Raw genomic sequence first — 57,296 nt, 5'->3', positions numbered from 1 at the left:
GCGTTGGCCGCGCGGGCCTTAGGGGCAGATGCAGCCTTAGGTGCGGCGCCCACCACCTGGGGAGCGGCCTTGACCACCGGGCGGCGGGGGGTTGCAGGCTGCGCCGAACGGCCGGCGGGCAGCGCCTTGCGCTCCGGGTTGGGGCCCAGCGCCCGCTGGGGCTGCGGGGCCGGGGAGGCAGGCTCGGAGGGTGGTGTGCTCGGGGCAGCCGGCACGCCGCTAGCGCGGGTGCTCTGGCTGCGACTGCGGCGCGGGTCGAGCTTTTGCACTACGCGTTTGCCCAGTTTGCCGGCCTTAGAACTCACCACTCGCTCCTACCTAGCTGGGGAAAATAATCGCGCCCTGATCCGCGAGTCAGACTCAGTGCCAGGGCGATGGTGGGGATTATTCTCCAAACCAGTCGCGGAGTACTTCTAACACGCCGTTGTTGAGATTGGAGGGAGCTTGGAGATCCGCGATTTCTTTCAGGCGGCGGTGAGCATTCTCCATCGCCACGGCGGTGCCGGCCGCCTGGAGCAGCTGAAAGTCGTTGAGGTAGTCGCCGAAGGCGGCGGTCTGCTCCATCGGGATGCCCAGCTTCGCGGCCAGTTGTTCCAGCGCGTGGCCCTTATCCGCGTCGGCGGACATGACGTCTATCCAGTTCTTGCCGGAAATAGCCAGATTGTTACCGGCGGATGCGGCTCGCAGGTGCGGGGCGACGTGCTCTTCGGCGTCGGCGTTGCAGTAGACCGCCAGCTTGACCAGCGGCTTATCGGCCGCCACCCGTGCCAGGTCGTCCACCACGGTCACGGAATGGTAGTACTTGTCGATTTCAGCCCGGATGGCAGCCGGGGTGCCGGCGGCGATGTAGGCGGTCTCCGGCGCGCAGAGGACTGCCGCGTAGGTCTGGGCGCTGTCGATGCCCGCGCAGGCGTCAAGGCAGGCGGTGACTATGTCGGCGGGCAGCTGCGTGGTGTCCACGATGTCGCCGTGGTGGCTGACCAAGGTCCCGTTCTCCGCGATGAAGGACTTGATGCCGCTGATGCCGGAGAACATGTCGCGGAGGGTGGCCAGCTGCCGGCCGGACGCCGGCACCAGGACCACGCCTAGATCGTGGAGCCGGGCGGCGAGCTCGGGGAAGCCGGCGGGGATGCGGCCTTCGCCGTCGAGGAGGGTTCCGTCCATGTCGAGGGCGATGAGCCGGGGAGTAGGTGCAGGCATAATGATCCTCCGTGAGTTGTGGGGCTGCGGCGCCGCTGTGTGACGTGGAATACTGGATGCCATGACTGAACACAACGATGCCCCAGTAATTCTTGACGTCCGCAACAGTACCGGAGTGGTGGAGCTCAACCGGCCCAAGGCCTTGAATTCGCTCAACCCGGAGATGGTTGACAAGATTGTTGAGGGCCTGAACCAGTGGCGCGACGACGACGGCATCGAACAGGTGCTTTTTGTCTCCTGCAGCCCGAAGGCCTACTGCGCCGGCGGCGACGTGCGCGCGGCAAGGGAGGGCCTCATTGATGGCAACGTCGCGGAGGTCGACCAGTTCTTCGCGGACGAGTACGCCATGAACGCCCAGCTGGCGCACTACCCGAAGCCCGTCATCGCGGTTCTCGACGGAATCGTCATGGGCGGGGGAGTAGGCATCTCCGTGCACGGCAGCCACCGCATTGTCACGGACAAGGCTTTCGCCTCCATGCCGGAGATGAATATCGGCTACGTCACCGACGTGGGCGCGGGCTATGCCGCCCAGCGCGCGGTGGGCACCCGCGGGAAGTCCTCCCCGGCGCTGGCGAAGTTCTGGGCGCTAACCGGCTACCGCATGTACGCCGCGGATCTGCTTTACTCCGGCCTGGCCACCCACTACGTCAAGGACGCCGAGGCCGTGGTAGAAGACATCGTAGAGAGCGGGATCGATGCCGCGCTGGGCGAGCACTCCACCCAGCCGGAAGAGGCGGCCCCGCTGGCCGAAATCATTGACGATATTGAGGCCATTTTCGACGCGCCGACGTGGGAGGAAATCTCTCAGCGCCTAGCGCAGGCCGGTAATGAGGAGCTGGCGCGCAAGGTCGCGGAGCTAACCCAGGCAGCCAGCCCGACCTCGCTGGTGGCCGCGGCCGAACTCCTGGCGGCCGAGGAGCGCGCCGCCAGTGTTGACGACGCGCTGGCCATGGAAAACGCGCTCGGGAAATACCTGCGCGGGCTGCCCGACTTCCGCGAGGGCGTGCGCGCGGTGCTAGTCGACAAGACCCAGGACGCGACCTTCACACCGGCTGCTGCCAGCGAGGTCGACGTGGAAGGCATCCGCGCGGCGCTGGGCAGCGTGTAGACACGCGGCGTTAAGCCTAAGCGAGGCGGTAGAGCGGGCCGTCGATGGCCCGCTGGTAGGTCTCAACGAGGGAGCGGGTCGCCGCCTCCCAGGACCACCGCTCGGCCTCGGCGCGCGCGGCCTCACCCATGGCGGCGCGGCGGTCGGCATCGCCTAGCAATCCCGCCAGGGCCTCGGCCCACGCGCTGTCGGAGGCGTCCTCGTCGACCAGCAGGCCGGTCTTCTCGTCGTCGATAACGAAAGGGATTCCGCCCGCGCGGGTACCGACCACCGGCACGCCGGAGGCGAAGGACTCCAGGGCCACCAGGCCCAGGGTCTCGGTCCGGGAGGGGAAGCAGAAGACGTCGCCGCAGGCGAAGGCCGCGGCCAGTTCGTCGCCGGAGAGGTAACCGGTAAAGACCGCCTCGTCGGGGCCGAACTGCTTCGCCAGCTGCCCGGAGTACGGGCCGGCGCCGACCACCGCCAGGCGCGCGCCGGGCACGCACTCGCGGACACGCGCCATGATGCCGGGCAGGCGGTCCAAGTCCTTTTCCTTGGACACGCGCCCCACGTAGGTAACCAGCGGGGCTTCGGGGTGCCCGCCCGTTAGCCGGGAGCGCATGTCCTCGCTGTAGCGGCGCGGGTAGTAGTTGTCCGTGTCCACCGCCTTGGGCCACAGCGAGACGTTGTTGATGCCCAGTTCTTGGGCGCGCTCGACCATGGGGTCTGAGGTACAGAGGTTTTCTACCGCCTGGTTGTGCAGGTAGCGCAACGCCGCCTCCGTGGCGGGCCGGACCCAGCCGATGCCTAAGGCATCTACGTATTCCGGCAGGTTCGTGTGGAAACTACCCACCAGGGGCAGGGCCTCGCGGTGCGCCGCCCACACACCCAGCGCCGCGGTCCAAATCGGGTTGACCACGTGCACGACGTCGGCGTCGAAACGCCGCAGCCGAAGCAGCACTCGCGGATCCGGCAGGCCCCATTTCAGCTCGGGGTAGACCGGCCACAGGGACAGCGAGGGGATGGAGACGACCTCGAAGCCGGCGTAGGCGGCTGGCGGGTTACCGGGGGCGAATACTAAGACCTCGTGCCCGGCGGCGTGCAGCTGCCGCAAGGTGTGGGTCAGCCGGGTGACGACCCCGTCGATTTTGGGCAGGAAGACTTCCGTGAAGATAGCAACGCGCACGGTAGCTGCCTGCCCTATTCGTTCTCAGGAACGCCGGCGGACTGCTGGGCGGTCCACAGGGAACGCGCCGGGATCTTGGAGCGATCCACCCGGTCGCAGTACTTGCGCGCGACGTCCTCGACCTCCTGCAGCAGCCCCTCGGACAGGGTGGTGGGCTCAAGGCCCAAACGCAGGAAGGTGTCGTTTGATACGTGCAGCTCGTTCTCGGCGGACTCCTTGCGTGGGTTCGGCACGTAGGCGACCTGCGCGCCGGAGAACTTCGCGACCAGCTCCGCCAGGTCGCGCACGCGGTGGGTCTCGGTCATCTGGTTGATGATCTTGACTCGCTCGCCCCGCTGCGGCGGATTGTTCAGGGCCAGCTCAATGCAGCGGACCATATCGCGGATGTGGATGAACGCTCGGGTCTGTCCGCCGGTGCCGTGGATTGTCAGGGGGTAGCCGACGCCGGCCTGGACCAAGAATCGGTTGAGCACGGTGCCGTAGTCGCCGTCGTAGTCGAAGCGGTTAATCAGCCGCTCGTCCCGACGAGTCTGCTCGGTGTGCGTGCCCCAGATGATGCCCTGGTGGAGATCGGTAATGCGCAGCTCGTCATTCTTCGCGTAGTAGGCGAAAAGATGCTGGTCCAGCACCTTGGTCATGTGGTAGACCGAGCCCGGGTTGGACGGGTAGAGGATGGACTGCTCGACCGGCTCGGAGCCCGGGACCTCTACCTTGACGTCCAGGTAGCCTTCCGGGATCTCCATGCCGGCGGTGCCGTAGCCGTAGACCCCCATGGTGCCCAGGTGGGCGACGTGGATGTCCTGGCCGGACTCGACCACCGCAGCCAGCAGGTTGTGCGTGGCATTGATGTTGTTGTCCACCGTGTAGCGCTTGGTCCGTGAGGACTTCATCGAATACGGCGCGGCGCGCTGCTCGGCAAAGTGGACCACGGCGTCTGGGTGCTCGGTGTTGATGAACTCCAGCAGTGCTGCGTAGTCGTGGGCCACGTCGATGCGGTGGAAGCCGATGGTCTTGCCGGAGACTTCCTTCCAGGCCTCCAACCGCTCGTCGATGCTGCGGATCGGGGTGAGCGATTCGGCTTCGAGCTCGGCGTCAATGGCGCGCCGGGAGAGGTTGTCAACGATGTGCACGTCGTGGCCCTGGTCGGACAGGTAGAGGGCTGCGGGCCAACCGCAGAATCCGTCCCCGCCCAGAATGGCTACCTTCACTGTGTGATGCTCCAATAAAAAGATCGAGAATAGGAAGAGCCTTAAAAGGTCTAGAAATGAAATTTTACCCTGATCCGACGCGTAAGGCGCTGAATCAGGGTAAACCTTCAGTGAACATTTGCTGCCCAGCGGGCCGGGCACTAAGAGGCAATACCTGGATTCTTCGGGGAGTAGTCCGCCTAGACTATCGAGCGAAGCGTGGCAAAGGCCCGCCGGACCATCTGCTCACCCACCTCTGGGTCGCGCGGCTCAGGCAGTGCGAAGAAAGCCTTGCTTGCCGACGCACTCACCGCGGCGCAGGCGTGGAGAACCACCTCGGTGTCGAACGCGTCCCGCCCAGGGCTGTGCCGGGAAAACGCTTCCGAGACTTGCTCTGCCACGCGCTTGGCGTCGTCGCGATTGACGCCGGAGAAACATGACTTATCCAGGTAGTCCATCACCATCGACAACGAAGCCACGGAGTGCAGCTCCGGTTCGGCGGTACGGTATCCCTTACAGACGATGTCTTCGAAGATCTCCGTCGTGGTTGCTTGTGCTGGGTATTCGTCTACCTTCTCGGCAATCGAGCTGACTGCACCAAGTGCGAACTGAGCCAAGCATTCGTTCAGACTGGAGTAATAATTGTGGAAGGTGCGGGCGGATACGCCTGCCTGCTCAGCCACGTGAGAAACCGTGAGCGCCTCCGCGCCCTCGGATAGGTAGATGCGGCCAGCCGCATCCGCTATCGCCTGCCGGGTAGCGCGCTTTTTCGTTTCTCGGAGATTACTCATTGCCAGTAAATGCCTTCTTGACCTTGGTCCACCAGGATCCCTTGCCCGAAAGGTTATCTCCTTGCTGCACCCGGGCGCCAGTTTCGGCGTCGTTAGCATCGCCCCCGCGCGCCGGGGTGGCCGGGCCGGACTCGGCGTAAACGCCGGCGCGCCGGGCCGCCTGCACGTGGGCAGCATAGCCGCCGTGCTCCGGGTGGAAGTTCGCGTAGGTGTCGCGGTGCTTCTCCGCGCCTGCATCGGCGGTGCCGGCAGCCGGGGTGCGGACCTGGTCGGGATCGCCGCCATTCATCAAAGCCTCGCGGTTGGCGGAAAGCGCCTCGCCCTCGATGTCCATGTTCGGCAGGACCTTGTCCAGCCACTTGGGGATCCACCAAGCCTTGTCGCCCAGCAGGAACATAGTGGCCGGGATAATGGTCATGCGGACCACGAAGGCATCGATAGCCACGCCGATGGCCAGGGCGAAGCCCATGGTCTTGATGAACTGCTTGTCCATGAGCATGAAGGCGGCGAAGACCGAAATCATGATGATCGCGGCCGCGGTGACCACGCGGGCGCCGTGCTTGAAGCCGTTGGAGGTCGCGTTCCCCGCGGTCTTGCCGTGGACGTAGCCCTCGCGCATGCGGGTGACCAGGAAGACCTGGTAGTCCATGGCCAGCCCGAAGGTCAGGCCGATGAGCATGATCGGTAGGAAGGACAGCAGCGGCTGCGGATCGTCGATGATGCCGAAACGGCCCTCCTGGAAGACGGCTACGGTGATGCCGAAGGCGGCGGCCATGGAACCCGCGAAGCCAAGCGCGGCGATGAGCGGGACCCAGATGGAACGGAATACCAGCAGCAGGACGATGAACGCCAGGGCCAGGACCACGGCGATGTACGGGATGAGGATATCCGTGAGTTGCTCCGAGATGTCGTCGAAGATCGGGGTGACGCCGGTGATGCCGTATTCGCCGCCGGTTTCCTCAGTGAAGTCGGACTGGTAGGAGCGCAGCGCGTTCAGGGTGTCCGTGGTGGTCTCATCGGTAGCCCCCGTGGTCGGGGTGATAAGCACCTGGGCGGCGTACATGTTGTCCGTCGTCTGGATGATCTGGGCGTTTTCGACGCCCTCGGTGTCGTTGAAGTCGGCCAGCAGCTGCTGGAAGGCTGGCATCCGCTCCTGCTCGTTCACGCCCGCGACGTCGACGTAGGCCACCATCGGGGCGTTGCGGCCCTCGCCGAAGGCGTCGGCGGTGATCTCGTAGGCATCGCGCTGCGGGCTGCCCACTTTGGCGGTGCCGTCGGTCGGCATGGCCAGGGACAGGTTGGCGGCCGGGATGGCCAGAATACCCAGTATGACAATGCCGGCGACCAGGTTGGTAACCGGGCGTGCGCGGATCTGGCGGACCCACTTCAGGCCCATGGTGGGCTTTTCGTCCTCCGGGTCCGGGACCTTCGGCCCCGGCGCGCGGCCGGCGAAGATCTTGGTGCCCAGCAGTCCCAGCAGGGCCGGGATGAAGGTCAGGGCGACCAGCACGGCGACGGCCACGGTAGCCGCGGCGGCGATAGCCATGGTGCCCAGGAAGGGGATGCCGATCATGGTCAGCGCCGCCAGCGCGATCACCACGGTAGTGCCGGCGAAGACCACGGAGGAGCCCGCGGTGCCCAGCGCCATGCCCATGGCGTGGGCGCGGGTCTTCTTACCCATCTTTTTGAGCTCTTGGGCCAGTTCCTTCGGACTCAGGTTGTTCAGCCCGGAAGAGGTGATGAGCTCGTTGCGGTAGCGGTTGACAATGAATAGGGCATAGTCGATGCCCACGGCCAAGCCGATCATGGAGGCCAGCATCGGGGTCATATCTGAGATGGTGTCGGTAAAGATGGTGCCCAGCTGGACCCCCAGCAGGCCCACGCCGACGCCGATGACCGCGGAGATGAGCGGCATGCCGGCGGCGACGAAGGAGCCGAAGGTAATCAGCAGCACGACAGCGGCCACGGCCATACCGATGAGCTCAGCGGTCATGTTCATCTCTTCGCCTGCGGCGGAGAAGGCGTTGCCGTTGTATTTGGCGGTCAGGTCGCCGGAGTCGTAGTCATCGATGACGTCGGTGACCGCGTCGCGCTCGCCCTCGTCGATCTCCATGACCTCCGGCGCATCAAAGGTGATGGACAGAGTGCCGGTGGTCTTGTCCTCGCTCAGCGGGGACAAGACCTTGAGGTTGGACTGGATCTGCTGCTGCGGCATGCCCTGGGCGGCCATCTGCTCGCCCATCTGCTTCTGCATGCCGCCGGCGGCCATTACCGGGTTGACCAGCTGGTCCGTGTCGGTCAGGGCGTCGGTGCCCTTGAGATCGTCGATGAGCCCATCGACCTCGCCCATCAGGGCCGGGTCGTCTAAGGTCTTGCCCTCCGGTGCCTGGATGACCACGTTGGCGGTGGGCTCGCTCATGGCATCCGAATCGTTGCCGAAGCGCTCGTTCATCTTGTCTTGGGTGACGGTGGAGTCCATGTCCGGCATGGAGAAGTTCGGGTTCGGGTCTTTAGCAAAACCCGCGGCCAAGCCGCCCATGGCGACCAGCAGCACGAGCCAGAAGGCCAGGAAAGGCCAGACCTTCCGGTACGACCAACTGCCCAGCCGGTAGAGGTATTTAGACATAAAGCGTACTTTCTTTTTCGCTTAGAAGAATGGTCAAAAGAACAATGGTTGGAAACAAAAGTTAGACGTCGGTCCGCTTCCCGCCGCGGACGTTGCCTAGGCGCTGGGGAGTGGAGGAAATGAAAGAAGGATTCCGGGGACACGTGCAGAAACGTGCACACCCTCGGAAACATTGCATAGTGTACGCAAACCTGCAGAGAGTGTGCAACTTGGGTGCACTTCGGGCGTTGAAAGACTTAAGCGGTAAGATTGCGCCCATGCTGCACGCCGCTAGTTTCGCCTTCCTAGACTCCGTCAATGCTCTGCTGATTGGCGTGGTCACGGCGCTGGGCGTGATGCTTGAGCGCGGCAAGTACCGCCGGATCGTGCCGCTTTTGATCTTCGGCGACTGGTTCGGGGTCTTCGCCCTCTCGGTGGTGACCATGTTCGTGCTGGACCAGCTCAAGGCCTACGTCGAGGGTTTCCTGGACACCCCTATCCTGGGCGTGCTGCTCATCGTGCTGGGCCTGGCCGCGGCGGTCATGACCTGGCGCCACCGCGGGGGAGAGTCCAACGAGATGGTGAGCAAGCTCCTGCGGCCCCTGCAAACGCCCAGCCCGCTGACGTTTTTGACCGGTTTCATCCTGGGTGTGGCCCAGTCCATCACCTCCGGTGCCTTCTTTGCCGGGCTCATCTACCTGGCCGCCGGGGACTACAGCGTGGGCATCCGCTACGGCGGGCTTTTCCTCTACGCGACCTTCGCTCTCTCGCTGCCCATCGCGGTGGCGGTCTTCGTTGGGCTCGTGCGGCGCAAACCCAACTCGGCGGCCGGGCGGCTTTTCGCCCAGGCCCGAGAAAACAAGGAGACCGTCAGCAAGGTCGGCAGCTACGTGGTGGCCGCCATCCTGGTCATCATCGGCTTCGCGATGCTCTAGGCCTTAACCCACCACAAACCCATCACAGCCCTTAATCCACCACGAAGGCCAGGCGCTCGGAGATTTCACACTCGCCCGGGCCGGTCAGCTTCTCCGCTACCGCGCGGCGCTCCTGGTCGGACAAGGGGATAAGCCAGCCCTTCTTCGGATCATGGACCGGCAGGGTGGTTTTGCTTACCGGCAGGAGGTAGACCGCCGTGCCGGTGGTGGCTGCGGTGCCTGGGGCGGCATCGCGCCTGCCCGCCGTTAGCAGTAGCGGGCGGGCGTTTTCGGCCGCCTCCCGCACCGCGTCGGCGGTGATGACGTCAATATCCACAATAACGAGGGTTTCCGCCGTGGACACCTGCAAGCGGGCGGCCGCGAGCTCCGGCACGTCCACGCGGGCCCGGGCCAGGGAGGGGCCTTTCCGGCCGGTCAGTGTGGACCAGATACTGCGCACATCCATGGCCTTAATTGTATCCGCGGTTAGAATGGCGGCCATTATGATTGATGCCTCGGATACCGCGCTCGTCATCGAAGGCGGCGGGATGCGCAACTCCTATACCGCCGCGTGCATAGTGCGCTTCATCCAGCAGAAGGTCCAGTTCGGCTGGGTCGGTGGGGTCTCCGCGGGCTCGTCGCACACGGTCAACTACCTATCAGGGGACCCCATCCGCGCGGAGGATTCCTTCACCGACTTCGCCAATAACCCCAGCTTCGGCGGCGTGGGCTCCCTGCTGCGGGGCAAGGGCTTTTTCAACGCGGAATTCATCTACGAAAAGTCCGCGGACCAGGACCTGCCCTTCGATTGGGAAGGCTACCGGGCGAACCCGGCGGAGATGAACCTGGCCGCCACGTGCGCAGACACTGGGGAATCCGTCTACTGGACGCGCGCAGACGTGGTCGTCCCGGAGGACCTTTTCGTACGGGTGCGCGCCTTCTCCACCCTGCCGCTGCTGATGCCGCTGCGCTTTATCGACGGCGCGCCCTACGTCGACGGCGCCCTCGGCGAGCACGGCGGGATCACCATCGAGCAGGCCGAGTTGGCGGGTTACAAAAAATTCCTTTTCGTTGGCTCCAAGCCGCGGGACTATATCCGCCCCAAAACGCGCCGGCCCAGCATGGTGCGCGGGCTCTTCCGGCGCTACCCGGCTATCGCGGAGGCGCTCATCCAGCGGCCGGACCGCTACAACGCCTCCCGCGCGCGGCTGGCGGAACTGGAGCGGGCCGGCCAGGCCTACCTGTTTAGCCCGGAGGACATGCAGGTCTCCTCCACGGAGCGCTCGGTAGCCAAGCTACGCGCCAACTTTGCCGCCGGCGCCCGCCAGGTCGAACGCGAATGGCCCCTCTGGCAGGAATTTCTGCGCGGTTAGGCTGAGCCCCGTTTGGGCCTCGGCGCGGCCGAAATCTTCTTTCTACGAAGGCCTAGGGCGCCTGGCGGATCGGGGTCGCAGGAGGCAGATGGTAGACGTCGGTCTTCATCAGCTGGCTGACCTGAGAGTCCGAGACTGCCGAGGCCATGTCTTCTGCCTGAGGGCGGTGGCGGCATCGGTAACAATGCGCGAGCTGGTGCCAGCCACGGCTAGGACTGAGTCCCTGGGAGCGAGGATAAAGAGCAGGTCGCCGACGGTCCGGAAACCGCGGCGGCGACGACAGTGCGATGGACCGCACCGGGCCGATGTCCAGGGAGAACACGGCCATGAGCGCCATGCCCAGCAGGAAGGCGGTGGCCAGTCGCTGGACGGTGGTCCCCTCCATGCCGCAGTCAGCCATGATGGTGGCAAGCCCGGCCGATCTAGCCTATTGGGCGGGCACAGCAGAAGGGGAAGCAACCAAGGAAACACCTCTGTGGAATGGAGCGAGTGCAGAGAAATCGGACCATCACCAGGAAGACCTGCGTGACAAGGCGTCGTGGCAGGAGCAGATTAATCGCGTCATTGCACCCGAAAATGACCACTAGCGTGAGGACACCACACGGGTGCTCCAGGGGTAAGACGCGATAGATATTTTGTGTTTCAGCCGGCCAGACAGTGCAGCGGCAAATGCTAGGGCGGCTTTAGTAGGTGGGTGCCGGCGCCGTCGAAAGCTTGCCCCTGAAGGAGTACTACCCAGCGACGTGCCTAGTCAGGGTAGGGTCCCGGCTGGCGAAGTGCACCCGACCGCTTAGAATTGAGCAACGTGTTAGAAATCTTTAATGGTAATGAGCTACTGACCATCTTCTTGATGATCGTGCTCGGCACCTTGTTCGGGATGATCCCCTTCGGGCCGCTGCGCTTCGGCGCGGCCGGCACGTTGTTCGTGGGGCTCGCCTTCGGTTCCTTCGTGGACCTAGACGAGACCATCCTGAGCAAGTTACAGGAAATGGGCTTGGGTCTGTTCATCTACATGCAAGGCCTGTCCGCCGGGGAACGTTTCTTCAAGGGATTATCTGAGCAGTTTAAGCAGATGATGGCGGCTGCGGCCGCAGTGATCTTGGCAGCCGGGGCCGCGCTGGGCTTCGGTGGCATTCTGGGGATTTCCCCGCTGGGCGCGGTAGGCGTCTTCTCCGGCGCCACGACGTCGACGGCCTCGCTGGCCGTGGCCCAGCAGCAGACCGGCGAGGACTTGCCGGCGGTGGGCTACTCCCTGGGCTACCCGGTGGGCGTGGCCGTGGCTATCCTCATGGTCTCCTTCATCCTGAAACAGAGCTGGCCGGCGAAGAAGGACCAGGATAACTCCGCCGACCAGGTCTTCCGCGCCATCACGGTGCGCGTGACGAAGAACGACGTCAACATGGCGGACCTGGAAGAGGAATTCGGTGAGCACTTCATCATCGCGACCATCCGCCGCGGCAACAAGGTGATGGTGGCCGGTGACTCGCCGGAGATCCATACAGGCGACATTATGCGCGTGATGGTGACTAAGTCTTATTCCCGCGAGCTGGTCAAGGCGCTGGGTAAGCGCCAGCCGCAGACCCCGTTCGTGGACAAGCGTCTAGTCATCGAGGACGTGGCGATTTCCAATGAGGACGTCGCCGGCCGCACCGTCGGCGAGCTCAACCTCTTCGAGCGCTACGGCGGCCGCATCCTGCGCGTGCGCCGCGGCGACGAGTTGTTTTTGGCCAACGATGACACGTACCTTGCCTCCGGTGACACCGTGGAGCTCATCGTGAAGTTCGACCGCCTGGGCGATATCCGCGACTACTTTGGTAACTCGGTCAAGTCCTATGCGGAGCTGAACTGGGTGGCTGTGGCCGGCGGCCTGTTCATCGGCTACCTGATTTCGCTCATCGTGATCCCGCTGCCGGGTGGGGCCTCTTTCGAGCTCGGCTTCGCCCTAGGCCCGCTGATTACCGGCCTGGTACTCGGCGCGGTCCACCGCACCCGCCGGGTGCCGTGGCAGGTGCCGTCGTCTATCAACACCTCTTTCCAACAGTGGGGCCTGATGATCTTCCTGGCCTCGGTCGGCCTGGCGTCGGGCGAGGCTTTCGTGTCCACTGCGTTTTCCATCGTGGGGCTTAAGGCCATGGTGCTGGCGGCGCTGGTGACCATCGTGGTCATCGTCCTCTTCGCGCTGTTCAGCCGCATGCTGGGCCAGTCGGAGACCCGCACCGTCGGCGGCGTGTCCGGTATCTTCGGTCAGCCCGCCGTGGTCAACTACGCCACCGGTGTCAGCACCGACTCCCGCATCATGACCGGCTACGCCTCCACCATCGTGGTGGCCCAGGTAGTCAAGATCGTGGTCATTCCGTTCATGCTGATGTTCTAGCTGGCTTCGTCTTCAAGCCTGCAGCTTTAGTCAGCTCTTTCAGACAATAAAGAAAATAAAGGGTGCCTGACCGGTAAATTACCGGCCAGGCACCCTTCGTCTATGGGCCCGGCTGTCTGGGGCGGCTGGTGGCCTAGTCGGCGACCAGGGTTTCCATGGTCAGCTCGGGGTGTTCTTTCTCGATGAAGGCCAGCTTCCACTTGTCGCCGAAGAGGGCGATCAGCTCGCCGTCAGTGCGGGTGAAGATCTCCACGCCGCGCTGGCGGCCCAGCTCAGGGGCGGACTCGGCGTCGGTGCGGCGCGCCACGGAGTAGGGGATGGGCTCGGTGACGGTCTCGACGTTGTACTCCAGCTCCATGCGGGCCTGCATGACCTCGAACTGCATGGGGCCGACCGCGGCCATGACCGGGGAGGCGTCGCCGCGGGCGTCGTTGCGTAGGATCTGGACCACGCCCTCGGCAGCGAGCTGATCCAGGCCCTTGCGGAAGGCCTTGTACTTGCCCAGCGACTTCGCGCGCAGGATCCGGAAGGCTTCCGGGGCGAACTGCGGCATCGGGCGGAACTGCACCTTGCGGCCGGTGTAGATGGTGTCGCCGGGGGCGAGCGAGCCGGCGTTGACTAGGCCCACGATATCGCCCGGGTAGGCGGCATCCACCGTGTCGCGGGTGCGGCCGAAGACCGTCAGCGCGTACTTCGTGGAGAACGACCGCCCGGACTGGGCGTGGTGGACCTGCATGCCGCGCTCGAAGCAGCCGGAGACCACGCGCATGAATGCCAAGTTATCGCGGTGCTTCTGGTCCATGCCGGCCTGGACCTTGAAGATGACGCCGGAGAAGTCATCGGTGACCTCGCGCGCGGCGTCCATCGCGCTGGACGCGCCCGAGTCAGCGGCCTCCAGGGCCTTCGGGTCGGATTCGCGCTCGCGCGGGGCGGGCGCGATGGCGCACAGCGTGTCCAGGATCTGGTGCACGCCGAAGTTCAGCATCGCCGAGGCGAAGATCAGCGGGCTGGTCACACACTGCTCGAACATTTCCTGGTCGTGGACCGCGCCGTCGGCGGCGAGCAGCTCGGCTTCTTCCGCGGCGGTCTCCCAGACGTCCGCCTCCTTTGCGGCGGCGTCGGCGGGGGAGTAGTGCTCCTCCGGGGCGATGGTGGAACCGCCGGCGGTGCGGATGAAGTGAATGTACTCGTCAGCTTCGCCGTCGTCGTTGACGTGGGCGAGGCCGCGGAAATCGCCCGCGATGCCGACCGGCCAGTACAGCGGCGTCGGCTGCAGCTGGATCTCGTTGACGATTTCATCGACCAGCTCCAGCGGCTCCCTGCCCACGCGGTCCCACTTGTTGATCACGGTGATGATCGGCAGGCCGCGGGCCTTACAGACGCGGAAGAGCTTGAGGGTTTGCGGCTCGAGTCCCTTGGCGGCGTCGATCAGCATGACGGCCGCGTCCACCGCGGTCAGCACGCGGTAGGTGTCCTCGGAGAAATCCGCGTGGCCAGGGGTGTCCACCAGGTTGATCATGTACGGCTCGCCCTCGTGGCCCTCCGGCGCGTACTCGAACTGCAGGGCGGAGGAGGCCACGGAGATGCCGCGGTCCTTTTCCATGTCCATCCAGTCGGAGACGGTGGACTTGCGGCCGGCCTTGCCGTGCACGGCGCCCGCCTCGTTGATGATGTGGGCGTGCAGCGCCAAAGCCTCGGTTAGCGTGGACTTACCGGCATCCGGGTGGGCGATAACGGCGAAGGTGCGGCGGCGGTTGGCTTCAGCGGCAATACTCATGGCGCATAGTTTACTTCCCGGTAGCAGGGACGTTTAATTGCACGGTGCCTAGTCGAGGTACAACCTCTGGCCCAGGGCGTTGAACAAAGCGCTGATTTCGGCGTCGGAGACCTTCTTCTGGCGGCCGGGCCGCTGGTGGTTGTTGTAGTACTCGCCCGGGGTGAAGTGGATACCTGCCGTGCCAGTCAGGTAGAACGCTAGGTTGCGGGCGCCGTCCTCGGCCGAGCCGAAGTGGCGGTCCAGACGCCCGGTGTAGGCCTTGGACAGACGGGCGTGGGAGGTGCGCGAGAAATTCGTGGACAGCACTCCGGGGTGGAAGGCCACGGAGTTCAGCCCCCGTTCGTGCAGGTAGTGGGTGAGCAGGATGGTGCCCAGCTTCGCGTTGCCGTAGGCGCGCTCCGAGCTGAAACCGTGGAAGGTGTTCGGGTCCTCGGGGTCGAACTTGGCGAGCAGGACGTTGGCAATTGAGGCGGTCTGCACCACCGGCGCGCTACCGAGCTGCTCGCGCAGCAAGGAAGTCAGCAGGAACGGGGCGACCACGTTGACCTGCCAGGTGCGCTCGAAGCCGTCCGCGGTGGTCAGGGGGCCGTCGAAGATGCCGCCGGCGTTGTTGGCCAGGCCCGCCAGCGGGCCGAACTCGGCCAGCTTCTCCGCTAGCTCGCGGACCTCGCGGAGGGATTCGAATTCCGCGACCAGGTGCGGGGCGCCGATGTCATCGGCGACGCGCGCGGTTTTCTCCGGGTTGCGGCCGACGACGACGATGCGATCGTCGGGGCGGGTGCGGTGGATGAGGCGGGCAGCGGCGGCTCCGACGCCATCGGAGGCGCCGGTGATGACGAAGGTTTTCATATCTTAAGCCTAGCGCGGCCGCCGGCCCGGGATCTGGCGCTTTCGCCCTTAGCGGGAGTGGATGGTGTTCTGCGCGGCGGCCAGGCCCTTTTCCACGATCAGCCGGGCGCCCTCGGCGGCGGTGTCGATCGCCGTATCCAGCTCGCGGCTGGCGTCGACCGGGCCCAAGACGTAGTCGGGGATGGACGAGCCCTTCGGCGGGCGGCCGATGCCGATGCGCACCCGCAGGTAGTCCCGGGTGCCGAGGTGCTCGGTCAGGGACTTCAACCCGTTGTGCCCGTTTTCGTTACCGCCCTGCTTGAGGCGCACCTTGTGGGCGGGCAGGTCGAGCTCGTCGTGAATGACAATAATGCGCTCCGGCGAGACGTTTAAGCACCGGGCCAGCTCGCCGACCGGCTGGCCGCTTAGGTTCATAAAGCTTTGCGGGCGCACGGTCAGCACCGGGGTGTCCTGGATGTCCAGGGAGGCGGCGTCGGCCGCCAGGCCGCGGACCGGCTGGACCAGCCCGCCGGTAGCCGCCAGCAGGTCATCGACAGCCATAAAACCGACGTTGTGCCGCGTCGCCGCGTATTTCGGTCCCGGGTTGCCCAGGCCAACGATGAGCCACTCGGCGCGCAGGTCCTGCGGGGCCGGCGCGGTAGGCCGGTGACTAGAGGGCTGAGACCCGGATGGCTTGCGGAAGGAGCTGAAGAGTTTATCTAAAAAAGACACGCTCTTAGTCTGACATATATCCTTCTAAGACATGACAGCGAACATAGTCCTGGACGAGGTGACCTCCCCGGTCCTGCCGGCGCCGATGGCTGGCTGACGACACCCGGGCTTTTTGCGGCAGGGTGGCCCGGGGCCTGGCGACGGAGTACACCGCGCAGCACCCGGATTCCCCTGCTATCTACCCCCACCTCAACCAGATTCTGCGCCCTAGGCGGGCGGCGGGGGATAAGGCGGTGGCATATTGCCTAGTGGGCGAACCGGCCACTGGGCTGCGCGGGGGTAGTGTGGAAGACATCCTCTGCCGTCTTAACCAAAAGGCGAACTAGAACGCGATAAACTTTTTGGTTGAGAATTGGTTATACACCCATCGGACCGTGAAAAGGATTGATTTCGTGACCACGAACTCGCACGTGTGGCAAGAAAACTGGAATGAGCGCCTGGAAAAGGCGCAGGAGATGTTGCCGCTGATCCACCAGCTTCACCGCAAAAACAACGTCGTCACCACGATCTTCGGCCGCCCGCTGGTGGGCGTCACCGACATCGACATCATCAAGAGCCACCGCTTCGCCCGACGCATCGCGGAGCGCGAGCTGTCCACCTTCGAGACTCTGCCGATCATCAAGGAGCTGACCGAGATGAACCTGGGGTCTGCCTCCGTCGACGTGGGGCGCCTGGTCATCGGCTACGAAGAGGAAAAGGACAACTACAACAGCCTGCGCGATTACCTCGAGCAGGAGCTCGTGGAGGTCGTCGGTGCCGGCGTCAACAAGGAATGCACCGACGTCGTGCTCTACGGCTTCGGCCGCATCGGCCGCCTGCTGGCCCGCATCCTGATTGCCCGCGAGGCCGCCTACGGCGGCGTGCGCCTGCGCGCCATCGTCGTGCGCAAGAAGGGCGACGGCGACATCCTCAAGCGCGCCTCCTTGTTGCGCCGCGACTCCGTCCACGGCGCCTTCAACGGCTCCATCTCCGTGGATGAGGAAAACGAGGTCATCTGGGCCAACGGCACCAAGATCAAGGTCATCTACGCCTCCGACCCGGCCACCATCGACTACACCCAGTACGGCATCAAGGACGCCATCTTGGTCGATAACACCGGCGCGTGGCGCAACCGCGAGGGCTTGTCCCAGCACCTGGAGGCCCCGGGCATCGGCCGCGTGCTGCTGACCGCCCCGGGCAAGGGCGACATCAAGAACATCGTCTACGGCATCAACGACGGCGACATCGCCGAGGACGACAAGATCCTGTCCGCCGCCTCCTGTACCACCAACGGCATCACGCCCGTCCTGCAGGTCATCAACGAGCGCTACGGCGTGGCCCACGGCCACGTGGAGACCGCCCACTCGTTCACCAACGACCAGAACCTCATTGACAACTACCACAAGGGCGACCGCCGCGGCCGCGCCGCCGGCCTGAACATGGTCCTGACCGAGACCGGCGCCGCCAAGGCCGTGGCCAAGGCCGTCCCGGACTTCGAGGGCAAGCTGACCGGTAACGCCATCCGCGTTCCCACCCCGGACGTGTCCATGGCCGTACTGAACCTGGAGCTGGAGCGCGAGGTCGAGCGCGAGGAGGTCAACAACTTCCTGCGTGACGTCTCGCTGCGCTCCCACCTGCGCCAGCAGATCAGCTACATCGCCTCCCCGGAGGTCGTCTCCTCCGACTTCGTCGGCTCCACCCACGCCGGCATCGTCGACGGCCTGGCCACCATCGCCAGCGGCAAGCACCTGGTGCTCTACGTCTGGTACGACAACGAGTTCGGCTACTCCAACCAGGTCATCCGCATCGTCGAGCGCCTGGCCAACGCCCGCCCGAAGGTCCTGCCCGGCCGCATCCACGCCTCCCAGCTCTAAGGCGCGTGGGAACCCGCTAAGGGCTCCCGGATAAAAAACCCCGCTCGGTGGACTGTTCCACCGAGCGGGGAAATTTTTAAGTCCTGTTGTGGGTGGCCTGGGACTTACTTCTTCTTGTCCTTCTTTTTCTTCTTATCCTGCTTGCCGCGCTCGAGGTCGGCAGCCACGTCGGGGACGTACTTGAACTCCTCGCGGGCCGGGCGCTCGTATTCCTCCCCGTCGGAGGCCGGGCGCTGCGGGATATCCGGCAGCTCGCGGTCGATCTTCCGGTAGGGGATGGAGCTGAGCAGGTGGGAGATGACGTTGATGCGGGAGCGCTTCTTGTCCTCCGACTCGACGGTATACCACGGCGCGGTGGGGGTGTCGGTGTGGATGAACATCGCGTCCTTGGCGCGGGAGTAGTCCTCCCAGCGGGTGATGGACTGCAGGTCCATAGGGGAGAGCTTCCAGCGGCGCAGCGGGTCGTTGCGGCGGGACTCGAAGCGGGCGATCTGCTCTTCGTCGGAGACGGAGAACCAGTACTTGCGCAGCATGATGCCGTCCTCGACCAGCATCTGCTCGAAGATCGGGGCCTGGTGCAGGAAGCGGACGTATTCCTGATCGGTGCAATAGCCCATGACCCGTTCGACGCCGGCGCGGTTGTACCAGGAGCGGTCGAAGATAACGATCTCGCCGGCGGTCGGCAGCTTTTCGATGTAGCGCTGGAAGTACCACTGGCCGCGCTCCCGGGAGGTGGGGGCGGGAAGGGCCTCCACGCGGCAGGAGCGCGGGTTGAGGGACTGCGTGATGCGCTTGATCGCCGAGCCTTTGCCCGCGGCGTCACGGCCTTCCATGATGATGACCACGCGCGCACCGGTCTCGACGACCCACTGCTGCATATCGACCAGCTCGGCCTGCAGGCGCTTGAGCTCGTCCTCGTACGCCTTCTTGTTCAGTTTCGGCGGCTTGGTGGTCTTGGCGTCTTTCTTGCTCATAGTTCAATCGTAGCCGTCGGAAGGCCGTGGGGAAAACCTATCAACGGTGAATATTAATCGGCAAAGACCGTGGTGTTTTCGATGTGGCCGAGGCCGTCAATCGCCACGCGCACGGTGTCGCCGTGGCCTAGGAACTGCTGCGGGTCCCGGGCGAAGCCGACGCCCTCCGGGGTGCCGGTGACGATGACGTCGCCGGGGCTGAGCGGGTAGAGGTGCGAGCAGAAAGAGACCAGCTCGGCGACGGGGAAGATCAGGTCGTCGGTGTTGTCTTCCTGGCGAATCTCGCCATTGACCGTGGTGGTCAGCCGGGCGCCGGTCCCCGGGGACCACTCGTCCGCGGTGGTCAGCCACGGCCCGAAGCCGGAGCTGCGGTAGAAGGACTTGCCCGCGTGGAACTGGGTGGTCTGCCGCTGGAAATCGCGCAGGGTGTAGTCGTTCATGATGGCGTAGCCGGCCACGTGGGATAGCGCCCGGCTGTGATCGATGCGGTGCGCGCGGGTGCCGATGATCGCGGCGAGCTCGCCTTCGTAGTCGAGCTTGCCCTGAGCGTAGCCGGGGATAGCCACGTCGCTAAATGGCCCGGTGAGCGCGTCGGCGAATTTCACGAACAGCGTGGGCTGGCCTGGGGCCTCGCGCCCCATCTCCCGGATGTGGCGGGCGTAGTTGAGGCCGACGCAGATGATTTTCTCCGGCTGGGGGATGACCGGGGCGAGGTCCTCGTGGTCGAAGACGATGGGCTCGCCGGAGAGCTGGGCAGCCTTGCGCCAGTCGCCGCTGCGCAGGAGGGCCCCCACGTCCTCGTGGTCGAGTTCCACGCCGGTGTAGTCGCTGTCCACGCGGACGGTGGTCGTGCCGTACTGGGTCTTCAGGGTAGCGAGCCTCATAGAAGGCTATGCTAACGCCTGCAGCACCTCGTCCGCGGCATCGGCTGCGATAATCGGCACCTCCGCGGCCTCCTTCTTGGAAAACTTGGCCAGCACGAAACTGGCCGGATCCAGGCGCCCGGGCGGGCGGCCGATGCCCACCGACAGGCGCTGGTAGTCCTTGGTACCCAAGGATTTCGTGACCGAGCGCAGACCGTTGTGCCCGTGGTCGCCGCCGCCCCGGCGCAGACGCACTGCCCCGAAGTCCTGCTCCAGCTCGTCGTGAATGATAATAATGTCTGCCGGCTGGACGGAGAAATAGTTCGCCAGCGCCTTGACCGCGCCGCCGGAGGTGTTCATGAACGTGCGGGGCTGGGCCAGGATGACGCGGCGGGCACCCAGGCGCCCCGGGGCCAGCTCGGCGACTTCCGCGTTGGTTTTCCGGTTGAGGCTCAGGCTAGCGGCCTGCGGCGTGACCCGGCTGGCGAGCTCCGCGATGACCTCGTGGCCGATGTTGTGCCGGGTGCCGGAATATTTCGGCCCCGGGTTGCCCAGACCGACGATTAGCAGGGGAGTCTCACTCATGCTCACCATTGTGGCACAGGCAAAAAGAAAGGCGGGCCGCCCCACGCACTCGGCGTGGAGGGCCCGCAGTAAGTCCCTAGCGAGGGGCAGTAATTACTCCTCGTCGTCGGAGGAAGACTCGCCCTCGTCGACGGACTCGGCACCAGCGTCGGCGCCGCCTTCCTCAGCAGCCTCGGCGGCCTCCTCGAGCTCGGTGTCAACCTCCGGCTCGGAGATGGAGACAATGACGGTCTCCTCGTCGGCGACCAGGGTGGAGCCTTCCGGCATGGTCAGGTCGGCAGCGGTGATGACGGTCCCGTCCTCGGCGCCCTCGATGGAGACGACGATCTCTTCCGGAATGTTGAGCACGTCGGCCTCGATCATGATGACGTCGGCGTCCTGCAGGAACATCATGCCCGGAGCCGGCTCGCCCTCGACGGTGACCGGGACCTCGACCTCGACCTTCTCGCCGCGCTTAATGGACAGCAGGTCGATGTGGTCAACGTCCAGGGTCAGCACGTTCTGGTCGACGTGCTTGACCATGGTCAGGTGCTGCTGGCCGTCGATCTCCAGCTCGAGGACGGCGTTGACGCCGTGGTAACGCAGCAGGGTCTGGATTTCCAGCAGGCCGGCGGCGAAGTGGATCGGCTCGGTGTTGGAGCCGTAGATCACGCCGGGGATCTTCCACTCGCGGCGCAGGCGGCGAGCGGCACCCTTACCGAACTCGGTACGGGCTTCAGCCTTGATGACAGGGCGTTCGTTAGCCATTGTTTCTCCTTGAAAGTCGAACGTAGGTCGAAAAGTACACACGGCAAGGACTAGGCGTATAAATACGACTAAAGCCTGCCGATGGACGTCTTGGTCGAGTCACATCGCAGGCTTGGATAAGTGAAGCTTGGAATGTAGTTTTATCAATCGCGTCGATAACGGCCAACACTACGCGCGTGGTTAGTCAGCCCTCGCCGAGACAGATAGCAATCTAGCACGCGCGCCCCCGCCGGCGCAATTTCCGTGCCCGGCGACGCAATTTCTGTGCCAGGGTGCGCGGTGCCTTGCGGCTCCGCGCCTTCTCCTAGGAGTCTTGGTCGGTGGCCTTCCGTGGGCGCGTCGTGGAGGTTGCCTCGGCATCGGAAGCCGTCTTTTCGGAAGCGGCGATGGGGTTGCCGTCGGCGTCGTAGCCGGTGGGCTCGGCCTCGCTGACGTAGCGCACCTGGCCGCGGTGGATGGGCTCGTAGCGGCCCTCCAGCCAGTCTTCGTCCACCTCGTAGTCCGCGGCGCTGAACGGGTTGCTGGAGTCCGCGTCCAGCTCCGCGATGACCTCCTGGGGCACGGACTCGCGCAGCGGCTGGGAGGCCAGGTTGGAGTGGAAGATCTCCTGGGAGAGCTCGGCGCGCTGGGCGTTGCTGAACTTCTGCTTCGGGTCGATCATGCGCAGCACCAAGGAGCGGATTTTGTCGCGGCGGCGGGACTCGGCGGTGATGATGCCGCGGCCGCGGGCCAGCCAGGTGAAGATCAGCACGCCGATCATGACCAGCGCGACGTAGCCCATGATCGGGAAGACCGCGCCGACCAGGGTGGCAAAGTCCAGGAAGGACAGTATGTAGCCGACGATGACGATGGAGGCGAATAGGCCCAAGGCGTCATTGACGTTGGTGATGATGCTCAAGGTCGGCAGGGCGTCCTCGTAGACGTGCGTGACGTTGAAGATCATGGCGACGACCATCATGACCAGCAGGACGCCGAAGAGCAGTCCGTGGATGATGCCGCCGCGGCCAGCGGTGCGCACGTCGACGGTGTCGCCGCCCATGATGATGCCCATGGAAACGCCGCCCATCATGGCAATACCGACGTAGTTGAAGGTGGAGACCCACCAGTTCGGCAGGGTGGTCTCCACGTTATCGATGCCGAACTGGCCCACGGCGGCGAGATCCGACGGGGCGTTCATGAAGGAATAGACCGCGGCGATGACCAACAGGGCGACCACGAACGGGGTGATAGAGCCCAGGGTGTTGGTGACCTTCTCAACGTTCATCATGCCGCAGATGATGACGGCGACGGCCATCAGCGTCGAGCCCACCCAGAGCGGCAGACCGAACTGCTGGTTGAGGTTGGCGCCGGCACCGGTCAGCATCACGAAGGAAATGCAAAACTGCGTGAAGGTGATGGAATAATCCACGAAGCGAGCCAGGAACTTGCCGGCGATGCTGGAAAAGACGCGATCGTGGGAGGTGGCCTGGAAATAGCTTCCGTACTGCATGGCGATCATGGCCGCGAGGGGCATCAGTACCAGCGCGATGACGGCGCCGATGACGCCCCACCAACCGAAGGCGGCGTAATACTGCAGCATTTCTTGGCCGGAGGCGAAACCGGCGCCGACAGTACAACTGAAGTACGCCATTCCCGGCATGAGAGCTTTTTCACAAAAAGTCCTTCCACGTTGAAAGTTTTCAACAACAACGTAGGACTATAGTGGCTGTGCTGGGAAGATACTAGCCGGCTGTGTATCCACCGTCGACCATGTGGGCGCTGCCGGTGATATAGGACGCGTCCGGGGACAGCAGGAAACGCACCAGGTGAGCCACCTCTTCCGGCTGGCCTAGGCGGCCCAGCGGGTGGGAATTGATGACGCGGTGCAAGGCCTCATCATCCATGTCCTTAGCCAGGCGGGAGCCGCGCACATACGCCGGGCACACGCAGTTGATGCGGATGGCCTTGGAGCCGTACTCCAGGGCGGCGCTCTTGGTCAGTCCCACCACGCCGTGGTTGGCGGCGGTGTAGGCGGAATTGCCCGCGGAAGCGAAGGCACCGTGCACGGAGGCGACGTTGACGATTGAGCAAGTGGAGGTGCGCTCTTGGTCCATGAACTGCTCTAGCTGGTAGCGCATGCCGTAGGCTACCGCATTGAGGTTGCGGTCGATGAGCTGGTCCCACTCGCTCACGGCGAATTCGCCGGTGTGATCGTCGCTGCCGCCGTAGCCGGGGCAGTTAACCGCCAGGTGCAGGGCGCCGTAGGTTTGGACGGCAAGATCGACGGCGTCGCGGTGCGCGGCCTCCACGGTGGTGTCCATGACGTGGCCGGTTACCTCCGCGCCGGCGCCACGCAGCTTTTCCACCAACTGTCCCAGCAGCTGCGGGTCCTCATCCGCGACAACTAGGCGAGCACCCCACTCGCTGAGTTCTTCGGCCACCGCGGCACCGATGCCGTAGCCGGCCCCGATGACCAAGGCTACGCGGCCGTCGAAATTAGAAAACCTACCCATGAGTGTCCTTCCTTGTGGTCGTGGCTCCCTCACCGGTGCGACCCGCCGGAACGTTTAAGCGTTCCGGCTCACGGTCACACCGGGGGAGTTGCCTTGGGCACCCAGGGTAGTGTTTTTCTCTTAGTCTTGCGGCTCAAACAGGGTAGTAACCGAGCCGTTTTCGAAGATCTCGTGGATCGTGCGGGCCAGCAGCGGCGCGATAGACAGCACCGTCAGGTTGGACCAGCCCTCGGTGGACTGCGGCAGGGTATCGGTCGTGATGACCTCTTCCGCGCCGCACTCCGACAGGCGCTCGCGCGCCGGATCGGAGAAGACACCGTGGGTGCAGGCGATGATGACCTTGCGGGCACCGGCCTCCTTGAGGACGCGGACCGCGCCAGCAATGGTGCCGCCGGTGTCAATCATGTCGTCCAGCAGGATGCAGTCGTGGCCCTCGACGTCGCCGACGACGCGGTTGGACACGGTCTGGTTGGCCACCTCAGTCGAGCGGGTCTTGTGGACGAAGGCCAGCGGGGCGTCGCCCAGCTCGTGGGCCCACTTCTCGGCGACCTTGACGCGGCCGGCGTCCGGGGAGACCACGGTGATGTTGTCCGTGGCGTAGGTCTTCTTGATGTAGTCGGTCAGGATCGGCATGGCGTGCATGTGATCGACCGGGCCATCGAAGAAGCCCTGGATCTGGTCGGTGTGCAGGTCGACGGAGACAATACGGTCTGCGCCGGCGGCCTGCAGCAGGTCGGCGACCAGGCGGGCGGAGATGGGCTCGCGGCCGCGGTGCTTCTTATCCTGTCGCGCGTAAGGGTAGAACGGCAGGATGGCGGTAATGCGCTTGGCGGAACCGCGCTTGAGCGCATCGATCATGATGAGTTGCTCCATCAGCCACTTGTTCAGCGGCTGGGTGTGGGACTGCATGACGAAGCAGTCGGCACCACGCACGGATTCCTCGAAGCGAATGAAGATTTCGCCGTTCGCGAAGTCGCGGGCGGTGGTGGGGACTAGGTCCGTCTTGAGCTCCTTGGCTACGGCCTCAGCCAGATGCGGGTGTGCGCGCCCGGAAAACAGCTTCATGTTTTTGCTGCTGCCAGTGATTTTGCCAGTCATAGCGAGTTAAAAACCCTTCTTAATTGTGGTCGCCGTTATGTGGTTCGCCTTGCGTGCGGGCCGCCGCTTCCGCCGCCGGGGTGCCCGGCCGCTTCTTCTGCACCCAGCCCTCGATATTGCGCTGCTTGCCACCAGAGACAACGAGTGCTCCTGCCGGAACATCGTCCTTGATTACTGTACCCGCTCCGGAATACACGCCGTCACCGACCGTCACCGGAGCAATAAACATGGTGTCCGAGCCGGTGCGGACGTAGTCGCCCACGGTGGTGTGGTGCTTGTTCACGCCGTCGTAGTTGACGAAGACGGAGGACGCACCGATGTTGGACTCGCGGCCGACGGTCGCGTCCCCGATATAGGTCAGGTGCGGGACCTTGGAGCCCGGGCCGATGTGGGCCTTCTTGGCCTCGACGAAGCCGCCCAGCTTGCCCTTCTCGCCCAGGATGACGCCCGGACGGATGTAGGTGAACGGCCCGACGGTGGCCTCGGTGCCGATGACCGAGCCTTCGCCGTGGGTGCGGATGACGCTGGCGCCGGCGCCCACCTGCATGTCGGTCAGGGTGGTGTCTGGGCCCACCACGGCGTTGTCGCCGATGGAGGTCGTGCCCCACAGCTGGGTGCCGGGGTGGATGGTCACGTCCTGTCCGATGGTCACGCCCACACCAATCCAGGTGGTTTCCGGATCGACGACGGTGGCCCCGCCGCGCATGGCCTCTTCTACTAGGCGGCGGTTGAGCTCGCGGCCGGCGGCGGCCAGCTGGATGCGGTCGTTGACGCCGGCCAGCTCAGCCGGGTCCGGGGCGCGGAAGGCGCCGACTGCCTGGCCGTCCTCGCGGGCGATCTCCAGCACGTCGGTGATGTAGAGCTCGCCCTGGGCGTTGTTGGTGTCCAGGCGGGTCAGCGCGGAGCGCAGCGTGGCGGCGTCGAAAGCGAAGACGCCGGAGTTGACCTCGCGGATAGCGCGCTGGGCGTCGCTGGCATCCTTGTGCTCGACGATGGCCTGCACGCTGCCATCCTCGGCGCGCTCGATGCGGCCGTAGCCGGTGGGGTTATCCAACTCCATCGACAGCACGGTGACCGCGTTGCCAGCCTCCTGGTGCGCGGCGCGCAGGCCGTCGATGGTCTCGGCGCGCAGCAGCGGGACGTCGGCGTTGGTGACGATGACGGTGCCGTCGAAGTCGGGGAGCGGTTCCAGGCCGCACTGCACGGCGTGCCCGGTACCGTTTTGTTCTTCCTGGACGGCCTGCAGGATCTCCCGGCCGAGCTCCTCGGCGAGCTGGTCGACGGCGGGGGAGACCTGGTCACGCTGGTGGCCGACGACGGCCACGAGGTGTTCGGGCTCCAGCCCGGCGGCGGCATAGAGGCTGTGTCCTAACAGGCTGCGGCCGCCGATGCTGTGCAAAGTCTTCTGCGTTGCAGACTTCATGCGGGTGCCAGCGCCGGCGGCGAGAACTATGACGGCTACGGGTTGCGGGCTTGCCACGTGGGGAACTCTCCAAAATCTTAATCGGCGAAAGTGCAATAAGTTTTTCGCTAAACATCATATAGCGGACCGCGCCCAGCCGCGTTCTTTTGAGCAGACACGTCGCGCCGCCCCGGGGCGCTACTTAGCCGGAAACGTCCTCGAGCTGGCGGGCCCGCCAGACGCCCACCGCGCCGACCAAGGCCAAAAAGAGCAGCGCAACCGAGGGGCCGGCCAGGGCGATGAGGGCGGAGATACCGCCGACCACCAACAGCATGACGCCCATCATGGTGTTGGCCGCGCCCACGTAGTGGGTGCGCTGGTCGCCCTCGGCCATGTCCGCCACGTAGGTCTTGCGGGCCACCCGGATGGCGGTGTGCGCCAGGGTGACCACGAAGAAGCCGGCGGGCAGCAGCCACTGGTTGACCGCGGCGGGCAGGGTGGCATCGGCAGCCACGATAAGGACCAAAACCACGGAGGCTACGGCCGCGCCGCTGGCCATGACGTTGCGGGAAGACTTGTCGGAAAAGACGCCGGAGATCCGCCCGCCGATGAGCGAGGCCACCCCGGAGGCCAAGAGGAACGAGCCTAGGCCGCCCAGCAGGGTATCGCCGTTGCGCTGGGCCAGGGTAACGATGAACGTCGTGGACAGCGCGGAGACCAACAGCAGGGAGCGGACGTTGACGAATTGCCGGAAGCGGCGGTCGCCGGTGTAGAGCTGCCACGTGTCCTGCCACCAGTTGGCCGCCGGCGGCGCCTGGTCCTCCTCCGTGACGGGCTCCGCGATGTCGCGGAAGACCAGCGTGGCCGCCGCCCAGGTCAGCGAGCCGGCCACCACCAGCACGCCCAGCGCCCACTGGGGCAGCTGCCCGGTCAGCACGAGGAAAACACCGACCAGCAGGGTGGCACCGCCCCCGACCGCGGTGGCCCGGCCGGTGACCTGGCCGCGGGTGCCCTTGGAAATCGTGCGGCCCTGGACGTCCTTGCCTGCGATGGAGCACAGTGCCCGGAACACCGACAGCGCCGCGAGCGTCAGCAGGACGCCAGCGCCGAGCAGCCAGCCGCTGGCGACGATGATGATAAGGCCGATGAAGAAAGCGGAAACCGCCTGGCCGATAGAGCCCAACATCCACAGCTTCTTGCGGCTGTTGTGCGTGGTCACCCAGGGAGTGAGCGCGGCCTGCGGCAGCATGGAGCCCGACTCGCGGAAAGGTACCAGCAGGGCGGTGAAGAAGTGGGGAACGCCGGCTGCCTGGAAAGCCCACGGCAGTACCGTCTTGGCGGAGACCACCTGGTCGCCCAGGTTTTGCAGACCATTGGCCCAGACGAAACGCCGCGCGTTGTGGGATTCCCTATTCTTGTTGTCCATGGCGTCGAGCTTATTGGGTGAGGTGCTTTTTAGGTAGTAAGGCCGGCCTCGCCGCAACCCGACTGAGCAGGACTTCGGCCCGGCGGTGGGGATTAGGAGTGTGAATAAATTCGGCGAGATCTCAACCGATGTGAGATTGTGCGCGGCGGCTTAAACGCGGGGCGGCTGGCGCGGCCGGTGGCCTAGGCTGAAGAGAGTATCAATTTTCACGGTTTTGTGAAGGCAAAGGTGATTGTTTATGCCCGCTCGTGCCCATGTGCACCGCCCGTTCAACCGGCGTACGTTCTTCCGCGGCACGCTCGTCGCCGCCTTGGGGGCGGCCGCCGCCCCGGCGCTGGCGGCGTGTTCACGTAGCCAGTCGAGCCAGCAGCCCGAACCGCGCGGCTACGACGGTGAGCTGCGCGAGCTGGCCATCCCTCCTCTCTACGAGGGCTCGCTGGAGGGAAAGATCCGCACGTTCACCCTGCAGGCCCAGGCCGGCCATGCCGAAATCCTGCCGGGCCAGCCGCGCACGCGGACTTGGGGCTTCAACGGCGACTACCTGGGCCCGACGCTGCGCGCCAAGAAGGGCGAAGAGGTCAAGGTCCGCGTAGAAAACAACCTGCCGGAGATGACCACCGTCCACTGGCACGGGATGAAGCTGCCGGCCTATGCCGACGGCGGCCCGCACTCGCCCATCGAGCCGGGGAAGAGCTGGGAGCCGTCTTGGACGGTGGCGCAGCCGGCCGCCACGGTGTGGTACCACCCGCACCCGCACGGGCAGACCGCCGTGCAGGCCTACCGCGGCTTGGCCGGCATGTTCATCCTGGACGACGAGGTCTCCGAGACCCTGGAGATTCCGCACGACTACGGTGTGGACGATATCCCGGTCGTCCTCTGCGATCTCAAGTTCACCGATGATGACCAGCTGGATAACCGGATCGATGACACCCTGGGCCTGATGGGCACCACGCCGGTGGTCAACGGCCAGACCAACTGCTTCTTCCAGGCCACCACGCGCCGGGTGCGGCTGCGCTTCTTAAACGGCGCGACCATGCGCTTCTACACGCTCAGCCTGGACAACGACGCCCCCTTCCAGGTCATCGCCACCGACTCCGGGCTGCTGGGCGCTCCGGTGGAGGCCGACGATATCCTGATCGGCCCCGGCGAGCGCGTCGAAGCCCTGGTGGACTTGGCCCCGGGCGAGGAAATCAAGCTGGTCTCCCGGCCGCGCGAGGATCGCTTTGGCATCCCCGAAAACGGCGAGTATACCGTGGACTTCGGCTTCCAGGACTCCTTCGACCTGCTGACCCTGCGCGGCCCGCAGGATGACGCGCCGGAGGCCCCGGCGCTGCCGGCACAGCTCGACCCGGCCGCGCGCAAGGCGCCCGCTAGAGAAGGGTTGAAGGAGCGCACCTTCGTGCTCAACACCTTCCTTATTAACGGCGAATCCATGGACATGGCCCGCGTGGACGAGGTGATTGACCACGACAAGCCGGAAATCTGGCACGTGGAAAACGAGAACGCGGACTGGCCGCACAACTTCCACATCCACAACTCCCGGTTCAAGATTCTGGACTTCGACGGGCAGGGGATTGAGGTGCCCACCCAGGGCTGGAAGGACACCATCGACCTGCCGCCGAAGGCGACGGCAACCCTCCTGGTGGAATTCGGCTATTACCCGGACCCGACCATCCCTTATATGTTCCACTGCCACATGCTCCTGCACGAGGACGAGGGAATGATGGGACAATTCGTAGTGGTCAAGCCCGGCGAGGAACCCGACGTGCGAGTGACCCCGGCGGCGATGACCTTCGACGATCACGCCGGGCACTCGTCCGGCCACGCGGAGCACGGCTCCATCGATGCCTCCCGCAGCCCCTATGCGCCCACCAGCGGGGCCGAACCCGCGGGTGGTGCCGACGAGCCGGCCGCGCGCGGCAACCCGGGCGGGCACCAGTCCAATTTGGACGCCAAGTAGCCGGCGCAGCAGCCTAAGGCATCCGGGCGGGGAGAAGCTTTCGCGCGGATGCCTATTGTTGTAAGCATGCACGACGTCGATCCGCTCATCTCCACCCTCTATCAAGTCTTTGATCTGATCGGAGTGGTCCTCAACGGCATCATCGGCGGGACAATTGCCCGCAAGCGGGAATTCGACATCGTCGGCTTCATCTTCCTCGCGCTGTTTTCGGCGCTGGCCGGCGGCATGATGCGCGACATGCTGATCGGGGCGGGCGCGGCCGCCGCCGTCTCGGACCCGGCCTACCTGGGGCTGGCGTGCGTGGGTGCGCTCGTCGCGTTCTTAACCGATCTGAAGGGCAAGGTCTGGGAGATCTTCAAGGTTCACGGCGACGCCATCATCCTGGGCGTGTGGTCCACCACCGGGTGCGTGAAGGCGCTGTCCCACGGGATGCCGCTTATCGCCTGCGTATTCATGGGCGTGCTGACCGCCGTGGGTGGGGGAATGATCCGCGATATTGCCTCCGGGCAGATCCCGGGGATCTTCGGCGGCAGCCCGCTCTATGCGGTTCCGGCGATTGTCACCGGCGTGGTTATGGTGGGCTTTTCCAGCTCCGGACTCCAGGCACTAGGAATGTTGGTAGCGCCGCTGGTGGGCACCGGGCTGGCGGTACTGGCCTACTGGCGCGGGTGGGTGCTGGCCCGGCCCGGGCGCGCCCCCGTGAACTACACCGCGGAACACATGGCGCAATTCGTGCGGCGGGCGGGAAACCGCTGGTGGGGTGGCCGGCGGAAGTAATTTCCGCGCGCGCCAGCGATGGTGGGCCGGTGATAAACATTTCGAAACTGATAAAAATTAGTTTGCACAGGCCGCGAAAGGGCTTGAAAAAACTTTGTCATTCGTGCAAAAGGGGTGCTTCTGCACGCGTTTAAACGGTACGGGCGTATCGCTATGAGCCAATAAATGCGCTGGTTACGGTGCATTTCTGAGTGTTTGGTCACATTGCAGTCATTTTCTTGGGATTTGCAGCAAATTTATTTGCACAAGTCACGGGTGAGGGATAAAGTTACAACTAACACGAAAGGGAAATCGAGTGGTAGCCGTCACAAGGGTTTCAGATGGCAGTACCACCCGAGTCCTGAAAGTGGCTCACATATCGCACTACTGGGAGAGACAACAATGTCCACAATCATCAACCCGCAGAACGCCGCCGGGTCAGAATCCGGCTCTGGCGATTCGCAGTCCGTCAAAGCACAGAACACGGCCACGCTTCTTTCTGGCGAAAAGCCCACCGTGGATCCACGCGGTTGGCACAAGACCGACACGGTCTGGATGCTGAGCCTGTTCGGTACCGCAATTGGTGCCGGCGTTCTCTTCCTCCCGATCAACGCCGGCCAGGGCGGTATTATCCCGCTCATCATCATGACGCTGGTTGCGTTCCCGATGACCTTCATGGCTCACCGCGGGCTGACCCGCTTCATGCTCTCCAGCTCCAACCCGGACGCTGACCTGACCCAGGTGGTCGAGGAGCACTTCGGCCCGAAGGCCGGCATGGCCATGACCATCCTGTACTTCCTGTCGGTATACCCGATTCTGCTGGTCTACTCGGTCACCATCGTCAACACGGTCTCCAGCTTCATGCAGCACCAGCTGGGCATCGAGCCGCCGTCACGCTGGCTGCTGTCCGCCATCCTGGTTGGTGGACTCATCCTGATTGTCCGCATGGGCAACGACTTCGTGGTCAAGGCCATGTCCGTTCTGGTCTTCCCGTTCATCGCCATCCTGGTCCTGCTGTCTCTGTACCTCATCCCGAACTGGTCTGGCGCCCTGTTCAGTACCTTCGACATGAGCGAGGTCTCCCGCGTCTCCGGCCACGGCCTGGGTGTTACCCTGCTGCTGCTGATCCCGGTTATGGTCTTCTCCTTCAACCACTCGCCGATTATCTCCTCCTTCGCCAAGGCAAAGCGCCAGGAGTACGGTGCCGCGGCTGACAAGAAGACCGGCCAGGTCCTAGCCGCCGCTGAGGCTCTCATGGTCGGCGTGGTTATGTTCTTCGTATTCAGCTGCGCGCTGTCCCTGTCCCCGGAGAACGTGGTAGAAGCCAAGGAACAAAACATCACCATCCTGTCCTACCTGGCTAACCACTTCGATGACCCGATTATCGCTTGGGTCGCCCCGATTGTCGCCATCATCGCCGTCGCCAAGTCCTTCCTGGGCCACTACCTCGGTGCGGCCGAAGGCTTCGAAGGTATCGTCGTGAAGTCCTCCGGCGGCCACCTGCAGCGTAACAAAGCCCTGGAAACTGGCACCCTCATCTTCATGCTGGTTTCCTCCTGGCTGGTCGCTTGGGCTAACCCGTCCATCCTGGGCATGATTGAGACCCTCTGCGGTCCGACGATTGCCATCCTCCTCTTCCTGATGCCGCAGTACGCCATCCACAAGATTGACGCCCTGAAGAAGTTCCGCGGACACTTCGGCAACTACTTCATTACCGTCATCGGCATCGTGGCCGTTGCCACCATCGTCTACAACATCATCCAGGTCTTCTAAGACCACTTCCTCCGTCCCACTTCGGTAATCCCACTACGGGAATAGGAAAATTTCGGAAAGGTAATCCAACCATGTTCGTCAGTATTTTTGAAATGTTCAAGATTGGTATCGGGCCCTCTAGCTCCCACACCTTGGGGCCAATGAAGGCCGGCCGCCAGTTCGTGGATGAACTCGAGCGCGCCGAAATCATCGACCGGGTCGACCGCATCCACGCAGAGGTCTACGGCTCCCTGTCCCTGACGGGCAAGGGCCACGCCACTGACGACGCGATCATCATGGGCGTGGCGGGCAACGAGCCCGAGACCGTCGACATCGACGATATGCCGGTCTTCCTGGCCAAGGTACGCGCCACCAACAAGCTGGAAATCGGCTCCGCCGAGCGCATGGTCAACTTCGACGACATCGTCTTCCGCTCCGATTTCCACCCGGCTCACGAGAACACCATGTCCCTGACCGCCTACAACGGCGACGAGGTCGTCATGGAGAAGATCTACTGTTCCATCGGTGGCGGCTTCATTGTGGAGGCTGAGGAAGTCGGCGGCGCCTGCGCCCCGCACCAGCCGGTGCCGTACGCGTACCCGACCGCGGCGGCCCTGCTCGACCTGTGCCGCCGCCACGACCTGTCCATCCCGGAGTTGGCCATGGCCAACGAAATCGAGGCTCACGGCGAGAACGCAGTGCGCGAGCACATGGCCAAGGTCTGGGACGTCATGAAGGAAGGTATCCAGCGCGGCATCACCACTGAGGGCACGCTGCCGGGCAAGCTGCACGTTCCCCGCCGCGCAGCCGTGCTGTACAAGCGCCTGACCGAGAAGCCGAACGGCGGTAACGACCCGCTGAGCGCAATGAGCTGGCTGAACGTCTTCGGCCTGGCCGTCAACGAGGTCAACGCCTCCGGTGGGCGCGTGGTTACCGCTCCGACCAATGGTGCCTGCGGCATCGTCCCAGCCGTGCTGGCTTACTATGACAAGTTCATCTCTCCAGTCGACGAGGACACCTACCGCGACTACTTCCTGACCTGCACCCAGGTGGGCGCGCTGTTCAAGATGAACGCCTCCATCTCTGGCGCTGAGGTTGGTTGCCAGGGTGAGGTGGGCGTGGCCTGCTCCATGGCTGCGGCCGGCCTGGCCCAACTCATGGGTGGCACCCCGGAGCAGGTGTGTGCCGCTGCCGAAATCGGCATGGAACACAACCTGGGCCTGACCTGTGACCCGGTCTGCGGCCAGGTGCAGGTGCCCTGCATCGAGCGCAATGCTGTCGGCGCCGTCAAGGCCGTCAACGCGGCCCGCATGGCCCTGGAACGCGAGTCCGACCCGACCGTGTCCCTGGACAACGTCATCGAGACCATGTACCAGACCGGTAAGGACATGAACTCCAAGTATCGGGAGACCTCCGAGGGCGGTCTGGCCACCGTTCTCTTCCCCCGACTGCTGCCTTGCAGCTAAACTTACGGAATACGTAAGAAAACTCATAGCAAAAGATTGAACCCCACCAGAGATAAGGAACCCGGACATGCACACGGCTTTGAAAGACCTCATCACCTCTGCACCGGTGAAAGACACGGCCGACCTGCATGCCCGCTACGTTCCTCTGGTGGAGTTCATGGGCCAGGCGATGGGACCCAACTGCGAGGTTGTGCTGCACGATCTGACCGTGCCGGATGAGTCCATCATCGCCATCGTCAACAGCCACATCAGTGGCCGTGAGGTCGGCGGTCCGGTGACGGACTTCGCCCTGTGGTTCATGAAGCAGGGCTCTCACGACTCCATCCCGTTCGTGGCGGGCTACCGCTCAGTCAACGCCGTTGGCCGTATCTGCCGTTCGTCCAGCTACTTCATCCGGGATGAGTCCAACGAACTCATCGGGATGGTCTGCGTGAACGTTGACATCACCGAACTTGTCAACGTGCAGCGCCTAGCCGGCAGCCTCATCGGCGAATCCCGCGACAGCGCTGCTGAGGGAGCTCCCATGCCGACCACGGCCGAGGCCAAGCGCCGGGTGGTGGAGCTCGCCCAAGCCACGAGCGCGGCTGCCGTCTCCAATACCACCAACTACGGTTCAGACGAGGAAAAGGAAGAAAGCCACCACTCCCTAGAAAGCTTGCGGACCAACCTGGAGTCCCTCCTAGAGTCCATGCTGGATACCGCACTAGAAAAGCAAGGCGCTGCGCCAAACCAGATGCGTCGAGACGAACGTCTGGAAGTTGTTGCGGACCTTGAAGAAGCAGGATTCTTCCTGCTCAAAGGTGGAATCGCCGCAGCAGCGGAGCGTCTGGAAGTCTCCGAGCCCACTGTGTACCGCGACCTCGTGAAGGTCCGCACCTAAGCAGCTCGGAGCTGCGATATGGAAGCGCCCCCGCAGGTGACCTGATGGTTGCGTGCGGGGGCGTTTTTAGCGGACTAGGGGGTCATTAGACCTCGCCGCCGAGGTAGACGGGCACGCCGTGCGTGCGCATCGCGAGCTCGCAGGCGCGCTGCTCCCAGCCCAGGCTGCGACCGTCGAGCTGCTGTTCCGACTCGGTGCCCGGGTAGACGACGATCGTCTCCTGGTCGTGCAGGCGGCTAAGCTCGGCCGCGTCCTTGTCCATGCGGGCAAATAGGGCGTGCACGTCTTCGCAGATCCCCATCGGGATGCGCATGGCCCCGGCGATCCAGCGGGCGTAGGTGCGCGGGGCGACGTTTAGGGCGTGGGCCATGCCGGCGTTGTCCAAACCCAGCAGGTGCTGGGAGGCCTTGAGCTCGCCGCGGGTGATGGAGACGGGAGCCTCAGTCACCTCGTACTTGACGTCCGGCACGTCCCAGACGTGGATGGCCAAATCGCGCAAAGTATCCGAATTTAGCGGACGCGGGTCGTTGATCTCCGCGACCTCCTCCTCGTCCAATTCGGACTCATCGAGAAGGGAGACCGCGTGGACCTGGTCTAGCCAGCAGTCCATATTTATGCCCTGGTCCAAGGCCTCGTCGACGAGCTTCTTGCGCACTTCCGAGAGCGTTTCGCCCCAGACCTCCAGGTCGTAGTCGAACTGGGCCGCGCTGATGATATAGGTCATGTCTTAACTCCTTGGTCAAAGATGAGGGGAGTGGGTTACCAGAACTGTGTGGAGCGCCCGTTGTCTCGCTCAGGCGGCAAGGGCATCCGCACCTGCGGCGGTGACGGGGGTGGTGGTGACGCGTTCGGTGAAGACACTTGTCTTGTGCATTTCGGACTCTCTTCCGTACTAGATGGCCGGGACCTTTTCCCTTGCCGTTTGAGTCCGAGCTTATGCGGCAATCAGATGCTTGTCTAGTGCTAGGCGCGGTAAGTGGGGAGCGAGGAATTCCACGACGAAAAACAAAAATTAGCCCGTGGAAAGTCTGGGTTGGTTGGACGGCGGATATGTAAAAACCCGCCCTACCAGTGAAAACTGCTCAGGGCGGGTAAATGGACAGCTTCCCCACCAGGACTCGAACCTAGAATGACGGTACCAAAAACCGTAGTGTTGCCGATTACACCATGGGGAATCACGACGCTTCATAGGTGTGGCGTTGTGCCCTAACAGACTACCTTACGGGTCGGGGATTTGAATAATCGGGTCGTGGCGTCGTAGGGAGGGTGGGCGACGGCGTCGTGGATGGGTCGGTGAGGCCCGGGCACTGGGCGGGGTGGCAGGCCCGGTGGTGCCTGCAGGGGGCATCGGCGGCTAGGCTTTAAGGCATGGTGAAACGACGCATGACGGGCCGCCAGCGGCGCGAACAGCTGCTGGCTGTGGGCCGGGCGGCCTTTGCGGAGCTAGGTTTCGACGGGGCTAGTGTCGAGGAAATTGCGGCGCGGGCTGGGGTCTCAAAACCGGTGGTCTACGAGCACTTCGGGGGCAAGGAAGGGCTCTACGCGGTGGTTGTTGACCGGGAGATGGTGGCGCTGGAGGCCGTCATTACGGAGGCGATCGAGCACGGCAGCTGGCGGGAGCGCATTGAGCAGGCCGCGCTGGCGTTGTTGACCTACGTGGAGGAGGAAACCGACGGTTTCGTTATCCTGGTGCGCGACTCCAAGCCTGGCACGGAGCGCTCCTACGGCACGTTGTTGAATACGGCGGTTGGCCAGGTCAGCTATATACTGGGCCGGGCTTTTGCCCGCCGGGGCCTGGACGAGGAATTGGCTACGCTCTATGGGCAGGCGCTGGTTGGGATGGTTTCCACCACGGCACTATGGTGGCTGGATGTACGCCAGCCGGACAAAGAGGTCGTGGCCGCGCATATTGTTAATTTGTGTTGGAATGGGCTATCCGGCATGCAAGCCCAGCCGAAGCTCGTCGCGCCGCCGGCCGGTGGCGCGGGGCAGACACAGGAAGAGGAGAATTAATGACGGCAATGCTGGCCGGCCTGCTCAAGGTCGCTGCCTCCGATCCGAAGCTTAAAGGCCTGGTCGCCCAGGTGGGGGAGCGTGCCCTGCACATCACTGGCATTGACCAGGCTCGTCCCTGGGCGATTGGCACGCTGGCCAACCAGGCGCCGGTGCTGGTGGTCACCGCGACCGGCCGTGAGGCGGAGGATCTCAGCGCCGAACTGGCCGCCATGCTGGGCGATGCCGTGGCTTATTTCCCTGCCTGGGAGACGCTACCGCACGAGCGGTTGAGCCCGGGCGTGGATATCATCGGCCGCCGCGCGCAGGTCTTGAACCGGCTATCGCGCGGCGACGTGCGCGTGGTGGTTACCGCGGCGCGCGGTTTTAGCCAGCCGATCCTCCAGGAGGTGGAGGGCCGGGCGCCGATCCACCTCGCGGAGGAGGAAGAACACGACCTCACCGGGCTCGTGGAGGCCCTGGACTTTAAGGCCTACCGCCACGTGGACATGGTGGCCCGGAAGGGTGAATACGCCATCCGCGGCGGGATTCTGGACGTCTACCCGACGACGCTGGACTACCCGGTGCGCGTGGAGTTCTGGGGCGACGAGATTACCGATATCCGGCAGTTCTCCGTGGCCGATCAGCGTACCATCCCGGAGATTGAGGTCGGCGCCGTCGACGTCTATCCCGCCCGCGAACTGCCCGTTACTGACGCGGTTGCGCGGCGGGCCGGGGAGCTGGCCCAGAAGCACCCGGGCAATCCGGCCCTGGTGGAGCTGCTGACCAAGCTGGGCGAGAAGATCCCCGCCGATGGCATGGAGGCGCTGCTGCCGGCGCTAAGCGATGCCCCGATGGTCACCCTGACGGACTTCCTGGACGCGAGCGCCCACGTGGTTCTGGTGGCGCCGGAGAAGATTCGCACGCGCATTTCTGACCTGGTCGACACGGACGCGGAGTTCATGGCCGCCGGCTGGGAGGCCGCCGCCATGGGCGCGGACGGCCCGCTGGCCACGGAGGGCCTCGACCTGTCGGCGGCCAGCTTCCGCGACTACGACGAACTGTCGGACCTGGTCACCGACTCCGGGCGCCCGCTGTGGACCTTCGCCCCGCCCGGCATATTCGCCGCCGACGAGGCCGAGACCCTGCCGCTCGAATTCGAGCCGGGCCCCACCCCGCGCGGGGATCTCAAGGCCATCGACCAGATGATGGCTGAGCTGCTCGCCCACACCCAGGCCGGCGGCGGGGCGGCGTTCATCGCGCCCGCCCACGGCGCCATCAAGCGCATGGTGGAGCGTTTCGCCGAGAAGGGGATCCCCACCGAGGTTGCCACCCCGGGCTGGGAGCCCAGCCCGGGCAAGGTCACCCTGTACCAGGCGCTCAGCCACGCCGGCCTGGTCTTCCCCAAAGTTCGCAAGCTCAAGGACGCGGAAGCCCTGCCGCTGGTCGTCATCACGGAAACCGACCTGACCGGTAACCGCGTGGGCGATATCGCCGGCGCCAAGCGCCGCCCGGCCAAGCGCCGCAACAAGGTCGATCCCCTGGCCCTGAAGCAGGGCGATTTCGTTGTGCACGAAACCCACGGCATCGGCCGCTTTATGAAGATGGCCGAACGCACCATCAAGGCCGGGGACGAGACCTCCCGGCGCGAGTACATCGTGCTGGAATACGCCGCCTCCAAGCGCGGCCAGCCGGCGGATCAGCTGTGGGTGCCCATGGACTCGCTGGACCTGCTGAGCAAATACACCGGAGGCGAGGCCCCGAAGCTGTCCAAGATGGGCGGTTCGGACTGGAAGAACACCAAGAAGAAGGCCCGGGCCGCCGTGCGCGAAATCGCCGGCGAGCTGGTGGAACTCTACGCCAAGCGCCAGGCCGCCCCCGGGCACGCCTTCGCGGAGGACTCGCCCTGGCAGCAGGAGATGGAAGACAACTTCCCCTTCGTAGAGACCGAGGATCAGATGCTGGCCATCGACGCGGTCAAGCACGACATGGAATCCACCGTGCCGATGGACCGCGTCGTGGTGGGAGATGTCGGCTACGGCAAGACCGAGGTCGCCGTGCGCGCGGCCTTCAAGGCTGTCCAAGACGACAAGCAGGTCGCGGTCCTGGTGCCGACCACGCTGCTGGCCCAGCAGCACTACAACACCTTCACCGAGCGCATGGCGGGCTTCCCGCTGGAAGTGAGGGTGCTCTCCCGCTTTACCACCCAGAAGGAGGCCAAGGAGATTATCTCCGGCCTGGCGGATGGCACGATCGACATCGTCATCGGCACCCACCGCCTGTTGCAGACCGGGGTGTATTGGAAGCAGCTGGGGCTCATCATCGTGGACGAGGAGCAGCGCTTCGGCGTCGAGCACAAGGAACACATCAAGGCGCTCAAGGCCTCGGTTGACGTGCTGACGATGTCCGCCACGCCCATCCCGCGCACGCTGGAGATGTCCATGGCCGGCATCCGCGAGATGTCCACCATCCTCACCCCGCCGGAAGACCGGCACCCGGTGCTGACCTATGTCGGCGCCTACGAGGACAAGCAGGTCGCGGCCGCCATCCGGCGCGAGCTGCTGCGTGACGGCCAGACCTTCTTCATCCACAACAAGGTCGCGGACATCGAAAAGAAGGCGCGCGAAATCCGGGAGCTCGTGCCGGAGGCGCGCGTGGTGGTCGCCCACGGGCAGATGCCCGAGGAAGTCCTGGAAAAGACCGTGCAGGGCTTCTGGGACCGCGAGTATGACGTGCTGGTGTGCACGACCATCGTGGAGACCGGCCTGGACATCGCCAACGCCAACACCCTGATCGTGGAAAACGCCCACCACATGGGCCTGTCCCAGCTGCACCAGCTGCGCGGCCGCGTGGGGCGCTCCCGCGAGCGCGGCTACGCCTACTTCCTCTACCCGAAGGGCGCAACCCTCAGCGAGACCAGTTACGACCGCCTGGCCACCATCGCCCAGAACAACGACCTGGGCGCCGGCATGGCCGTGGCGATGAAGGACCTGGAGATGCGCGGCGCCGGCAACGTGCTGGGCGCCCAGCAGTCCGGACACATCGCCGGCGTCGGCTTCGACCTCTACGTGCGGCTGGTGGGCGAGGCCGTGGAGACCTTCAAGGCCCTGGCCAAGGGCGAGACCCCGCAGGTCACCGACGAGGCCCCGAAGGAAATCCGCATCGACCTGCCAGTGGACGCGCACATCCCGGAGCGCTACATCAACTCCGAGCGCCTGCGCCTGGAGGTCTACCGCAAGCTGGCGGCCTCCCAGGACGACAACGACCTGCGCGCCGTCCGCGAGGAGATGGAGGACCGCTTCGGGCCTGTGCCCACCGAGGTCCTGCGCCTTCTGGCCGTGGCGCGGCTGCGCCACCAGGCGCGCCGGGCAGGCATCTCCGACGTCACGGTGCAGGGCACCCGCCTGAAATTCCACCCAGTCGAGCTGCTCGATTCCAAGCAGGTGCGCCTCAAGCGCCTGTACCCGGGGTCGAACTACCGCGCCGCGGCCCAGGCGCTGCAGGTGCCCTTCCCGAAGGCGGGCCGCAACGTCACCTCCCCGCAGCTGCGCGATACGGAGCTGGTGCAGTGGGTGGCCGATTTCATCTCCGCCATGTTCGACGTGGACAAGGTAGACGTCACCGGCGACGATCCGGGCAAGCCCGCACCGAAGGACAAAAAGAACGTGATTTCGGTGGGGCAGTAGCCGCTGCTGGCTGAGAGCCGAGAAAAGACAGCTTCCACCTCGCGACTTCCCCGTCAGACAATTTAGTTTGGCGGGGGTAAGTTTTTCTCTTAATGAAAATTGGCACCATGACCTGCGGGTGTCATAAAGCACTTTATGGCGTTAACAGTGTTATCGGGCATAACATTGAGTAAAATTGGCCTCGGCCCTGGTTCGCTTCGGCAACTACCTGGAAGGGTGTGCGCCGCGTCGTGTTAACGCTGGTCTTTGCAGGTTTCGCACGCGGGGTAAGGCCCTAGCGTGGTTCCTTTGCCACTTCTACGCTGCTGGTTACGGCACTTGCGCCAGTACGTGTTACCCCCACCGAAGAAGCCACGGGTGACTTGTTCAAGTGGTCCGCCTAGAGCAGTGAGCAACGTAGAAAGGAACCAACCGCTATGTCTGAACAATTCCGCGCCGCGGTCGTCGAAGAATTCGGCCCCCGGCTCAACCTCGAGGACATTGGCCTGCCAGAGCCCGGCCGCAACCAAGCGCTGGTCAAGAACATCGCCTCCGGCATCTGCCACACTGACGTCCACGCCGCCGGCAGGGACTGGCCCGTCAAGCCGGAACCGCCCTTCGTGCCCGGCCACGAGGGTGTTGGCGAGGTCATCAAGCTGGGACCGGGCGAGCACGACGTCGAGGTAGGTGACATCGTGGGTAACGTCTGGCTCTGGTCCGCGTGCGGCACCTGCGAATACTGCCGCACCGGCCGGGAGACCCTGTGCAACGAGGCCGAATACGGCGGCTACACCGTCGACGGCTCCTTCGGCCAGTACATGCTGGTCGATACCCGCTACTGCGCGCGCATCCCAGAAGGGGCCGACCCCATCGAGGTGGCCCCCATCCTGTGCGCCGGCGTGACGGTCTACAAGGGCCTGAAGGAAGCAGAGACCAAGCCGGGCCAGTTCATGGTGATTTCCGGCATCGGCGGCTTGGGCCACGTGGCCGTCCAGTACGCCGTGGCCATGGGCATGCGCGTTATCGCCGTGGATATCGCCGACGACAAGCTAGAGCTCGCCAAGAAGCACGGCGCCGAGTTCGCCGTCAATGCCAAGGACCAGGACCCGGCCCAGGCCGTGGAAGAATACACCAAGGGCGGCGCCCACGGTGTGTTGGTGACCGCGGTCCACCCGCAGGCCTTTGGTCAGGCCATCGGCATGGCGCGCAAGGGCGGCACCATCGTCTTCAACGGCCTGCCCCCGGGAGACTTCCCGGCGCCGATCTTCGACATCGTCTTCAAGGGCCTGACCATCCGCGGCTCCTTGGTCGGTACCCGTCAGGATCTGGAAGAGGCGCTGGACTTCTACGCCCGCGGCAGGATCAAGCCGACCGTCACCGAGGTCAAGCTGGACGACGTCAACGACGTCTTCGACGGCCTCATCAACGGCGGTGTGGACGGCCGACGCGTCATTCGCTACTAGCTAGTACGCGACAAGTCCAGCGAAAAGCCTGGTTGCTTCATTGAGAGCAACCGGGCTTTTCGCGTGCCTGGGCCGTGTGATCTTTAAAGTGGCGCTGCTAGCTGAGGCTGAGCGAGCCGGTGCTCAGTCCCCAGATGGCGACGACGGCGCCGATGGTCACGATGGCGACCACACCCCACTCGAAGGCGTTGAAGACGCGCTCGCGCTTGTACAGGCGGGTGCCGACGTAAGGAACCATTCCCGGAATGACGGCCAGGGCGCCAAGGAGCACGTATACCGGATCGGCGGCGTAGATGAGCCAGACGGAGTATATGAAGGCGACCAACGCGATGGCGAAGTGGCGGCGGTTGTCCCGGCGGCTGACCTTAGGCCCGGAGATATCAAAGCGCACGCCGGCGTGCGGGTGGTTTAAGCCCTTGCCGCGCACCGCGAGCAGGAGCAGGTAGAACGCGGAGAAGATGTAGGGCAAGAGGTACATGATGGTGGCCAGCTGCACCATGGCGTTGTAGGAGGTCTCATTTAGGTAGAAGATGATGATGAAGACTTGGATGACCGAGGTGGAAATCAGCTGCGCGACCCACGGGGCGCCGGCCACGTTGACGGTGCCGATGCGGCGGGGGATAAGCCCATCGATAGCCATCATCACGATGGGCTCAGCGCACAGCATCTGCCAGGAGACGTAGGCGCCCAGCACGGACAGGCACAGACCTAGGGAGATGAGCGCGCCGCCCCACGGGCCGACCACGGCGCTAAGCACCGAGGCCATGGAGTTATCCGGCAGCGCGGCGAGCTCTTCCTGGCTCAGCACGCCGAAGGACAGCGTGGACACGGAGACCAGCAGCGCGAGTACGGAGAAGAAACCCACCACCGTCGCGCGGCCGACGTCGCCGCGGGTGCGGGCCTGCTTGGAGTAGACGGACGCGCCCTCCACGCCGATGAAGACCCAGACGGTAAAGAGCATGATGCCCTGGACCTGCTCGAAGAGGCTAGCCTCGGAGGCCCGGCCCCAGAAATCGAAGGTGAACTTGTCCCAGCTGAACCCGAGGAAGGCCACCAAAACGATGAAGGACAGGATGGGGACCAGCTTGGCCACGGTGGTCACCAGGTTCATGAAGGCAGCCTGCTGGATGCCGCGGGCCAGCACGGCGAAGATGAGCCACGTCATGGCCGAGACGGCTAGGGCGGAGGTCCACTGGTGATCCGCGTTAAAAAACGGGATGTAGTGGCCGACGGTGTTGAAGAAGAGGGTGGCGTAGCCGACCTGCGCCATGACCGAACCCAGCCAGTAGCCCCAGCCGGAGGTAAAACCGATGAAATCACCCAGGCCGGCGCGCACGTAGGAATACACGCCGGAGTCGAGGTTGGGCTTGCGGTGCGCCAGGATCTGGAAGACGAAGGCGACGGACAGCATGCCGACGCCGGCGATGAGCCAGCCAATGAGCATGGCGCCCGGGCCGGCCACGGAGGCGATGTTTTGCGGCAGGGAGAAGATGCCCGCGCCCACCGTGGAGCCGATAATGAGCGCTACCAGCGTCCATAGCGTCACGGAGTGGGAGCGGCCCGTCGCTGCCACCACCGGGGAATCTTGATTAGTCACCCGTTAAAGCTATCGTGTATACCGCCCGCAAGGGAATTCAGCGAAGGCGACCCCCTATACTCGGGGTCTATGACTGTCCTGCTGCTCGATGAACGTTGGCCCACCCTGATCCCCCTGCAGGCGCATGGCCGGCTTTCCGGCCCGGTGTCATTCACCAGCGAAGTTCCCGTGAAGGTGCGGTGGAATTTCTCCGATCTGGTCGCCGGGGAATCGCCCGAGGGTGTGCTTGTGACCACCGATGAGAATGACCCGGAGGTCCAGCGCCGGCTCGCTGCGGACGAGGCGGTCATCGAGGCCGAGTCGCGGCAGGACCCGGTCGGCCAGGCGCAGCGCGTGATGACCCGGGCCTTGCACATCGGGGAGTGGGAGCGCGCGCAGACGCACACCAGCCTCCTGCCGTACCTGGAGGAAGAATCCGCCGAGTTCGCCGAGGCGGTGCGCTCCGGATCGGACGAGTCCGAGCTCTGTGCTGAGCTAGGCGACGTCTTCCTGCAAGTGCTCTTCCACGCCGAAATCGCCAGCCGCCGGGGTGCTTTCGAGTTCGCGGACGTGGCGGCCAGCTTTGTGAACAAGATGCGGCAGCGCAGCCCCTACCTCTTCGACGGCACGCGCACGGTCGTGCCCAGCGAAGAGCAGGAGCGCCTCTGGCAGGAGGGTAAGGCCCGCAGCCGCCGTTCCTAGCTGCTGAAGCGGCTCTGCTTAGGCGCCCTGGCGCAGGGTAGAAGACAACAGCGGGAGGTAGTCGCCCAGCTGGGAGGACAGGCCGGTGCCGCCGGTGAGCATGGTGTCCTGCTTAACGATGCCGCACTTCAGGGCGCGGTCCGCGGTCTCCCCGGCGAACTTCGTGGCAGCCAGCTGGATGGGAGACAGCGTCTGGCCGTTGGGGTTGAGCTCGCGCAGGTTGCGCGAGAGCTGGTTGCGGGTGGTTTCCGGTGTTAGCAGCTCGCCGGAGGTAGTGGTATCGATAGCGTGCAGGGTGGTGCGCAGGGTATTGCAGTCGGCGCTTTTGATGAGCTGGGAGCCCAGATCCAGGAACGACGGGGCGGCCTGGGCGGCAGGGGCCAGGGTCAGGGTCAAAGCGGTGGCGGCCGCGGCTGCGGCGGAGGTCAAGCGAGAACGCATGATGGTGATGTCCTTTTGTCTAAAGGGGAGAGGTCGGGGTGGGGCGGGGCCGGGTTCCGGCTGTTGGCCGGTTAAAGCCCGTAGAGAGCCCAGATAGAACATAGCCGAGAGGTTGTGGCAGAAGTTAAAACAGTGACAAATGTTGCAAACTTGTGACCGTTTCCGCTGCGGGAAACCTCCTCATGTCGCGGTTCGCCCTCGGCAATACCGGGCCGGTAGGATATGACCCCGTGACTCAACGGACGGGCAAGACGGTAGGACGGGGATGCGGCTGCGCCGCGGTCCTCGCAATCGTGCTGGTCGTCGCGCTGGTGGGCTGGTCGCTGTCCTTTCTGGGCGCGCCCTCGCCCGTGCGGAAGCTCGCCCCGGTGCCGGAGAACGTCCCGCCGGAAGCCCCAGCAGAGGTTGCCGAAATCAACGTCCACGCGCCGGGCCGCACCGCGGACAAGCTGACCTACTGGGCCCAAGACCTATCCGAGCAGACCGGGATCCCGGCCCAAGCGCTGCGCGCCTACGGCAACGCGGAGCTTATCGCCCGAGACTCCTGGCCGGACTGCAACCTGCGCTGGAACACCCTGGCCGGCATCGGCTACGTGGAGACCCGGCACGGGACCTACTCGGGAAACTGGTTCAAGCTCTCCTCTCTGGATGACAACGGCTACCCGCAGCCACCCATCGTCGGCATCAGCCTGGACGGGACCAACAACACGGCGGAGATCCCGGACACGGACAACGGCGAATTCGACGGGGATACCGAGTACGACCGGGCCGTAGGCCCCATGCAGTTCATCCCCGAGTCCTGGAAGCGCGTCGGGGTGGACGCCAACGGGGACGGGCACCCAGACCCGAACCAGATCGACGACGCCGCGGCCGGGGCGGCGAAACTGTTGTGCTTGGACGGACGTGACCTTTCGCACGAACAAGGGTGGGTTGACGGCGTGCTCGCCTATAACCAATCTGGGGAATACGTGCGGAAAGTCGCCGCTGCGGCCAATTCTTACGCCGTCGGCCAACCGGCCACCAGCTAGGGAGGGCGCCCGGCTTGGCGAATATACCCACGCCGCGGGCGAGTTTTCGGTAAAAATGGAAGCTAGGTAGGCGTCCCATGTTTTTGGGGCGCGCCCACATCTAACCTCTAGAGGAGTGAATTTCAAGCATGGCCGATATCCTGCACGTATTCGCACGCGAAATCCTGGATTCCCGCGGCAACCCCACCGTGGAGGCGGAAGTTTTCCTGGATGACGGTGCCCACGGGCTTGCCGGTGTACCGTCCGGTGCTTCCACCGGTGTCCACGAGGCCCACGAGCTGCGCGACGGCGACGACCGTTACCTGGGCAAGGGCGTGACCAAGGCGGTCGAGAACGTCAACGAGGAGATCGCTGATGAGCTGGCCGGTTTCGTGGCTGACGACCAGCGCCTGATCGACCAGGCCATGATTGACTTGGACGGCACGGAGAATAAGTCCCGCCTGGGTGCGAACGCCATCCTGGGCGTGTCCATCGCCGCCGCCAAGGCTGCCGCCGAGTCCGCTGCGCTGCCGCTGTATCGCTACGTAGGCGGCCCGAACGCGCACGTCCTGCCGGTGCCGATGATGAACATCCTCAACGGCGGCGCACACGCTGACTCCGGCGTGGACGTCCAGGAATTCATGATCGCCCCGCTGGGCTTCGACTCCTTCGCCGAGGCCCTGCGCGGCGGCGCTGAGGTCTACCACGCCCTCAAGGCCGTCCTGAAGGACAAGGGCCTTTCCACCGGCCTGGGCGACGAGGGTGGCTTCGCCCCGTCCGTCGGCTCCACCAAGGAGGCCCTCGACGTCATCGTGGAGGCCATCAAGAAGGCCGGCTTCACCCCGGGCAAAGACATCGCCCTGGCCCTCGACGTTGCCTCCTCCGAGTTCTACCAGGACGGCAAGTACCACTTCGAGGGCGGCGAGCACACCGCGGAGGAGATGTCCAAGGTCTACGAGGAACTCATCAACGCATACCCGATCGTCTCCATCGAGGACCCGCTGCAGGAAGACGACTGGGAGGGTTACACCGCCCTGACCGCCGCCATCGGCGACAAGGTCCAGATCGTGGGTGACGACTTCTTCGTCACCAACCCGGCCCGCCTCCAGGAGGGCATCGACAAAAAGGCCGCGAACGCCCTGCTGGTCAAGGTCAACCAGATCGGTACCCTGACCGAGACCTTCGACGCCGTGGACCTGGCCCACCGCAACGGCTACCGCACCATGATGTCCCACCGCTCCGGCGAGACCGAGGACACCACCATCGCCGATCTGGCCGTCGCCCTGGGCTGCGGCCAGATCAAGACCGGCGCCCCGGCCCGTTCCGAGCGCGTGGCGAAGTACAACCAGCTGCTGCGCATTGAGCAGGAGCTCGGCGACGCCGCCGTCTACGCCGGCCGCTCCGCCTTCCCGCGCTTCAATGGCTAAGCGCACCTGCAACTAGAATTTCGGCCCCGGGTATTCCCGGGGCCGTTTCTTGCTGCGGCGTCACCGCCGGGTGTGTGCGGTGGCGCCTCTTTTTAATACCCGCCCCGCCGCGCCGCCGCTGCGTGAAGGGGCGGCCACGCTAGGATAGTGGCCTATATGGCACGCGAGAAGAAAACCCCCAGCAAGCGGCGCACCACCGTACCGGTCGCGTCGCGCTCTGCGGGGCGCTCCGGCCGGTCTGTGCGCCCGCGCCCGAAGACTAAGCGGAAGCCGGACCGCATGGATGTCGCCGGCTTTACCGTCATCGTCGCCGTGCTGGTGGTGGTGCTTGCCGCCATCGCCGTGCCGCTGCGCAACTTCTACCAGGGGCGCTCCGAGATCGCGCGGCTCAACGAGTCGATTGCCGCGAAGGAAGCCGAGAAGGCGCAGCTGCAGGAAGAAATTGACCACTACCGGGACGAGGACTTCGTCAAGCAGGAAGCCCGCCGGCGCCTGGGTGTCATCGAACCGGGGGAGACCGCCTACCGCATTCTGGACCCGCAGATGAGCCCGGATCACTCGGTGACCACCGGCAAGGACGCCGTCGAGGAGAGCCAGCCGTGGTACGCCGTTCTCTGGGATTCGCTCTCCGAAGGCGACGAGCCGCGCTCGGTGGTCTCCGGCGGGCCGAAGGACACGGGCGAGAACCGGGACGAGACCTCCGAGGGCCCAGTCTCTTCGGCCGTGGAGGAAGCCATCGAGGAGTCCCACAATTCCCCGGAGCAGCCGGATCCGGTGGACCAGGGCGCGGATTACGCGCCGCAGTAGCGCCCCGCGCTCACGCCGGCGGGGTGTTCGTGAGACAATAGCGTCTATGACCGTGACAGATAAGGACCTCGCCACCGTCGGCCAGCAACTGGGCCGGACTCCGCGGGGTGTGCTGGAAGTTTCCTACTACACCCCGGACGGCCAACCCGCCGTCATCAAGACCACGCCCAAGCTGGAGGACGGCACCCCGTTTCCCACGTTGTACTACTTGACGGATCCCCGCCTGACCGCGGAGGCCTCCCGCCTCGAGGTCGCCCACGTCATGAAGTGGATGGAAGCGCGCTTGGCTGACGATGCCGACTTGGCCCGCGACTACCGCGCCGCCCACGAGCACTACCTGGCCGAGCGCAACAAGATTGCCGACCTAGGCACGGATTTTTCCGGCGGCGGAATGCCCGACCGCGTCAAGTGCCTGCACGTTTTGATCGCCTATGCGCTGGCCGAAGGCTCGCAGCACTTCCGCCTGGGTACCGAGGCCGTGGCGCTCGCCGCCGAGCACGCCCAGCTGCGGGGCAGTGCCATCCCCGCCGACTGGCCGAGTGTGGCCGATCTCGGTATCGACATGGATCAGTTCGACTTCTCGAATACCTAAACCGGGCTTACTAACTCCTCATTTACCCGCTCGAGCAACTCGCCTAAGGACTAGACACCAGCATGACTCGCGTAGCAGCAATCGACTGTGGCACCAACTCCATCCGCCTGCTCATCTCCGATGTGCAGCCCGGCGGAAAAGTCAAGGACGTCACCCGGACCATGGAAATCATCCGCCTGGGCAAGGGCGTGGACGCCACCGGGGAAATCTCCCAGGAGGCGCTAGGTCGCGCGCGCACCGCGCTGGAGTACTTCGTCCAGCAGATGAAGTTCGAGCAGGTCAAGAAGGTGCGGATGGTCGCCACCTCGGCTACGCGGGATGCGAAGAACCAGCAGGAGTTTTTCGATTTGACCGCGGAGCTCCTCGGGGAGATCGAACCCGGGGCCTGCGCTGAGGTCATCACCGGGGAAGAGGAGGCGCGCCTGTCCTTCAACGGCGCGGTCAGCGACCTAGCCCCGGAGCGCGCCCCGTTCTGCGTCATCGACCTGGGCGGCGGTTCGACGGAATTCATCGTGGGCGATGAGGACGGCACCATCGACAGCTCGCACTCCGCACAGATGGGCTGCGTGCGCATTACCGAGCGCATCATGCCCTCCGACCCGCCGTCGGACACGGAAATCGAAATCGCCAAGGACTTCGTCGCCGAGAAGATGAAGGAAGTCTCCCAACTGGTCAACGTGGACAAGGCCCAGACCTTCGTCGGCTGCGCCGGCACGTTCACCACCCTGTCGGCCCTGGCCCAGGGGTTGGAGCGCTACGACGCGGACGCCATCCACGGCACCGAGCTGCGTTTCGATGCCCTCCGCGTACTCCTGGACCAGCTCATGCATACCCCGGCCGATGAGCGCGCCCTCAACCCGGTCATCCACCCGGGGCGCGCCGATGTCATCGGCGGCGGTTCGGTGGCGGTCGAAGGCATCATGAACCTCATCGAAGAGCACAACGATGCCCGCTCCTTCATCGTCTCCGAAAAGGACATCCTAGACGGTATCATCGCTGGCCTCGTCGCCGGCATGGATGCCTAAGGGGTCTTCGCCCAGAGCGACCGGCCCGGGGTAAACCGCAACCCGGTTTTCACCCGGGGCCGGTGGTGAATTAGACTCACAAAGGGTTGCACAAGCCCCTATAGCCCAATCGGCAGAGGCAGTTGACTTAAAATCAATTCAGTGTGGGTTCGAGTCCCACTGGGGGCACCATGGTCTGGCGAATTGACAGCGCCGCAAATGTCCAGCATTGTTGACTTATCACGTTTATGCCGCCCGTCCCTAGTTAAGGGGCGTGCGGCCCTTTTTAATTTGTTTTTCCAGGAGATTGCCGGATGACCACACCCGATCCGCGTTCGCGCTCCCTGTCGGGGGAGACCACGCTCATCATTTCGGTGCTCGCACTGACCACTTTTGTGATGCTGCTTAATGAGACGGCGCTGTCGGTGGCGCTGCCGGCCATCATGACCGAATTCGAGGTCACCTCCGCGATCGTGCAGTGGCTGCTGACCGGCGTGCTGCTGACCATGGCCATCATGATGCCGATGACCGGCTGGATCCTGGACCGCTTCACCACGCGCTCGGTGTACTTCTTCGCGGTGGGCTCCTTCCTTATCGGCTCCGCCGTGGCGGCCTTTTCCCCGACGTTCGCAATCCTGCTCGGCGGGCGTGTCCTCCAGGCTGTCGGCACCGCCATCCTCCTGCCACTGCAGATGACCGTCGTCATGACCGTCGTGCCGCCGAAGGTGCGCGGCACCGTCATGGGGGTTATCGCGATCGTCATGGCCGTCGGCCCGGCCCTGGGCCCGACCTTCGCCGGCGCGGTCATGTCCGTGTCTACCTGGCACACCACCTTCTGGATCATGGCGGCCCTCGTCGCCATGGCCGCCGCCTTCGCCGCCTGGAAGCTGCGGAACGTCAGCGAACTCAAGCGCGCCCCGCTCGATGTCCTCTCCGTGGTGCTGTCCGCCGTCGCCTTCGGCGGCTTGGTCTACGGGCTTTCCTCAGCGGGCGTGCTCATTGATGGCGGCGACGGTGCCGGCGTGGTCATCGGCGTGTCCATTGCCGGCGTTGCCGGGCTCGCGCTGTTCATCTGGCGCCAGCTCGCCCTGGCCCCGAGCGGCCGCGCACTGCTGGATCTGACCCCGCTGACGGTGAAGAACTTCGTCGTCGCCATCATCGTCATCGTGCTCTTCCAGGCCGCGATGCTGGGCATGGCCAACACCCTGCCGCTCTACCTCCAGGGCACGCTGCTGACCACCGCGCTGGTCGCCGGCCTGGCCTCCCTGCCGGGCGGCCTCGTGGAAACGGTCCTTTCGCCGATCGCCGGCGCCTTCTATGACCGCGTCGGGCCCCGCCCGCTGGTCGTCCCCGGCACCATGATCGGCGCGGCGGCGCTGCTCTGGATGGGCACGGTCAATGAGGAGTCTCCGGTCTGGCTCCTGGTGGTGCAGTACACTATCTTCGGCGTCGCCATGGCGCTGTCTCTTACCCCGCTGATTACCACCGCGCTGTCGTCGCTGCCGTCCGAGATCTACTCGCATGGCTCCGCCATCCTCAACACGCTGCTTCAGCTTGCTGGCGCGGCGGGCATCGCCGTGATGATCGCCATCTTCGGCCACGTTGCCGGCGCCGGCGGGGGAACGCGCGCAGCCCAGGGCGATGGCGCCGCTACCGCCTTCATGGTCTGCGGCGGCCTGCTTGTCGTGGCCGTCATCGCCGCGCTGTTCCTGCGCAAGCCGGAAGACCATGGTGAGGTCAAGACCGTGGAGAGCGCCGAGCCGGCTTAAGACCCCAAGGCTTACAAGTCCGCCGCTAGCAAGACCTAGGAAAGCAAGCCAGAGACCTTAGAACCAGGGCCTGCGGGAGCCGTCGAATACGAAAAAGACCAGCCATCAGGCTGGTCTTTTTGTCTGTCTAAAGCCCGCTAGAACCCGGCTAGATTCGCGGGGGATGCGGGCTGGAGTGGCTTAGCCCAGGAACTGGCGAACCTCGGCGGGCAGCAGGTCGAGCAGCTGCTGCGGCAGCGCCTTGGAGAAAGCCAGAGTGCCGCCCATGACGGCAATGATGCCGACCACGGCCGCGAGGATTCCGCCGACGCTAGAACCACCCAGGGAGGACAGGGAGGACGCCGAAGACGCGGAAGAAGCCGAGGAACCGGAGGACTGGGACGGTTGATCGTCGTCCTGGCCGTTGTCGGCGTCGCAGTCGGCGGTGCGGGTGTTTTCCGCAGCGCGGAAAGGAATGCCTTCGGTCACGCCGTCATCGGCCCAGAGGAAGACGGTGGTTTCTTCCTGCTTGCCGCCGGTGCACTCGCCGGCGAAAGTGTGCGTAGCGAAGCCTTCGTTGGCCACGTTGTCCATTTCGGCCGGTCGGGCCTGGATCTCGGAGGTGGCCTTCCACTCGCCATCGGCCTTGGTCAGCTCGATGGACGCGCCTTCGCAGACCTCGTCGCATAGGGCGCGCAGGACGCCGGATTCCGCGTCGTAGTCCAGTGCCATGACTCCCTCGAACGGGGAGCGGTAGCGCTGTTTCAGGACCGGGGCATCGGCGGACAGGTCGACGAAGAGGACCTCGCCGTTAGCCTCAACACCGACGGCAAACTCGCCGCCGCCAAGAGCTGAGATAGCCTCTAGGCCGGAGTTAGCGGCGATGTCGCCAGTGAACTCGGCGAGGTTCCATTCTTGCTCGGCGATCAGATCTCCGCCCTCGCTGGTCGGGGCAGCGAAGTGCAGCACGGACGGGCGGGAGACATTCTTGGATGCGTTGTCGCGCTCGGTGGCGACGTAAAGGGAACCATCCTCGGCCACGGTAATACCCTCGGCGTCTGGCAGGCCGCTGCCGTCCGGGTACTTCAGATTCCACTGCCCGGCGACGGTGTAATTACCGCTCTCAACGTCGTAGTCGAGGGCCAGCAGGCCGCCCTCGTCGTTGTTGACCACCCAGGCGCGGCCACCGGCGTCGAAATCGATGCCCGAGAAATCCTCGATGGAAAATTCCGCGCCCAAGTCAACATCCTTGACGCTCTGCGGATCGAAGGGCCACTCCGCGTCCGCGACCGGTTCGGTCTCGTTCTCGGCGATATTGGTGGCGCCTCGGGTCGGCTCACCGGTGACGGCGAATTCGCCGGTCATGTCCGGAACGCGGCCCCAGGTGGTGGCAGCATGGCCTTCCCAGGTGGTCGTGTCGACGAGCTGGCCGTCGGCATCGTAGAGTCGGACCGAGTCGTTGCCGCCTAGGCCGAAGCCGTCGTCCTTCAGGTCGGTGTAGAAGCTGAAGTAGCCACCGGACTCAATCTCGGTGCCCTCTGGGAAGACGATCGGGGTGTGGTTGTCATCATCATCGAGGATGGACCAGCCGCTGATGTCTACCGAATTCACTTCGTCGGTATTGGCCAGCTCAACCCAGTCACCGACCGAGTCGCCGTTGGACTCCACCTCGTTGATAACCACGGGGGACTTAGGGGTCTCCTGCGCAAGGGCGGTGGGTACGGACAAGGCACTGAAGGTCATCGTGGCAGCGACGGTAGCCGGGAACCAACGACGGCGGGAAACTGCGGACATGGGCAGGGTTCCTTTCTTATAGGGACAGAGAAAAAGAGCAGACAACACCTTATGCGCCCGCGGTAGCCGGGGCTCGACAACGAGGTAAACACTAGGAAAACCCTGAGGCTGCGATTCGAAATTGGATACAGGTATCATCCAGTAACTGTCCGGGAACGTCCCCGTAACTGCACGGGAACCTTTCCGTTACTGTCCGGGGAGTGTACAAGATTGCGCTTTAGGGTTGAAGTCATGAGCACACAAGATAGCTATTTTGAAGGTCGCCGGCTTGAGCGCCCGGGTGACGACATCGAAGATCAGGGACTCGCATTCGACATGCGCACGATGGTGAGCCGACGCCGGGTCCTAGGAATATTCGGCATCGGCGCCGGCGCGGCTGCCCTGGCCGCCTGCAGTCCCGGTGGGACGCGCACGGCCTCGAGCAGTGCGGCATCGTCAGCTCCGGCCACGAACCCCAACGCCGCCTCGAAGTACGCCGGCCAAGAACTGTCTGAGTTGAACAACGAAACCGCGGGACCGTACCCAGGCGACGGCTCCAATGGTCCTGACATCCTGGACGAAAGCGGCGTCGAACGCCGTGACCTGACCACTTCCGTCGACGGTAACGGCTCGGTGGAAGGCGTACCCATGACGCTGACGATGAACCTCATCGACATCGCCAACGACAACCAACCGCTGGCCGGTGCCGCAGTCTACGTCTGGCACTGCAATGGCGAGGGCGAATATTCCATGTACTCCGACGGCGTGACGGACCAAACTTGGCTGCGCGGTGTCCAGATCACTGACGACAACGGCAGCGTGACTTTCGATTCCATCGTTCCCGGCTGTTACAGCGGGCGCTGGCCGCACATCCACTTCGAGGTATTCACCAGTATTGACGAAATTACCGATGCCTCCAATTCCGTGCTGACCTCGCAGATAGTGGTGCCGGAAGAGGTCGCCCGTGCCTGCTACAGCGACAGCGTTTACGCTGGCTCGGCCGACAACCTCAACAACATAACCCTGGAGACCGACAACGTCTTTTCCGACGGCTGGGACGCCCAGACCCCGGCGGTATCTGGATCAAAAACCGCTGGCTATCAGCTGGAGATCGACGTTCCCGTCGACATCACCGACAAGGCGACCGGCGGACAACCTCCTGCCGGCGGCAATGGCCCGGGCCAGGGTGGCCCCGGCGGAGGCGGCCCGGGGGAAGGCGGCGGTACACCCCCGGAGCCACCGGTCAACTAGAATTTTGGGTATAAGTCAACAGCGTGGGAACTATCTGGAAACGCGATGCGTTGACACTAGTGACCAGACCCTAGACCCCTAGACATATTCCCAAGAAAAGGAAAGGAAGCGGGATTCCCTTGCGCAGTAGCAACCCGGTCATGAACACGCTTGCCACCTCGGAGCAACAATCATCGAACGGCTACCACGATCCGCAGGCTTACGGCCAGGCTCCGGAGCGCCCGATGACCGTCGATGACGTCGTCACCAAGACGGGTATTACGCTCGGCGTCATTATCGCACTGGCAGTCGTCAACTTCGGGATCGCCGTAGTTACCGGTGACGCTTCGCTGTCGATGATCCTTACGCTGGTCGGCGGCATCGGCGGCTTCGTGACCGTCCTGGTCGCCACCTTCGGCAAGAAGTGGGACTCCGCAGTCGTCACCCTTATCTACGCAGCATTTGAGGGACTGTTCATCGGCGGGTTCTCCCTGCTGATTTCCGGCTACTTCACCGTGGGCGGCTCCGATGCTGGAGCCCTGATCGGCCAGGCCGTTCTGGGTACTGTCGGAGTCTTCCTGGGCATGCTCTTCGTCTACAAGACCGGCGCCGTCAAGGTGACCCCGCGTTTCCGCAAGATTGTCTCCGGCGCCATCATCGGCGTCTTCGTGCTAGCCATCGGTAACCTGCTGCTGGCCCTGTTCACCGGCAACAACCCGCTGCGCGACGGCGGCACCTTGGCGATCATCTTCTCCATCGTCTGCATTGTGTTGGCTGCCCTGTCCTTCATGAATGATTTCGACCTGGCCGACCGCCTCATCCGCGCCAACGCTCCGGCATCCCACGCGTGGGGCGTGGCCCTCGGCCTGGCCGTCACCCTGGTCTGGCTCTACACCGAGATCCTGCGCCTGCTGAGCTACTTCCAGAACCGCTAGCTCGCACCAAGCTTTCTCTTGACCGCCTTTCCCTTCAGGGGGAGGGGCGGTTTTGCATATCTGGCGCACGCCACCCCTGACTTGACCGGTTTTCCCGGTCTGCGGCTCACGTGCTCCCTTCGCGGTCACTGGGAGAGGGAAAATGCACAGATTGTCTGTTCCGGTGAGCGCGAAGGGTTCATCGGGCGCTGGGCAGCTACGTGTGCCCTTCGCGGTCACTGGGAGAGGGAAGATGCGCGGATCGCCCGTTCCGGTGAGCGCGAAGGGTTCATTGGGCGAGAGCGGGGCTGGGGAAATGGACTTCGTGGTGGCCACGTTGGCGGCCTTCCGTCAAGCGGATTCGCTAAACCTTCAGTGAGTAGACAGGTTGCCGTCGCCAGTCCGATTGGCACGACGTCGTGAGCTGCGAGAGAAGGTCAAAATTGTCGGAAGGCTTATGACAAATATGTAATTCCGGGTACCCCCATTCCTTCAAGTTTCAGTTGGGGTAAAAAAGAAGTGGGTTACTTTCATGCAGCTTTTAAACCGCGAATGGCCTGCACCTACGCTGTCAACTTTCTGTTAATTGGGTTATTTGACCGAATCCGGGAGAGACGGTTGGAAGAAATAATTTGACGGCTCGGGAAGACAAAACTTTGATGTTCATGCACACTAGGTACCGAGGCCGCCGCTAAGGGGCACGAGGGAGAACCGAAAAGGGACTTCCGAGTGCTTCGCCCCGGTAATAAAAGCCAAGCTCGGGGTAGCTTTTGTTGCTGGGGTGGCGGTCTCACTCGTTGAGGTGGGGCACGCAGAAAGATCGGGGGAACACATGGTTAGAAAGGTACTGAGCAGCGTGGCAGTAGCCGCGGCCTTTCTCGCCGGGGGTTGTTCCGGAGTCGGTTTCTCTGAAACTGGTTCGGAGCTTACTGCTGAAGATGAGCACAACACCGTTGGTGCCGAGGGGGCGGCGTCCGAGCCCGCGGATGTTGCATCTGAAGCAGAACCCCACAGCTCAAACCCTGAGTCCGCTGAGTCCTTGCTTCCCCCATTAGGGAAGCCGGATGTCATGGACTTTGGGTTTGAGCTTTTTCAGCCTTGTTCAGAAATAACGGTAGAAGAATTCGAAGCCGCTGGCCTTGGCCGGCCCTACGACGTTTCCGGACACACCATCTGCCAGTTTGCACAGGGGGACGGTCCGGATGCATTGGTTACCATCACGTCTTTCCAGATGACCGCCGATGACCTCGTGGAGATCTCGAGGGTCAATGGCGAAATCGAAGGAATTCCTACGTACGCAGAAGACCATAAAGCCGTGAGTTCATGTAAAGCCTATTTAGAAACCACCGGGGGAGTAGTTATGTTAGGGAAAGCCTTTCTGGTCGAAGGGGAGCCTTCCAACAGTTGCGAAGGTGCAGTTTCAGACATTAAGAAGCTGGCTGGTGACGATGCTTAGATTAGAAATTTCAGATTTAACGTCAGCATCTGAAACACTCTCCAGCCTGGAAATTGAAGCGCGAAAACTAGCCGGATTCGGTTTCGACGTTTTAGACTTCGGCTTCTCGCCCATTACGGGCGTTGACCGGACGGGGGATATTCACGGCCGGGCGGTGCATATGGACCCGGCGTCGGCGTTTAGTACGTTGGAGAAGTTTGCGGGCCAGTTGGGCTGGATGGCCTCAGTGCTGGGGGATGAGGCGCAGGGCTTCGAGCAGCAGGAAGATGCGAATGCGCATGGGCTGGATATCGCGGATGCCGGCGGGGCGGTGAATAAGTCGGTGATGCCGCTTGTTGACCAGCCGGATCCGGGATATAGCCCGTTTAGTTTTGTGCCGCCGGTGGTTAATACGGGCTCGTCGTTGTTCGGGCTGGTGCAAGGCTTCCTGTTTACGAATATGGGGCGCATTAGCAACACGATTCACCGCTGGCAGCAGTTCGCGTCGCGGGTCAATGGTATTTCGACTGAGATGGAAGCGCTGGCCGGGCAGTTGCAATCGCGAAACCAATCGGAGACCACGGACCGGGCGGCGGCCAAGATTCGTGAGGTCGCGGCCACGGGGCGCCAGTTCGCCGCTAATGCGACGGTGATGGCGGGGAAGAACTCGACCATGCTGGCCGGTCTGCAAGCCGACCAGGTGGTGGCGGCGTCGGACTGGGGCACGCTTTTAGCCATCCCGGACCCGGCGGCGCGGAAGGCGGTGGAGCAGGCACTGCTGATGAAGCACCAGGGGATTTTGCAGAATATTGTGCTGCAATCCATGCCGATTCAGCGCAGTCTGATGGACCAGGCCCCGGCCAGTGGTGGCGGGGATTTGCAACTGGGAATGGGCGCCGTGGAGGGCAACGGACAGCGCTATTCCACTGAGGGGGTGACCCTGCCGAGGCAGATACAGGAGCTGATGAACCGCCCGGGTGTGGGGCCGGGTTCCTTCGAGGTCGCCGACGGGCAGATTAGTGCGGTCGACGGTGTGGGATTGGATCCGGCGACGCGGCAGGAGATGCGCGACGCCGTCCAGCGCAGCGGCCAGTGGTTGGCTGACCAAGGGCTCATTCCGGCCGGGGAATCGGCGCTGCGCGGGGAACAGCTGATGACGCAGGCGGCGAACGTGGCCGCGCCGAGTGCGCCGGGTGCGGTGACGCCGGGCGC

The 57,296-nt window shown here is 64.2% G+C and carries 47 protein-coding genes, 1 tRNA gene and 1 pseudogene (1 of these 49 running past the window's edge); 26 read left to right on the top strand and 23 right to left on the bottom strand.

Translation table 11 applies throughout. The features are described from left to right. Together HMPREF3067_RS10080 and HMPREF3067_RS10075 are read right to left on the bottom strand one after the other, a co-directional pair. Positions 1-305 carry the beginning of an acyltransferase family protein gene (locus HMPREF3067_RS10080; protein WP_246819298.1) on the bottom strand. The gene continues 2,053 nt to the left of window position 1, outside the view, so 305 of the gene's 2,358 nt are visible here — the first part of the coding sequence; its start codon is at positions 303-305; the stop codon falls past the left edge of the window. A gap of 79 nt (positions 306-384) precedes the next feature. Next, positions 385-1,200, bottom strand: coding sequence for a Cof-type HAD-IIB family hydrolase (locus HMPREF3067_RS10075; protein ID WP_070769590.1), 816 nt, complete (start codon positions 1,198-1,200; stop codon positions 385-387). A gap of 61 nt (positions 1,201-1,261) precedes the next feature. On the opposite strand from HMPREF3067_RS10075, the gene HMPREF3067_RS10070 reads away from it, so the two are divergent. Further along, complete coding sequence (locus HMPREF3067_RS10070) at positions 1,262-2,308, top strand: 3-hydroxyisobutyryl-CoA hydrolase (protein ID WP_070769589.1); 1,047 nt, start codon at positions 1,262-1,264, stop codon at positions 2,306-2,308. Positions 2,309-2,324: 16 nt separating this feature from the next. On the opposite strand, the gene HMPREF3067_RS10065 is transcribed toward HMPREF3067_RS10070, so the two are convergent. The 4 genes from HMPREF3067_RS10065 to HMPREF3067_RS10050 all read right to left on the bottom strand — a co-directional run bounded on the left by HMPREF3067_RS10065 (position 2,325) and on the right by HMPREF3067_RS10050 (position 8,077). After that, positions 2,325-3,473 carry a glycosyltransferase family 4 protein gene (locus tag HMPREF3067_RS10065; protein WP_070769588.1) on the bottom strand — a complete coding sequence of 383 codons (1,149 nt, stop codon included), beginning with the start codon at positions 3,471-3,473 and terminating at the stop codon, positions 2,325-2,327. A 14-nt stretch (positions 3,474-3,487) separates the two neighbouring features. Then, positions 3,488-4,681, bottom strand: coding sequence for an NAD-dependent epimerase/dehydratase family protein (locus tag HMPREF3067_RS10060; RefSeq protein WP_070769587.1), 1,194 nt, complete (start codon positions 4,679-4,681; stop codon positions 3,488-3,490). Between the two features lie 179 nt (positions 4,682-4,860). Beyond that, entirely contained in the window at positions 4,861-5,451 is a 591-nt protein-coding gene (locus HMPREF3067_RS10055) for a TetR/AcrR family transcriptional regulator (RefSeq protein ID WP_070769586.1), read from the bottom strand. Continuing rightward, complete coding sequence (locus HMPREF3067_RS10050; protein ID WP_083319270.1) at positions 5,444-8,077, bottom strand: MMPL family transporter; 2,634 nt, start codon at positions 8,075-8,077, stop codon at positions 5,444-5,446. The genes HMPREF3067_RS10055 and HMPREF3067_RS10050 overlap by 8 nt, the downstream gene beginning before the upstream one ends. A 257-nt stretch (positions 8,078-8,334) precedes the next feature. Between HMPREF3067_RS10050 and HMPREF3067_RS10045 the strand changes: the two genes are divergently transcribed. Further along, entirely contained in the window at positions 8,335-8,991 is a 657-nt protein-coding gene (locus HMPREF3067_RS10045; RefSeq protein ID WP_070769585.1) for a hypothetical protein, read from the top strand. Positions 8,992-9,022: 31 nt separating this feature from the next. Here the strand turns inward: HMPREF3067_RS10045 and HMPREF3067_RS10040 are convergent, their stop codons facing one another. Beyond that, positions 9,023-9,436 (bottom strand): hypothetical protein, encoded by a 414-nt coding sequence (locus tag HMPREF3067_RS10040; RefSeq protein WP_141759387.1) that lies wholly within the window; start codon positions 9,434-9,436, stop codon positions 9,023-9,025. A 37-nt stretch (positions 9,437-9,473) separates the two neighbouring features. Between HMPREF3067_RS10040 and HMPREF3067_RS10035 the strand changes: the two genes are divergently transcribed. From HMPREF3067_RS10035 to HMPREF3067_RS10025, 3 genes are all read left to right on the top strand, one after another. Further along, positions 9,474-10,343 carry a patatin-like phospholipase family protein gene (locus HMPREF3067_RS10035; RefSeq protein WP_070769583.1) on the top strand — a complete coding sequence of 290 codons (870 nt, stop codon included), beginning with the start codon at positions 9,474-9,476 and terminating at the stop codon, positions 10,341-10,343. A 326-nt stretch (positions 10,344-10,669) separates the two neighbouring features. After that, a complete protein-coding gene (locus tag HMPREF3067_RS10030) occupies positions 10,670-10,930 on the top strand; it encodes a hypothetical protein (protein WP_141759386.1) in 261 nt (86 codons plus the stop codon). A 218-nt stretch (positions 10,931-11,148) separates the two neighbouring features. Continuing rightward, complete coding sequence (locus HMPREF3067_RS10025) at positions 11,149-12,717, top strand: aspartate-alanine antiporter-like transporter (RefSeq protein WP_070769581.1); 1,569 nt, start codon at positions 11,149-11,151, stop codon at positions 12,715-12,717. A gap of 133 nt (positions 12,718-12,850) precedes the next feature. Here the strand turns inward: HMPREF3067_RS10025 and HMPREF3067_RS10020 are convergent, their stop codons facing one another. Genes HMPREF3067_RS10020 through pth (HMPREF3067_RS10010) form a run of 3 tightly spaced genes read right to left on the bottom strand, consistent with a single transcriptional unit; the run spans position 12,851 to position 16,054 of the window. After that, complete coding sequence (locus tag HMPREF3067_RS10020; protein WP_070769580.1) at positions 12,851-14,494, bottom strand: peptide chain release factor 3; 1,644 nt, start codon at positions 14,492-14,494, stop codon at positions 12,851-12,853. Between the two features lie 48 nt (positions 14,495-14,542). Beyond that, complete coding sequence (locus tag HMPREF3067_RS10015) at positions 14,543-15,343, bottom strand: SDR family NAD(P)-dependent oxidoreductase (protein ID WP_070769579.1); 801 nt, start codon at positions 15,341-15,343, stop codon at positions 14,543-14,545. 48 nt (positions 15,344-15,391) lie between these two features. Next, a complete protein-coding gene (gene pth, locus HMPREF3067_RS10010; protein ID WP_070769578.1) occupies positions 15,392-16,054 on the bottom strand; it encodes an aminoacyl-tRNA hydrolase in 663 nt (220 codons plus the stop codon). Between the two features lie 392 nt (positions 16,055-16,446). Here pth (HMPREF3067_RS10010) and HMPREF3067_RS10005 point away from each other — a divergent pair, with 392 nt between their 5' ends. After that, the gene (locus HMPREF3067_RS10005) at positions 16,447-17,907 is read left to right on the top strand and encodes a glyceraldehyde-3-phosphate dehydrogenase (protein ID WP_070769577.1); all 1,461 of its coding nucleotides are present in this window, start codon (positions 16,447-16,449) and stop codon (positions 17,905-17,907) included. A 104-nt stretch (positions 17,908-18,011) separates the two neighbouring features. Here HMPREF3067_RS10005 and ppk2 read toward each other — a convergent pair whose 3' ends face one another. The 9 genes from ppk2 to HMPREF3067_RS09960 form a co-directional block, all read right to left on the bottom strand. Beyond that, positions 18,012-18,881: a polyphosphate kinase 2 gene (gene ppk2, locus HMPREF3067_RS10000; RefSeq protein ID WP_070769576.1), complete on the bottom strand. Its 870-nt coding sequence runs from the start codon at positions 18,879-18,881 to the stop codon at positions 18,012-18,014. Positions 18,882-18,934: 53 nt separating this feature from the next. Continuing rightward, positions 18,935-19,765, bottom strand: coding sequence for a fumarylacetoacetate hydrolase family protein (locus tag HMPREF3067_RS09995; protein WP_070769575.1), 831 nt, complete (start codon positions 19,763-19,765; stop codon positions 18,935-18,937). Between the two features lie 6 nt (positions 19,766-19,771). Further along, positions 19,772-20,329 carry an aminoacyl-tRNA hydrolase gene (gene pth / locus HMPREF3067_RS09990; RefSeq protein WP_083319269.1) on the bottom strand — a complete coding sequence of 186 codons (558 nt, stop codon included), beginning with the start codon at positions 20,327-20,329 and terminating at the stop codon, positions 19,772-19,774. A gap of 93 nt (positions 20,330-20,422) precedes the next feature. Beyond that, a complete protein-coding gene (locus HMPREF3067_RS09985) occupies positions 20,423-21,076 on the bottom strand; it encodes a 50S ribosomal protein L25/general stress protein Ctc (RefSeq protein ID WP_070769573.1) in 654 nt (217 codons plus the stop codon). 304 nt (positions 21,077-21,380) lie between these two features. Beyond that, the gene (locus HMPREF3067_RS09980) at positions 21,381-22,706 is read right to left on the bottom strand and encodes a YkvI family membrane protein (RefSeq protein WP_070769572.1); all 1,326 of its coding nucleotides are present in this window, start codon (positions 22,704-22,706) and stop codon (positions 21,381-21,383) included. 91 nt (positions 22,707-22,797) lie between these two features. Further along, complete coding sequence (locus HMPREF3067_RS09975; protein WP_070769571.1) at positions 22,798-23,568, bottom strand: SDR family NAD(P)-dependent oxidoreductase; 771 nt, start codon at positions 23,566-23,568, stop codon at positions 22,798-22,800. Between the two features lie 120 nt (positions 23,569-23,688). Beyond that, positions 23,689-24,666 (bottom strand): ribose-phosphate diphosphokinase, encoded by a 978-nt coding sequence (locus HMPREF3067_RS09970; protein WP_070769570.1) that lies wholly within the window; start codon positions 24,664-24,666, stop codon positions 23,689-23,691. A 19-nt stretch (positions 24,667-24,685) separates the two neighbouring features. Next, positions 24,686-26,146, bottom strand: coding sequence for a bifunctional UDP-N-acetylglucosamine diphosphorylase/glucosamine-1-phosphate N-acetyltransferase GlmU (gene glmU / locus HMPREF3067_RS09965; RefSeq protein ID WP_083319268.1), 1,461 nt, complete (start codon positions 26,144-26,146; stop codon positions 24,686-24,688). A gap of 124 nt (positions 26,147-26,270) precedes the next feature. After that, on the bottom strand, positions 26,271-27,494 hold the full coding sequence (locus HMPREF3067_RS09960; RefSeq protein WP_070769568.1) for an MFS transporter: 1,224 nt from the start codon (positions 27,492-27,494) through the stop codon (positions 26,271-26,273). 238 nt (positions 27,495-27,732) lie between these two features. On the opposite strand from HMPREF3067_RS09960, the gene HMPREF3067_RS09955 reads away from it, so the two are divergent. From HMPREF3067_RS09955 to HMPREF3067_RS09935, 5 genes are all read left to right on the top strand, one after another. After that, positions 27,733-29,454: a multicopper oxidase family protein gene (locus HMPREF3067_RS09955; RefSeq protein ID WP_083319267.1), complete on the top strand. Its 1,722-nt coding sequence runs from the start codon at positions 27,733-27,735 to the stop codon at positions 29,452-29,454. A gap of 66 nt (positions 29,455-29,520) precedes the next feature. Beyond that, positions 29,521-30,231 (top strand): trimeric intracellular cation channel family protein, encoded by a 711-nt coding sequence (locus HMPREF3067_RS09950; protein WP_070769566.1) that lies wholly within the window; start codon positions 29,521-29,523, stop codon positions 30,229-30,231. A gap of 381 nt (positions 30,232-30,612) precedes the next feature. Further along, positions 30,613-31,983 carry an SLC5/6 family protein gene (locus HMPREF3067_RS09945; RefSeq protein ID WP_083319266.1) on the top strand — a complete coding sequence of 457 codons (1,371 nt, stop codon included), beginning with the start codon at positions 30,613-30,615 and terminating at the stop codon, positions 31,981-31,983. 71 nt (positions 31,984-32,054) lie between these two features. Continuing rightward, a complete protein-coding gene (locus HMPREF3067_RS09940) occupies positions 32,055-33,428 on the top strand; it encodes an L-serine ammonia-lyase (protein WP_070769565.1) in 1,374 nt (457 codons plus the stop codon). Positions 33,429-33,495: 67 nt separating this feature from the next. After that, on the top strand, positions 33,496-34,308 hold the full coding sequence (locus HMPREF3067_RS09935; RefSeq protein ID WP_070769564.1) for a helix-turn-helix transcriptional regulator: 813 nt from the start codon (positions 33,496-33,498) through the stop codon (positions 34,306-34,308). A gap of 85 nt (positions 34,309-34,393) precedes the next feature. On the opposite strand, the gene HMPREF3067_RS09930 is transcribed toward HMPREF3067_RS09935, so the two are convergent. Continuing rightward, positions 34,394-35,032 carry a hypothetical protein gene (locus HMPREF3067_RS09930; RefSeq protein WP_070769563.1) on the bottom strand — a complete coding sequence of 213 codons (639 nt, stop codon included), beginning with the start codon at positions 35,030-35,032 and terminating at the stop codon, positions 34,394-34,396. Between the two features lie 644 nt (positions 35,033-35,676). On the opposite strand from HMPREF3067_RS09930, the gene HMPREF3067_RS09925 reads away from it, so the two are divergent. The 3 genes from HMPREF3067_RS09925 (at position 35,677) to adhP (ending at position 41,428) form a co-directional block, all read left to right on the top strand. Beyond that, on the top strand, positions 35,677-36,321 hold the full coding sequence (locus HMPREF3067_RS09925) for a TetR/AcrR family transcriptional regulator (RefSeq protein WP_070769562.1): 645 nt from the start codon (positions 35,677-35,679) through the stop codon (positions 36,319-36,321). A gap of 8 nt (positions 36,322-36,329) precedes the next feature. Continuing rightward, positions 36,330-39,986, top strand: coding sequence for a transcription-repair coupling factor (gene mfd / locus HMPREF3067_RS09920; RefSeq protein ID WP_070769601.1), 3,657 nt, complete (start codon positions 36,330-36,332; stop codon positions 39,984-39,986). A 416-nt stretch (positions 39,987-40,402) separates the two neighbouring features. Further along, positions 40,403-41,428, top strand: coding sequence for an alcohol dehydrogenase AdhP (gene adhP / locus HMPREF3067_RS09915; RefSeq protein WP_070769561.1), 1,026 nt, complete (start codon positions 40,403-40,405; stop codon positions 41,426-41,428). Between the two features lie 97 nt (positions 41,429-41,525). Here the strand turns inward: adhP and HMPREF3067_RS09910 are convergent, their stop codons facing one another. Next, entirely contained in the window at positions 41,526-43,025 is a 1,500-nt protein-coding gene (locus HMPREF3067_RS09910; RefSeq protein ID WP_070769560.1) for an amino acid permease, read from the bottom strand. Between the two features lie 69 nt (positions 43,026-43,094). Between HMPREF3067_RS09910 and HMPREF3067_RS09905 the strand changes: the two genes are divergently transcribed. After that, a complete protein-coding gene (locus HMPREF3067_RS09905; protein WP_070769559.1) occupies positions 43,095-43,706 on the top strand; it encodes a MazG nucleotide pyrophosphohydrolase domain-containing protein in 612 nt (203 codons plus the stop codon). 18 nt (positions 43,707-43,724) lie between these two features. On the opposite strand, the gene HMPREF3067_RS09900 is transcribed toward HMPREF3067_RS09905, so the two are convergent. Continuing rightward, positions 43,725-44,147, bottom strand: a complete 423-nt coding sequence (locus HMPREF3067_RS09900) for a hypothetical protein (protein ID WP_070769558.1) — start codon at positions 44,145-44,147, stop codon at positions 43,725-43,727. A gap of 230 nt (positions 44,148-44,377) precedes the next feature. Between HMPREF3067_RS09900 and HMPREF3067_RS09895 the strand changes: the two genes are divergently transcribed. The 7 genes from HMPREF3067_RS09895 (at position 44,378) to HMPREF3067_RS09865 (ending at position 50,753) form a co-directional block, all read left to right on the top strand. After that, positions 44,378-45,175, top strand: coding sequence for a lytic transglycosylase domain-containing protein (locus HMPREF3067_RS09895; protein WP_246819297.1), 798 nt, complete (start codon positions 44,378-44,380; stop codon positions 45,173-45,175). A gap of 128 nt (positions 45,176-45,303) precedes the next feature. Beyond that, the gene (gene eno, locus HMPREF3067_RS09890) at positions 45,304-46,581 is read left to right on the top strand and encodes a phosphopyruvate hydratase (protein WP_070769556.1); all 1,278 of its coding nucleotides are present in this window, start codon (positions 45,304-45,306) and stop codon (positions 46,579-46,581) included. 156 nt (positions 46,582-46,737) lie between these two features. Further along, a complete protein-coding gene (locus HMPREF3067_RS09885) occupies positions 46,738-47,388 on the top strand; it encodes a septum formation initiator family protein (protein WP_070769555.1) in 651 nt (216 codons plus the stop codon). A gap of 46 nt (positions 47,389-47,434) precedes the next feature. Continuing rightward, on the top strand, positions 47,435-47,980 hold the full coding sequence (locus HMPREF3067_RS09880; RefSeq protein WP_070769554.1) for a DUF501 domain-containing protein: 546 nt from the start codon (positions 47,435-47,437) through the stop codon (positions 47,978-47,980). Positions 47,981-48,042: 62 nt separating this feature from the next. Next, positions 48,043-49,005 carry a Ppx/GppA phosphatase family protein gene (locus HMPREF3067_RS09875; RefSeq protein WP_070769553.1) on the top strand — a complete coding sequence of 321 codons (963 nt, stop codon included), beginning with the start codon at positions 48,043-48,045 and terminating at the stop codon, positions 49,003-49,005. Between the two features lie 94 nt (positions 49,006-49,099). Next, a tRNA-Leu gene (locus HMPREF3067_RS09870) sits at positions 49,100-49,176 on the top strand. Positions 49,177-49,298: 122 nt separating this feature from the next. Then, complete coding sequence (locus HMPREF3067_RS09865) at positions 49,299-50,753, top strand: DHA2 family efflux MFS transporter permease subunit (RefSeq protein ID WP_070769552.1); 1,455 nt, start codon at positions 49,299-49,301, stop codon at positions 50,751-50,753. A gap of 180 nt (positions 50,754-50,933) precedes the next feature. Here the strand turns inward: HMPREF3067_RS09865 and HMPREF3067_RS09860 are convergent, their stop codons facing one another. After that, positions 50,934-52,526 carry a lamin tail domain-containing protein gene (locus HMPREF3067_RS09860; RefSeq protein ID WP_070769551.1) on the bottom strand — a complete coding sequence of 531 codons (1,593 nt, stop codon included), beginning with the start codon at positions 52,524-52,526 and terminating at the stop codon, positions 50,934-50,936. A gap of 231 nt (positions 52,527-52,757) precedes the next feature. On the opposite strand from HMPREF3067_RS09860, the gene HMPREF3067_RS09855 reads away from it, so the two are divergent. From HMPREF3067_RS09855 to HMPREF3067_RS09840, 4 genes and pseudogenes are all read left to right on the top strand, one after another. Continuing rightward, positions 52,758-53,756, top strand: a complete 999-nt coding sequence (locus HMPREF3067_RS09855; protein WP_070769550.1) for a dioxygenase family protein — start codon at positions 52,758-52,760, stop codon at positions 53,754-53,756. A gap of 119 nt (positions 53,757-53,875) precedes the next feature. Further along, positions 53,876-54,670 carry a Bax inhibitor-1/YccA family protein gene (locus HMPREF3067_RS09850; RefSeq protein WP_070769549.1) on the top strand — a complete coding sequence of 265 codons (795 nt, stop codon included), beginning with the start codon at positions 53,876-53,878 and terminating at the stop codon, positions 54,668-54,670. A gap of 811 nt (positions 54,671-55,481) precedes the next feature. Further along, complete coding sequence (locus tag HMPREF3067_RS11150; RefSeq protein ID WP_083319265.1) at positions 55,482-56,105, top strand: DUF3558 family protein; 624 nt, start codon at positions 55,482-55,484, stop codon at positions 56,103-56,105. Further along, positions 56,062-57,296, top strand: a pseudogene (locus HMPREF3067_RS09840) (hypothetical protein); the annotation flags it as partial. The gene HMPREF3067_RS11150 and the pseudogene HMPREF3067_RS09840, both read left to right, overlap by 44 nt.

It is taken from the genome of Corynebacterium sp. HMSC04H06 (assembly GCF_001815935.1).
Taxonomy (GTDB): domain Bacteria; phylum Actinomycetota; class Actinomycetes; order Mycobacteriales; family Mycobacteriaceae; genus Corynebacterium.
This window is presented reverse-complemented; position numbering and strand designations above follow the sequence as displayed.

Bases quoted from the DNA above. Each gene is read 5' to 3' on its own strand.
- HMPREF3067_RS10075 (WP_070769590.1), bottom strand. From the start codon at position 1,200: ATGCCTGCACCTACTCCCCGGCTCATCGCCCTCGACATGGACGGAACC.
- HMPREF3067_RS10070 (WP_070769589.1), top strand. From the start codon at position 1,262: ATGACTGAACACAACGATGCCCCAGTAATTCTTGACGTCCGCAACAGT.
- HMPREF3067_RS10055 (WP_070769586.1), bottom strand. From the start codon at position 5,451: ATGAGTAATCTCCGAGAAACGAAAAAGCGCGCTACCCGGCAGGCGATA.
- HMPREF3067_RS10050 (WP_083319270.1), bottom strand. From the start codon at position 8,077: ATGTCTAAATACCTCTACCGGCTGGGCAGTTGGTCGTACCGGAAGGTC.
- HMPREF3067_RS10045 (WP_070769585.1), top strand. From the start codon at position 8,335: ATGCTGCACGCCGCTAGTTTCGCCTTCCTAGACTCCGTCAATGCTCTG.
- HMPREF3067_RS10040 (WP_141759387.1), bottom strand. From the start codon at position 9,436: ATGGATGTGCGCAGTATCTGGTCCACACTGACCGGCCGGAAAGGCCCC.
- HMPREF3067_RS10035 (WP_070769583.1), top strand. From the start codon at position 9,474: ATGATTGATGCCTCGGATACCGCGCTCGTCATCGAAGGCGGCGGGATG.
- HMPREF3067_RS10030 (WP_141759386.1), top strand. From the start codon at position 10,670: ATGAGCGCCATGCCCAGCAGGAAGGCGGTGGCCAGTCGCTGGACGGTG.
- HMPREF3067_RS10020 (WP_070769580.1), bottom strand. From the start codon at position 14,494: ATGAGTATTGCCGCTGAAGCCAACCGCCGCCGCACCTTCGCCGTTATC.
- HMPREF3067_RS10015 (WP_070769579.1), bottom strand. From the start codon at position 15,343: ATGAAAACCTTCGTCATCACCGGCGCCTCCGATGGCGTCGGAGCCGCC.
- ppk2 (WP_070769576.1), bottom strand. From the start codon at position 18,881: ATGAGCAAGAAAGACGCCAAGACCACCAAGCCGCCGAAACTGAACAAG.
- HMPREF3067_RS09995 (WP_070769575.1), bottom strand. From the start codon at position 19,765: ATGAGGCTCGCTACCCTGAAGACCCAGTACGGCACGACCACCGTCCGC.
- pth (WP_083319269.1), bottom strand. From the start codon at position 20,329: ATGAGTGAGACTCCCCTGCTAATCGTCGGTCTGGGCAACCCGGGGCCG.
- HMPREF3067_RS09985 (WP_070769573.1), bottom strand. From the start codon at position 21,076: ATGGCTAACGAACGCCCTGTCATCAAGGCTGAAGCCCGTACCGAGTTC.
- HMPREF3067_RS09980 (WP_070769572.1), bottom strand. From the start codon at position 22,706: ATGGCGTACTTCAGTTGTACTGTCGGCGCCGGTTTCGCCTCCGGCCAA.
- HMPREF3067_RS09975 (WP_070769571.1), bottom strand. From the start codon at position 23,568: ATGGGTAGGTTTTCTAATTTCGACGGCCGCGTAGCCTTGGTCATCGGG.
- HMPREF3067_RS09970 (WP_070769570.1), bottom strand. From the start codon at position 24,666: ATGACTGGCAAAATCACTGGCAGCAGCAAAAACATGAAGCTGTTTTCC.
- HMPREF3067_RS09960 (WP_070769568.1), bottom strand. From the start codon at position 27,494: ATGGACAACAAGAATAGGGAATCCCACAACGCGCGGCGTTTCGTCTGG.
- HMPREF3067_RS09955 (WP_083319267.1), top strand. From the start codon at position 27,733: ATGCCCGCTCGTGCCCATGTGCACCGCCCGTTCAACCGGCGTACGTTC.
- HMPREF3067_RS09950 (WP_070769566.1), top strand. From the start codon at position 29,521: ATGCACGACGTCGATCCGCTCATCTCCACCCTCTATCAAGTCTTTGAT.
- HMPREF3067_RS09945 (WP_083319266.1), top strand. From the start codon at position 30,613: ATGTCCACAATCATCAACCCGCAGAACGCCGCCGGGTCAGAATCCGGC.
- HMPREF3067_RS09940 (WP_070769565.1), top strand. From the start codon at position 32,055: ATGTTCGTCAGTATTTTTGAAATGTTCAAGATTGGTATCGGGCCCTCT.
- HMPREF3067_RS09935 (WP_070769564.1), top strand. From the start codon at position 33,496: ATGCACACGGCTTTGAAAGACCTCATCACCTCTGCACCGGTGAAAGAC.
- HMPREF3067_RS09930 (WP_070769563.1), bottom strand. From the start codon at position 35,032: ATGACCTATATCATCAGCGCGGCCCAGTTCGACTACGACCTGGAGGTC.
- HMPREF3067_RS09925 (WP_070769562.1), top strand. From the start codon at position 35,677: ATGGTGAAACGACGCATGACGGGCCGCCAGCGGCGCGAACAGCTGCTG.
- mfd (WP_070769601.1), top strand. From the start codon at position 36,330: ATGCTGGCCGGCCTGCTCAAGGTCGCTGCCTCCGATCCGAAGCTTAAA.
- adhP (WP_070769561.1), top strand. From the start codon at position 40,403: ATGTCTGAACAATTCCGCGCCGCGGTCGTCGAAGAATTCGGCCCCCGG.
- HMPREF3067_RS09905 (WP_070769559.1), top strand. From the start codon at position 43,095: ATGACTGTCCTGCTGCTCGATGAACGTTGGCCCACCCTGATCCCCCTG.
- HMPREF3067_RS09900 (WP_070769558.1), bottom strand. From the start codon at position 44,147: ATGCGTTCTCGCTTGACCTCCGCCGCAGCCGCGGCCGCCACCGCTTTG.
- eno (WP_070769556.1), top strand. From the start codon at position 45,304: ATGGCCGATATCCTGCACGTATTCGCACGCGAAATCCTGGATTCCCGC.
- HMPREF3067_RS09885 (WP_070769555.1), top strand. From the start codon at position 46,738: ATGGCACGCGAGAAGAAAACCCCCAGCAAGCGGCGCACCACCGTACCG.
- HMPREF3067_RS09880 (WP_070769554.1), top strand. From the start codon at position 47,435: ATGACCGTGACAGATAAGGACCTCGCCACCGTCGGCCAGCAACTGGGC.
- HMPREF3067_RS09875 (WP_070769553.1), top strand. From the start codon at position 48,043: ATGACTCGCGTAGCAGCAATCGACTGTGGCACCAACTCCATCCGCCTG.
- HMPREF3067_RS09865 (WP_070769552.1), top strand. From the start codon at position 49,299: ATGACCACACCCGATCCGCGTTCGCGCTCCCTGTCGGGGGAGACCACG.
- HMPREF3067_RS09860 (WP_070769551.1), bottom strand. From the start codon at position 52,526: ATGTCCGCAGTTTCCCGCCGTCGTTGGTTCCCGGCTACCGTCGCTGCC.
- HMPREF3067_RS09855 (WP_070769550.1), top strand. From the start codon at position 52,758: ATGAGCACACAAGATAGCTATTTTGAAGGTCGCCGGCTTGAGCGCCCG.
- HMPREF3067_RS11150 (WP_083319265.1), top strand. From the start codon at position 55,482: ATGGTTAGAAAGGTACTGAGCAGCGTGGCAGTAGCCGCGGCCTTTCTC.